The sequence below is a fragment of the Rhodococcus sp. MEB032 genome (genome assembly GCF_030208925.1).
Taxonomy (GTDB): domain Bacteria; phylum Actinomycetota; class Actinomycetes; order Mycobacteriales; family Mycobacteriaceae; genus Rhodococcus_F; species Rhodococcus_F qingshengii.
Window position 1 is genome coordinate 57672 of sequence record NZ_JARVSY010000013.1, and the last position, 56268, is coordinate 113939.

Here is a 56268-nt window from a genome sequence, read left to right on the forward strand (position 1 = left end):
GACCGCTCTGGATCGGAACACCGGACCACTGTGGTCGGGCGTCCCCGGGCGCGCCAAACGCACAGCGCTGGCTCCCACCGTCACACCCAAAACCAAGTTCATGATCCACCTTCGTCGACCGTCGACGGGTTCCGTCACCAGACCCCGTCATTCCCCGGCCGGAAGTCTACCCACTGGGCATGGTCTGCGAGGTTCGCGCATCTCACCTAAGGCCTTCTCGCAGCTATTTTTTCGCTACCTGGACGTTCGACCTACCGCCCCAATCCGCGATAGTTCCAACCGGCGGCGCGCCACAGGTCCGGATCGAGGCAATTTCTGGCGTCAACGATCACCCGCCGCCGAACGAGCGGTTCCAAATCGCCGGGCACGAGTGAGGCGAACTCGTCCCATTCAGTGGCGATCAAGACCACATCAGCATTCCTGCAAGCTTCTGACGTGGAGGTTGCGTAGTGAAGGGTGGGAAACAGTCGGCGAGAATTATCCATTGCCTTCGGATCGAAAACGGTGACCGCCGCCCCGTGCAACTGCATCATTCCTGCAACGTTGAGCGCAGGCGAATCGCGCACATCGTCGGATTCGGGTTTGAACGCGCCTCCCAGCACCGACACGTTAGCTCCCAGCAAACTGCCATCGCAGGCTGCCGTCACCAGTTCCACAGCTTTTGTCCGTCGTCGCATGTTTATGCTGTCGACCTCGCGGAGGAAGTACAGCGCCTGGTCGACACCCAACTCCCCGGCGCGTGCCATGAACGCCCGAATGTCCTTCGGCAGGCAACCACCGCCGAACCCCAAGCCCGCATTGAGGAATCGCCTACCGATCCGAGCGTCGTACCCGAGAGCGTCGGCCAACATCGTGACGTCGGCCCCGGTCGCCTCGCACACCTCCGCAATCGCATTGATGAAGGACACCTTGGTCGCGAGAAACGCATTCGCAGATCCTTTGACCAACTCGGACGTCGCCAGATCGGTCACGAGGAAGGGCACCCCTGCGTCCAGTATCTCGGCATACACCTCGCGAAGAAGGCCTTCGGCGTTTCCCGGCCGGTCACGATCGATCCCCAGAACCAACCGGTCAGGGCTCAAGGTGTCCGCGATCGCGTGTCCTTCACGCAGGAACTCCGGATTCCAGGCCACCTCTACCGAGCCACCCGCCGGCGCAGTCGCTCGGAGCCGCTCGCCGAGAGCCGCTGCCGTGCCTACCGGCACCGTCGACTTCCCGACTATCAGCGAAGGCTTTCGCAACAACGGCGCCAACATGTCGATCACCGAATGAACATGACTCAGATCTGCGGCGTACTCCCCCTTCTTCTGAGGCGTCCCCACACCGACGAAATGGATGTCCGCAAAATCCGCGGCATCGGAGTAGGAAGTCGTGAACTGCAGCCGACCCGACGCCAGATTCTTCTCCAGCATGTCGGTCAGACCCGGCTCGAAGAACGGGACCTCCCCACGAGACAACTTGTCGACCTTGGACTGGTCGATGTCGACTCCCAGCACGTCGTGGCCAAGTTCGGCCATACACACTGCGTGGGTCGCCCCCAGGTATCCCGTTCCGAACACGGTCATCTTCATGTGTTGTTGGTATGCGTCCGAACTTTCCGAAACGCGTACGCCAGGTGGGCGCGAAACCAACATCGGGCGTACGACGAGTGCGTCGCGTGTGCAACCTATGCTTCTGCCATGCACGTTCTCTTCGTTTGTACGGGAAACATCTGCCGATCACCCACGGGCGAACGCCTTGCACGTGCTTATGCCGCCGAAGCCGGGGTCACCGGATTCACCGCGTCGAGTGCCGGAACCCGGGCGATGGTCGGACACCCGATCGAGCCAACTGCTGCGAGGGTTCTCGCGGGGCTCGGCGGCGACCCCACGGAGTTTCAAGCCCGACGCATGACAACAGCGCTGGCCTCGGACGCCGACCTCATTCTCACGATGACCGAAAGTCAGCGAGACAAAGTCCTGGCGATGGCTCCGGCGCGGCTCAAGCGCACGTTCACACTTCGAGAAGCCGCACGGTTGGGCTCGCTCGCAGATGCAGGAACTGTCGAGGACCTCGCCGCCGCCAGACCCCGATTTCGTGCCACCGAACCCGAGGACGTCATGGATCCGATGGGTAAGGAAGAGAACGTGTTTCACGAGATCGGACTTGAGATCGCCGATCTCCTCGGCCCGCTGCTCAGCCGACTTCGCTTCGGTGAGCGTTGAGCGCGGGCACCGCGGTCAACTGCGGTAGCGACTTGTCCGACTCGTAGTAGTAGCTGTACTCGTACGCATTGCGTCCGCGAGACGGCGTCATCGTGATGACCGTGCCCAGGACGTGCGCACCCACACTCTGTAGGTTTCCGACCGCGCGCGCCAGTTGATCGCACTTCGTGGAGCCGTGTCGGGCGATCACAAGTGCACCGTCCGACATCGCGGCCAGGACCGCGGCATCCGTGACGGGTAGCAACGGCGAGGCGTCGATGATGACGTAGTCGTATCGCGCCCGCAGTTCCTCGAGAACATGTTTGGCCGTGTCCGTGCCGAGTAGTTCGCTCGGGTTCGGCGGGATCGGTCCGGAGGCGAGCACTGTCAGCCCGTCGAACTCAGTCGGCTGAAGCACATCGTCCAGCGTCGCTTGACCGGAGAGCACCGAACTGACGCCGACACTTCCAAGCAATCCCAAATACTTCGACACTCGCGGCTTCCGGAGGTCGCCTTCCATCAGGCACACTGATTTGCCGGCCTCCGCCAAGACGAGAGCGATGTTCACGGCCGTGGTCGTCTTACCTTCGGAGGGAAGCGAACTCGTGACGACGATGACACGCGGTGGATGGTCCACCTCGAGGAACTGAAGGTTGGTGCGCAACTCACGGAAGGCTTCGGCACTCACGGAACTTCCGTCACTGAAAGCGATCGCGTGATTGACTTCGACGTCCTTGTCGAACGGGATCGTGCCCACCATCGCCGAACCCGCGATCTCTTCTACAGTTCGACGATCTTTCACCGTGTTGTCGAGTCGATCACGAATCAACGCAAGCGCGATCCCCACAACCAGTCCCGCCACTGCGCCGAGCGCGAGGTTGCGCGAAGTCTTGGGTGACACCGGAACAGTCGGCTGTTGAGCCTGCTGTTCGACGACCACACGTGCAGGCGGTGTTCCGCCGTTCTCGGGTGTCTCCAGTTCCTTTGCCAATGCCACGAATTCGGATGAGAGAGTGTTCGCGATCTCGCGTGCGAGTTCCGGTGACCCGTCCTTGACTGCGAGGTCGATCAACACAGTGTCGGGCGCCGACGTCGCAGTGACCTTGGAGGCCAACTCGTCAGCCGACATCCCGCCGACCACCCTCGGTCCCAGTTCGTCGATCGTCCGCTGTGCGAGTGTTCGGCCGGTCAGGAGTTTTGTATAGGACAGAACTCGCTGCTGTGAAAGTTGACTGCCCTGCAGTGCCTCGTTGACCGAGGTACCCGCCGACGTCGAAACGAACAGCCTCGTCGAGGCCTGGTAAACGGGCGTCGAAAGAAGAGAAGCGCCAAGGGCTCCGAGGATTCCGAGCACGGTTACAGCAGCGACGATTCGCCATCTGGCTTGCAATATCTTCAGGTAGTCGACAATTTCCATCTTGATGTCTCCTTCGGCTCACGCATGTCCACTGCGGGTCTGAGCGGTCTTTGCCGGTCGGACCGCGAGGGCGAACCGGGCTTTATCAATTTCGATATAGATCAGCTGCGACGGACGAGACGTCCTGTGCTCACGGGCGTCCCAGTCCGCGGTAGTTCCAACCTGCGCCTCGCCAGTCGTCGGGGGAAAGGCAATTGCGCCCGTCGACGATCACTTTGTTGCGAACCACCGAATCGAGATCGGACGGCTGCAACTTCAAGAATTCGAGCCACTCGGTCAATACCAGGACGACATCGGCACCTTCGCAGGCCTCCAATGCATTTGCCGAGTAGGTCAGCGTCGGGAACAGCGCGCGCGAATTGTCCATGGCCTTTGGGTCGTACACGTTCACTGCAGCACCTTGGAGCTGAATCTGACCCGCGACGTTGAGCGCCGGCGAATCACGAACGTCGTCCGAGTCCGGTTTGAACGCGGCACCCAGAACTGCGACTCTCGCACCGAGAAGCGATCCGCATGCCTCCCGCGCCAGTTCGACCATGCGTGTACGTCTGCGCATATTGATGTTGTCGACTTCGCGCAGGAACGTCAGTGCTTGATCGGCACCGAGTTCACCGGCGCGAGCCATGAAGGCGCGGATGTCCTTCGGCAAACACCCTCCGCCGAAACCAATTCCCGCGTTGAGGAATCGACGTCCGATCCGAACGTCGTGCCCGATCGCGTCGGCAAGCACTGTGACGTCGGCGCCAGCGGCCTCGCACACTTCGGAGATGGCGTTGATGAACGAGATCTTGGTGGCCAGGAAAGCGTTCGCTGACGCTTTCACCAACTCCGCCGTCGCAAGGTCCGTGACGAGAAACGGAATCTCCGCATCGATGAGCTCTGCATAAACTTCGCGCGCAACAGATTCCGCTCGACCGCGGACATTTCGATCGACTCCGAGCACAAGTCGGTCCGGGTGCAACGTGTCCTGGACGGCAAATCCTTCACGCAGAAACTCGGGATTCCACGCGACTTCGACGCTGTCACCGATCGGTGCCAGTTCCCGCGCGCGCTTACCGAGCCGTTCCGCGGTTCCCACCGGTACCGTGGACTTGCCGAAGATGACCGCGGGCTTGGTGAGCAGCGGCGCCAAAGTCTCGATCACGGCATCCACGTAGACCATGTCCGCGGCGAACTCACCCTTCTTCTGCGGCGTCCCGACCCCGAGGAAGAACACGTCCGCAAATTCTGCGGCTTCCTCGTACGACGACGTGAACTTCAGTCGCCCTCGATCGATGTTGTTTCGTAGGACCTCGCCCAACCCTGGCTCGTAGAACGGAACTTCACCTGCTGCCAGTTTCTCCAGCTTTGCCGCATCGACATCCACTCCGAGGACCTCGTGACCGAGTTCGGCCATACAGGCCGCGTGTGTCGCGCCCAGGTATCCCGTGCCGAATACTGCTATGCGAGTGCTCATGTTGCTCGATCTGCTTTCTCGAGAGTGTGCGAAGTGTGTTGATGGGAAAAGTGATTCAGGTACGTACGGCACCGATGTTGTCGCGGTACCACGAGATCGTCGACGCGATTCCTTCGCGCAATCCGATTGTCGGCCGCCATCCGAGTTTCCGAATCATGCTCACGTCCAGCAGTTTCTGCATCGTTCCGTCCGGCTTCGAGGTGTCCCACCGCGTCTCTCCGGTGTATCCGACCTCCGTGGCGACTATCGAAGCGATCTCACGAATTGTGTGGTCCTCGCCGGTTCCGACGTTGACATGCGATGCACCGTCGTAGTTGTCGAGCAGATGCAGACACGCCGACGCCAAGTCGTCGACATGCAGGAATTCACGTCGCGGATTGCCACTCCCCCAGTTGACAACCGACTGGACTGCCGACGACTGCGCCTCGTCGTAACGCCGAACGAGGGCGGGAAGTACGTGCGATCCGTGCGGCGAAAAATTGTCTCCCGGGCCGTACAGGTTGGTGGGCATAGCTGAGATCCAGGGGCGACCATGCTGCCGCCTGGCAGCTTGAACATGGAGTATTCCCGCGATCTTTGCTATTGCATAGGCGTCGTTGGTCGGCTCGAGATGCCCGGTGAGCAGGCATTCCTCCTTGATCGGTTGCGGTGCCAATTTCGGGTAGATGCACGATGATCCGAGGAACAGGAGACGCTCGACGCCGTGTGCGAGGGCAGCGTCGAGCACGTTCACCTGGATGCGCAGATTCTCCGACAGGAAGTCGACGAGGAAAGTGCTGTTCGCCGCAATCCCCCCAACTTTTGCTGCTGCGAGGATCACGTTGGTCGGCTTTTCGCGGGCGAAGAAATCGAAAGCAGCTTCCCGGTCACGTAGATCGAGTTCGGCCGACGTCTTTCCGAGCAACCTGGTGAAGCCCGCAGATTCCAGGTGTCGCCACACCGAAGAGCCGACCAGACCTCGGTGGCCGGCCACGTAGAACGGTGCGCCTCGATCGAGTGGTCGCGCTGCGAATGAATCACTCATCGCGTCGCCGACCAGTCGGGAAGTGCCGGAGTGTCGATCCACGGTCGCCCTTCGTGTTCGAGCGCTTCGATGTCTGCCTCGACCATGATCCGGGCCAGTTCGGGTGTGTGCACGCCGGCCTTCCAACCGAGTTTGCGCTCGGCATGACTCGGATCCCCGATCAGTGCGTCCACCTCGGTCGGCCGAAGATACCGTTCGTCGAATCGAACGTGGTTTTCCCAGTTCAGACCTGCATGTTCGAACGCGACGGTCAGGAAGTCGCGCACCGAGTAGTTGCCACCGGTGGCGAGCACAAAATCCTCAGGCTCGTCGACCTGCAGCATGCGCCACATTCCCTCCACGTACTCCGGCGCATATCCCCAGTCGCGAATCGCATCGAGATTGCCCATGTACAGATGATCCTCGATACCTGCCTGGATGCGTGCGACCGCGCGCGTGATCTTCCGCGTCACGAATGTCTCACCACGCCTCGGGGATTCGTGATTGAACAGAATTCCGTTCACAGCGAAGATCCCGTATGCCTCACGATAGTTCTTGGTGATCCAGTACGAGTACACCTTCGCCGCACCGTAGGGCGAACGTGGGTAGAACGGTGTCTCCTCGTTCTGCGGTGGCGGTGTGGCACCGAACATCTCGGAACTCGACGCCTGGTAGAACCGGCAGTCGAGTCCGGCCATCCGAACCGCTTCGAGTAGTCGGATCGACCCGACGCCAGTGGTGTTCCCGGTGTGTTCGGGTTCGTCGAAGCTGACCCTGACGTGAGACTGCGCAGCGAGGTTGTACACCTCGTCCGGCTTGATCTGCGCGAGTAGTGTCACCAGGCGCGCTCCGTCACTGAGGTCACCGTAGTGAAGAAAAAGTCGAGCATCCGCATCGTGCGGGTCAACGTAGATGTGGTTTATCCTCGAAGTGTTGAACGTCGAAGATCGACGGATCAGTCCGTGAACCTCGTAGCCTTTGGAGAGCAGCAACTCGGCAAGGTAAGAGCCGTCCTGCCCCGTGATTCCGGTAATCAGTGCGCGTTTCATCCTGCGTTCCTTCCGTTGCGGGACAGCCCGCCTGATAGTTGCGAAACCACGGTCGTGGTCCGTAGTCCTCCGAATCGCTCGGCAGTCTTGATCTCGCTCATGCGCGTCCCCCCAAACGGCCGAAGACTTTTCGTATGTCACGTGATGCCAGCCGTATGAATGTCGAGTTACCGAACAGGTAGCGCCGCCACAGACGTTTGGGTTCGGATACAAGTCGATACAACCACTCGAAACCCGAGTTCTGGACGAAAGATGGTGCCTCCGAAACAGTTCCGGCCAAGAAGTCGAAGGCCGCGCCGACACCGACGGCCACGTAGTCGGTTCGATCCGCTATCGCCTTCGTGACAAAGTCCTGCTTCGGCGCACCCAGACCGACCCACACGATGTCCGGTGACGTCGGATCGATCTTCGTGATGATGTCGTCGACGAACTCCTTGCTGAACGCGGCAAACGGCGGGGCATATGTGCCGGCCACCTTGATTCCCGGGTATAACTCCTCGACTCGATCCGTCAAGAGATTCAACGTCTCTTCTGTCGTGCCGACAAAATGGTGACGAAGGCTGTAGCGGCGTCCCTTGTCCAGGGTGGCCTCGAAGAACGACGGACCCCGGACTGGTCGAACACCGACGTGATCGGCGGTGCCGCCGATCAGGCGCATCACCCAGCTGACCGGGGTTCCGTCTGCGAAGTTCACACCGGGACCCTTCAAAACCGCGGAGTAGTCGCGATCACTGTGCGCCGCCGACACGCAGTAGGAATTCGACAACCTCACGGAGACTCCGGTTCCGGCTCCCTCTCGTCTGTCGTTGACCACCCAATCGGTAGCTCTCTCGAGATTTGTCGCGGCAAACGGAATGCCACCCACCTCGATGACCTCGAACGGACTGCTCATCTGTCTCACCACTTTTCCGAGTTCGTTTGTCGACGTTCATTGCACTGGCCGTAGCTGCGCGACAAGACCGATGTCAACCGGGACCGAGTCCAATCACGTTGCGGTTCAAAGAGAGAAAGCTCGGTCTCGACAATCGATCGAGCGATACGAGAGGAGAGAGTCGACGCCGGAGCAACCTGGATCGTCACGGCGTTCCTACCTGCCAGTGTCGGCACACCGCCGAGATCCAAACAGACCACCGGCAGGCCCACCGCAGCCGCTTCGGCCGCCACCCAGCCGCCCGAATCGTGCATGCTCGGGAAGAGCAGAGCGGAGGAGGCCCCCATCTCGCTTACCACTTCCGATCTGTCGCGCCATCCGCGAAGCGTGACCTGACCGCGCCGATACGGAAGCGACTTCTCGATCCGCCCGCGGGCGGGTCCGTCCCCGACAAAGGTCATGGACCAATCGGTGCCCAGCTGCTCGAGCGCATCCAGAATCAGGTCGATTCCTTTGTATTGCAACAGTCTTCCTACGAACAAGAGTCTTCGTTTCGGTCTGGGTACCGCTTGCTTCTCGATTCCGTCGTAGTCCAGAACACAATTGGGTTGGACGACGACATTGCGTGCCCGCGGTGCGCCTCGTCCGCTGTCGGAGTTCATCGCGATGAAAGTGTCGACTCGTCCGGACATGAAGATGTGTGTCAGTGACCGAACGGCTTTCGTGGAGCAGGTCCGAACTGCCGTGGTTGCCAGGTACCGCATACCGATGCGCCTGGCGAGCGGCATCGGCGGGTAGGTGTTGCCCCCGGCAGGCCCCCATACCAGTCGTACTCCGCCGGCTCCACCGAACAGCACCGGTGGGGGCAACCAGTCGGAGGCGAACGTTGCATGATGCAGGACGTCGAAGTTTGCCGCTTCACGCCGAACGAACAGTGAGGTGTGCCAGAGCCATCGGAGGTATCGACCGTACGATCCGGCTTCTTCCGCGGGCAAAGTCGCTATTCGCACGACACGAACTTCGCAACCGAGCTGTTCACACTCTGATTCCAATTCGGGAGCCTCACCGGAGCGAGTCACCACCGTGATCGACTCACACAGTTCGGAAGCTGCCGAGAGAAGCGCCCAACCCGCACCGGATTCACTCCCCTGATTCGGATCGCAGGCGTATGCCGTCATCAACAACCGTGTCATCGCGCTACCACCAGCCTCTGTGCGCGCGGCGTCCGAGAATCGCTGCGGCTGAATCGCTCTGAGAACCAACCGATGTTGCGTGCACCGTTGTCGAGAACCACGCGCTTGATCCGTGGACTGATCAAGGCAACGGGGATCAACGTCGCCGACGCGAGGACGAGCAGAGCGCGTTTGGCACTCTGAGCCGCCAACAGTGGCAGCTCGAGCTGTCCCTGACAGACCGCGAGGATTCGTCCGTTGTTGACATACCGGGCGAAGAGCCAGGAATCCCGACGCCGATCCTCGCCTACCGGTTCGTACGCAAGCGCCTCGTCGCACCACACCAACCGGACACCGCCGGCGCTCATCCTGAGCGTGAACTCGGTGTCCTCGCCGCCAGGTAGATCCCAGTCGTCACTGAAGTTCAAGCCGTTCAAAGCCTTCAGGTCCAACAACAGATTTCCAGCGCCTGCAGACGCAACCGGGGTGCCGGTCGAATGGCGAACGCGAGTGTGCAATGGAAGTTCCGAGGCAGGCAGACCCACCGGAATCACAGGACCGGCCACAGCACCTGCGTCGAAATCTGCGGCGCAGGTGAGGAGATTCGACAGCCAGTCGACATCGACGTACTCGTCGTCGTCGACGAAGACGATGTAACGACGATCTCGTGCACGGGCGAGATCGACCAGCGCACGTCGCGCCGGAGATACCCCGCCGAATCCGAGATGCAGTCGTTCGATCCCGTCGGCAACATACGTCGGCGTGGTGGATTCCGGATCGTTGTCGCCTACTACGACCTGGGCGGAGGCACCGGAAGCCTGGATCGATGCCCGGACGCTGTCGATGCAGACAGCCAGTTCCGATTCACGACGGAAGGTCAGAATCGCCACTACGACGCCGCTGGGATTCTTCATGAGAGGTCAACTTTCGGTCGGGCGTCACGGTTCATCGAAACCAGCAGTGCGACGCTCGCGCTGACGCACGCCGACGCGGCCAATGCTCCTGCGACGGGTACGGCGCTGTCGGTCAGTCCCGCCCCGAGAACGATCAGAAACTGCAGAGGTAACAGCAAGGCGCGAAATCTGTTGAGGTTTCCCGTCTTGTCCACGACGCGGATCGACGTGCCGACTCCCAGCAGAATCCCGTTGAACGCCACCGCCAACCCGCACAGCAGAATGACCGGTATCAAGTTCGGAAAGTGCGACCCGACCAGATGATCCATCAATCGCACTCCCGAGAATCGAATCTCGAGCGTGAGACAGATCAGCGAAACGCAGATGATCGAAACCCAGAAGATCTGCAAGCCCACTCGGCGGCCGAGTGCCATGCACTCGCTCGGGCTCATCGCTTCGACACCACTGCCGAACTTACGCATCAGAATTGGCGAGATGCCCGCGAACATCAAGGACAGCGGACCGAGCAGTGTCTGGGCAGTTCTGATCTCACCGATCATCGAGATCGACGCCACCACAGTGAGTATCAAGAACATCGCCTGCTGCGCAGCTGATCCCATCAATATCTCGATCGCAAACGGCACGGATCTATATCGGTGAGTGCGCGAGTACCTGATCGACGGTACCGGCGGTACCAGACGCATGGATGCGTGACCGAGAGCGAGCGCGACGAAGACACCGACCGTATAGGTCACGAGTGCAAGTGTCAGATTCTCGACCAGGAAAGCTGCAATAAGGACGAACGAGAGTGTCACGATCTGTATCGACACAGAGATCCAACTCGCACCGTCGTGCATCAGCATCGTGCGTATCACGTCCAACACCACGAAACCAGCTGCAGCCAAGGCGTATACCGTGAGATTCATCGAGTCCGAGCCGGCGATCACGAACAGTGCCCACACCGATGTCACCGATACCGCCGCCAGCACGATCGTGGGCGCCAACGCCGGTCCACGCTCGTCGGACCCCGCCCCTCGCGACAGCCAGACGTCGACGCCGATCGCTCTCCCCAGTGCCAGTGCCAACAGACCCGCCGATTGAATCACGGCAACCTGGCCGACTTCGATCGGACCACCGAGTCGTGCCACCGAGGTGAGAACGACAAAAGTGAGGACGCTCGAAAGCCCTTGATCGGCCATGAATGTCACATGCCGAGTGCGATCTTTCACGATCTCACCTCGTCGATGAGCTCACGCATCGACGTCGCCGCTTTGCGCGATGTGAAGCGATTCGAGTAGTGACGATAAGCAGATCTGCGTATCGCCGATCGATCGTCCGCTCCGAAGATTCGATCGAGGGCCTCGCGTATCGACGACTCTTCCAAGGTATGGAGAGGCGTTCCGCCCGGTCCGACGATGTCCGCGAGTGCACCGTTGGTTGCGTAGATCACCGGGGTGCCAACCGACATCGATTCGATCGCAACGCGTCCGAACGGTTCTGCCCATTGAGACGGCACCACGGACGCCGCACTGTCGCGAAGTATCTCGATCACATCTTCGTGCGAAGTGAATCCGGCCAGCGTGACGTTGTCGAGAGCTGCGCTTATGCTGGAGATCTCGCCGTACTGCGGTCCGTCACCGAGAACTGTGAGCGAGGGACTTCCAGCGCCCTGCGGCCAGTTGCGCACCAAATCCAGGACGCCCTTCTCCGGTGTCAGTCGGCTGACGCACACAACCGAATCAGTGCTCCGAAACTCGGGTTCATTTTCTTCGAATCCGAAGTTCGGACGAACCACGACGCGGCCAGAACTGATCAGTCGTCCTTCGACCAGACGTGCTGTCATCGCGCTCGTTGCGACGAACCTGTGCTGCTTCCACCCAAAGACGCTCAGCTTGACCGCCGTAGCGCTCAGGTAGCAGACAAGGCTCTGCAGTCGGCTGTTTCCGTAGCATCCGTTGCGGACACAACTCGTGAAGTATTTGGTGGAACCGCATTCGGTGCACGTGCCATCTGCGCGCAACTTGGCTGACGGTGTGGCGAGGCGATAGTTCCGAACCGCCTGCAATGTAGGAATTGCGGCGGCTCTTGAGGCCACGAGCAACGAAGCCGAGAACGCCGGCCAGAGATTGTTCACGTAGATGACGTCGGGGCGCTCCGAACGGATGATGCGCAACGCATCGACGAGTACGCGAGGACTGAACACTGCGGTGACTGCCGCCCACGGTCCCCGGGAGATCTTGGAATTCTCGGTGGTGCACTGAACCGTCTCGTATCCGATCGATTTCAGGAGCTTGGATTCGTTGGCGAAGCTCTGCTCCTCACCACCCGGATTCCGATAGATCGCATGGAACATCAAGGCTTTCGGCGGCGTGAATCCACCGGTGGACGTCGGGTTCACTTCAGGCTTCGAACGCGCTACATCGAACGACTTGTACATCTCAGTGACCTCCTCTTCGCTCCGGAGCGAACCTGTACGCGTCGTTCTTGTCGGCACGAACCCCACGGATCGACAACTCGGCGTTGCCCGCACTGTGAGAGCGGTGGGTCGAGGGTCCGTACGGCGCCAGGAAGACCCATGCGATCAGCCACATGGCGCCGAAGAAGAGCGTCGACTCCGTCAAGTCCATCGAGAAGACGAGAACCATGATCGCGACGACGGCGATGTACTCCGTTCTGCTGCGGGCTCGCCCGAGCGCCGTGCTCAGAAGCAGGTAATAGCCGGCCAACAGCAGCAGGAATCCGATCCAACCGATCTGCAGCCGAATGTCGAGCATTCCGTTGTGTGCGCTGGTCGCCGGAAAGGACAGCTTTGACCGAATCATCTGCCCCACTGCACTGTCCGGCGCCCACACCGAGCCGAAGCCCCATCCGAGCAGAGGCCGCTGTTCGGCGTAGTAGTCGGATACCGTCCAGAGATGTAACCGGCCGGTCAGCGTGACATCTCGCGAGAGTAGCGCCGCGACATCGGGTCCGAGCACCTTCATCGCGCCGGACACCCCGAGGTACAGGCCGATGATCACAGTCGAGGCGAGGTGAGCGTTCGGTGTCCGTCGAAAGCACCTCAGAGCAAGCATTGTCGCCAGCGCAATCCCCGCAGCGACGAGACCGGTCTGGCTCCGGGCCTCGAACAACACGATGCCGGCGACAGCCAGCGCCGCCACCCACGGAATACGCTTGCCGTCGGGAAGCATGAGCATGACACCGACAAGTACAACTTCGATGGCAGCCATTCGTCCCAAAGTGTTCTTGTGCGTGAAGATTCCGCGATAAGCAACGGCGCGGGTGTCCACGTCGATGCCAGTCGAAGGATCGAGGAACACGACCATCAGCGACAGCACGAGAAGTACCAGCAAGGTGAGGGCAACAGTCCGCACTCGCACCGCGAAGGTCAACTCACGGGCGACGATGATTCCCGTGATCGCCAGGCACACGACGACGATGCCGGCGACGGCGGAGTTCCGGGGCAGTGTCGACCAGTACCAGCTGGTTGCCGGGACGCCGGCCGAGATCATAAGCGTGAAGACAGGCCACGTCGTATTGCGTGAGTATCGCCGGTCGAGGAAGTAGACCAACGCAAGTGTCGCCGAAAGAACGGCCGAACCGTGTACGAGCAACGATCCGAGCGCTGTCCTCTGCGTGTACGCCTGAAAGGCTCCGCTCGCGCCGATGACCGCGATCACCAATGCCGTTCGCAAGATCAGCGGATTGTTCGGTGCCTCATTTTCGCAAGGCGCCGGTACCGCCTTCTTGTCAGTAGGCGCCATCACTTCCCACCACCGCCTTGAGCGTCTTCGCGACGATCATGACGTCACCCATCATCGACCAGTTGTCGACGTAGGAAAGATCCAGGCGGACAGTGTCTTCCCACGAAAGATCAGAACGTCCGCTGACCTGCCACAGGCCGGTGACACCGGGCTTGACCAGTAGCCGACGACTGACCGCACCGTCGTACATCTCGACCTCGCGCCGAAGCGGTGGCCGCGGGCCTACAACGCTCATCTCACGCCGGAGGACATTGACGAACTGGGGCAACTCGTCGATCGAGTATCGGCGCATGAATCGACCGACCGTCGTCACACGCGGATCGTCTCGCATCTTGAAAAGCACTCCGGCGCCTTCGTTCTCCTTCATCAGCGCCGTGACCTGTGAATCCGCATTCTGGACCATCGAGCGGAACTTGAGCATGGGGAACGGCTGGCCGTCCAACCCCATCCGCTCGGACTTGTACAGAACGGGCCCCTTGCTCGTGAGCTTGACGGCGATCGCAGCCGCCAGTAGCACCGGACTGATCACGGCGAGTACCACGGTTGAGAAGACGATGTCGAAGGTCGTCTTCGTGAACTTCTGCGCGCCGTGATAGCGCGGACGCTCGACATGGATCAGCGGAAATCCAGCGACCGGGCGCATCGAGAGCCTCGGCCCGGACACATCCAGAATCCCTGGTGCAACAACAAGGTCCACATGATCGCGCTCGAGATCCCAGGCCAACGTGCGCAGCCTTTCCGGTCCGAACCGCTCCGACGCCGTCACTGCCACCGTGTCGGCACCGACCTGTTCGATCGCGTCGGTGACACTGTGCTCGTCTCCGAGCACCGGAATGTCCCGACCGTTCACTGTGACAACTTCGCCCACGTCTCCTCCGTAGCCGGGTACGCAGACTCCGACAACTCGGTATCCATGGGCATCGTCGCGCTCGAGGTTGCGTGCAAGATCGACAACCGCCCCTCGCACACCGACCACAAGTACGGCAGTTCGAAATTCACCTCGGGCTCGCTCACGAGCAATCACCCGTCGCCAGATCCAACGACTCGCGATCAAGGCGGTCAATCCCATCGGAAACGCCACGGCAAGGTACAGGCGCGCGATCTCCAGGTGAAGGAGAAGGCTGGCGATCGCAATCAGTCCGAACAGGCGGAGCGTTCCGACAGCGATCAATCGGTACTCTTCAGGGCCGCTTCCGATCACGCGAGGAGATCTGGTCCGAAATACCCTCAGTACGGCAAACCAGCCGATAATCAGGGCGAAAGACAGTGCGGTGTAGCTGAAATGGCCGAATGCTTCACCGTCGACGACATCCGCGTCGCTACCGAATCGCCACCATTGAGCCAGAAACACAACTGCCGCAACGATGATCGTGTCGGTGATCGCCAGACGACGAAGATACGCAGATTGCCATTTCCTGCGTGCGGAAACTCCACCGGCCCTCTCCGGCGTTACTCGTCGGTGTTGTTGTGGCCGCTCTTTCGTGGGCGCGGCCATCTCGAGAACCGTCATGTGTTCAGAAACCTTTCCCCATGCACAGAATTCGGCCTGAAGATGTTCACCGGCCGAGGTCCATCGGACCGCCTTGCCGATTCCCGAAACTTCGACAGCGAAGCAACTGCTCCGCATTGCTGCGTTCAGTGCGTATGGTCGCATTACGTGCGCCTTGCAGTTAACCCGGCGACTATTGTCAGGCCTCGGCCCAACTGTCGATTATTGCGGCATTGCCGCAGCTCACACCCCGTGATTGAAGCAGAGTCCACTAACAACCCAAACACAGGACGATCGGCGATTTCTCCTCGCCCGCTGACGTCACCGGCCTCGATATTGCCAGGACTCACATCTTGGCAACTCTTCGGCTAGCTGGTCAGTACCAGTGAGGAGTTTGCCACATTCCGGACAGCGTGGCAATAGCGCTTTCCGAAGTTCTTCCCGACGCCAGCATTGACGTCAGTTATTCACCCTCCGACAAGAAGGAGTGAACATTGCTCACCATTACCATTGCGTACCTATAGTTTTCATCGCCTAGCCCATTTGGGCTCCGCGTTTGGACGGAAACCAGCACGCGGTTGGTAAACACTCTGCAATCCATACTTTGATGCGCTCAGCATCCACTCAGCCCTGGACGATTGTTCGGCACTTCGCCTCTGGGCGTCTTACCTACTCCTGGCAGGCATTGCGCGAACCTACGATCGGGCGACACCGAGAATTCAGACATGCAAAAGGAGGAGTGTGAACCGCCAGCGATCGCCGGTGATGTCCTGAAATAGTTGCAGCACAGCCCAATTAGGGACATGCGAGTTGCGCAGCCGCTCGGCTGCAAAGCGGGGCGACTGCTACCGATGGCGATGGCTATGGCCATGGCAAACGTGTGTGGCCGTGTAGGGTCAACGGACGCTCGACACGCTCGTTCGCACCCAGTAGCGGAGCGTGTCTCTCGAACAACCGACATTGCGGGACAACTGATCAGCTGGGCGCACGCTCTCGAGTAAACCCCCGCACGCTTCGATTGCCTTACGCGAAACCGGGTTCCTTTCGTCGCAGGTAACCAGGACGCGACTGAGCCCCACCGGGTCGCCGACATACGCGAGCGCCTCACCCAGAGCAGTCGACGCTATCCCTTTCCGGCCCTCCGACCGACGGACCCGTGGCCGATATGACCACCGACATCGGCCAAGAACTCGTTCATGCTGAGTCGCAGCTGGCCGACAACCCCCGCACCCGCTGTCCAAATCCATCGAGGGATGCCAGATCGACATCTAGGCGTTGCGAAACTCTCGAGGCCGAATCGGGCTGGTCCGCCTGCGGTCCGCCACACTCGCTACGCGATTCCGACCAAGACGCCCAAGGCCCCGTCGGGCGCAACCAGATCGACAGTCATAGAGGCACTGGTCAAGCAGGGACAGCTCAGACCGCAGCGTCACATCCCGCATGCCCGTGCCTACCCAATTACTGCGACGGCCGATGAACCCGTATTCCGCACTGCGCGTCGCAGACTCAGAGGACCCGACTAGAGAATTGCGTCCGATTCACCACACAGAGAAGGGCCCTCGAGCATTGCTCGAGGGCCCTGTGAGGCGTCGGGATTTACCGTACGACCAGGTCAGATGACTGTCGACGTGACCTTTCGTTCGCCGACTGGATTGCTGTCCACGGACCCTTCCACGGCCACGTCAGCGACAACCGGATCGGAATCGTAGTAGTACTTGTACTCGTAGACACCACGACCGTTCAGCGGGGTCATCGTGATGACAGTACCGAGAATCGTCGCGCCCACACTGTGGAGATTGCCGACCGCCCTGCTCAGCTGTTCCCTCTTCGTCGTGCCGTGACGAGCAATCACTAGCGCACCGTCCGCCAGCGCTGAAAGAACTGCAGCATCCGTAACCGGAAGCAACGGCGAGGCGTCGATGATGACGTAGTCGAACCTTCTGCGGAGATCGGTAAAGACCGCATGGGCAGTGTCAGTGCCCAGAAGTTCGCTCGGGTTCGGGGGAATCGGACCTGAGGCAAGAACCGTCAGGTCAGCATTGCTCGTGACTTGAAGTACGTCGTCGAGATCTGCTTGCCCGGCCAGGACCGAGCTCAGACCAACGCTTCCGATAAGTCCCAGATACTTCGAAACGCGAGGCTTACGGAGGTCACCTTCGACGAGACACACCTTCTTGCCTGCCTCGGCCAACACGAGTGCGATGTTCACCGCAGTCGTGGTCTTTCCCTCGGAGGGAAGAGAACTCGTAACGACGATGACACTCGGTGGGCGATCCACGGCCAGGAACTGCAGATTGGTTCGCAGCTCGCGGTACGCCTCGGCACTTGCGGAGTTGCCCTCGTGGAAGTTGATCGCTTGATGAACTTCGCGTTCCTTGTCGAACGGAATTGTTCCCACCATCGCCGCGCCGGCGATGTCTTCGACCACCTTGCGCTCTTTGACGGTGTTGTCCAGGCGATCACGCACCACAGCCAACCCGATCCCCAGCAGAAGCCCGATCGCGGCACCGAGCGCCACGTTCCGCGAAGTCTTCGGCGACACCGGTTCCGCGGGAGTTTGTGCTCGCTGTTCGACAACGACGCGCGCAGGTGCTGTGCCACCATTTGCGGGCGTACCCAGATCTTTGACCATCACGACAAACTCGTCCGAGAGCGCATTTGCGATTTCACGTGCCAGTTCAGGCGACGCATCTTGCACGCTCAAATCGAGCAGTACTGTATCCGGCGCCGATGTGGCGGTCACCTTGGACGAAATCTCCGCAGCGGAAAGCCCGCCGAGTCGATCGGGCCCGACTGAATCGATCGTTCTCTGTGCCAGTGTCTCGCCGGTAAGGAGCTTGGCGTAGGAAGTGACCAACTGCTGTGAGAGCTGGTTACCTTGGTAAGCCTCGTTCACGGTTGTTCCGGTAGAAGTCGACACGAACAGGCGCGTGGAAGCCTGGTAGATCGGCGTGGCAATCAACGAGGCGCCCAATGCGCCCAAGATCACGACCACAGTGACGACAGCGACTATCTTCCACCGTGCCTGCAAAATCTTCAGGTAGTCCCGTACATCCATCGTCGAATCTCCTTCGGCTCGAACACGTATCACGTCTTCGAGTAGTAATCGACAGCCGCTGTCGAGCCGCTGCACTCAATGCAGGCTGAACGAGGCAGCCAATCTTCTATCGCGTGTCCCTGCGTCACAGCGCGAGGTATTTGCCGAAACAGCCAGGGGGGAGAGGCCTTCACGGCATCTCACACATCTCACTTCCTGGCCGATGCATGATCGGGAAGTGGCGAACACGCGACACTGACAAACCCGCGACACTGACATCGGGCCCACTCACACATCGCGCAGAGCAGACACAACGTGCAGCCAGGCTGAACTCTACTGCGTCATTGGTCTTTTCACCACCGCAACGGAGCCTCGAAACTTCCTAGACATCGTCAGTCGACTGTGCCGACCATGAAAGGGTCACATACCACAGCGGGCCGTAGGACCAACGTCCGTCGACGACCAACTACGCAACTTGCCGACGGAAGTTGATGCATACCAACCGAACAAGGCAACATGCCCCTCACCCTGTGATGCACGAGCGGCTATCCCAGCATCTCCCCCGGCCACAGCTCGCTCGCTGACGGACTTTGGTCCCGGGCACACGGCCACTTCCCCTCGATGCCTACAACACCCACCCTCCGTGAAGGTTTCACCGGTTTACGGCCTTCCGAGACCTCGGTAGGTCCACCCTGCGTCGCGCCAGGTGGTCGGTTCCAGACAGTTGCGTCCGTCGATGATGACCTTCTTGCGGACGACAGGTTCGAGGTCCGACGGCAACAACTTTCGAAACTCGGCCCACTCGGTCAGAACCAAGACGACATCAGCGCCTGCACACGCTTCAAGTGCGCTCGAAGTGTAAGTGAGGGTGGGGAACAACGCCTTCGAGTTTCCCATCGCCTTCGGGTCATAGACATTGACGGCAGCGCCTTGCAGCTGAATCTGCCCGGCAACGTTCAGCGCAGGTGAGTCGCGCACGTCGTCGGAGTCAGGCTTGAAGGCTGCACCGAGAACCGCCACATTGGCTCCGAGTAGAGAACCACACGCTTCTCGAGCCAGTTCGACCATCCGAGTACGACGACGCATGTTGATATTGTCGACTTCGCGTAGGAATGTGAGTGCTTGATCTGCTCCCAGCTCACCAGCACGTGCCATGAAAGCACGGATGTCCTTCGGTAAGCAGCCCCCACCGAAACCGATTCCGGCGTTGAGGAATCGCCTACCAATTCTCTCGTCATGGCCGATGGCATCGGCAAGAACGGTCACATCCGCACCTGAAGCCTCGCACACCTCCGAGATCGCATTGATGAACGAGATCTTCGTTGCCAGAAATGCATTGGCTGATGCTTTGACCAACTCCGAAGTCGCAAGGTCGGTCACAACAAAGGGAATACCTTCGTTCAAGAGTTGCTCGTACACTTCACGCGCAATCGATTCCGCACGTCCGGGTCGATTGCGGTCGACCCCGAGCACAAGCCGGTCCGGGTGAAGCGTGTCTTTCACCGCGTAGCCTTCCCGGAGAAATTCCGGGTTCCACGCCACCTCCACGTCTTGTCCGGCAGGCGCCAGTTCCCGTGCCCGCGCACCCAATCGCTCTGCTGTACCGACTGGCACAGTTGATTTCCCGAAGATTACGGTCGGCCTGGTCAAGAGGGGTGCGAGTGTCTCGATCACCGAATCGACAAATCGCATGTCGGCCGCGAACTCACCCTTCTTCTGCGGCGTACCGACGCCGAGGAAGTGGATGTCGGCGAACTCTGCGGCCTCCTCGTAGGAAGCCGTGAATCGAAGACGTCCCGCGGCTATGTTGCGGCGCAGTACTTCCTCGAGTCCCGGTTCGTAGAAAGGAACCTCCCCAGCTTCGAGCATAGCGAGCTTGTTCGGATCAACATCCACCCCGAGAACCTCGTGACCCAACTCGGCCATGCAAGCTGCGTGTGTCGCCCCGAGGTAGCCTGTGCCGAATACCGCAATACGAGAAGTCATAACGATGTCTGCCTGTCGAAGTCGAGTTTACGTCGAATAATGCTGTAGTACTTCATGTCCTGATCGAATCGACGTTCTGTCGATACCACTCCACGGTCGATGCGATCCCCGCACGAAGATCAATCTTGGGCTGCCACCCCAAATCTCGAAGCTTCCCGATGTCAAGCAACTTCCGCGGCGTCCCGTCAGGTTTCGAATGATCCCATTCGATCTCGCCGTCGAACCCGATCTCGTCCGCCACGATCGCAGAGATCTCCGCGATGCTCTGGTCCTCGCCTGTACCAACATTGACGTGTTCTGCTCCGTCATAGTGGTCGAGCAAATGAAGGCAGGCATCCGCCATGTCGTCGACGTGGAGAAACTCTCGCCTCGGCGTCCCGCTGCCCCAGTTCACGACTGAAGCAGCTCCATCACGGCGCGCGTCGTCGAAGCGTCTGATGAGGGCTGGCAGCACATGAGAGCCCTTGGCAGAGAAGTTGTCACCCGGGCCGTAGAGATTGGTCGGCATCGCGGCGATCCACGGACGCCCGAACTGCTTTCGAACAGCCTGTACCTGCAGGATTCCCGCGATCTTGGCGATGGCATATGCATCGTTCGTCGGTTCCAAATGACCGGTCAGCAAATATTCTTCGCGAATCGGTTGAGGAGCGAATTTCGGGTAGATGCAGGATGATCCGAGGAACAGCAGGCGATCTACGTCGAACTCGGCCGCCGCGTCCATCACGTTCACCTGGATGCGAAGGTTGTCGGAGATGAAGTCCACCGGCAGTGTGCTGTTCGCCAGTATCCCGCCCACCTTGGCTGCCGCGAGGACCACGTTCTTCGGCCTCTCGGCGGCGAAGAACTCGAACACGGCACCGCGGTCGCGAAGATCGAGTTCGGCGGACGTGCGACCGACAAGGCGATTGAAACCGTCGGCCTCCAAACGACGCCAGATCGCTGAACCCACGAGTCCACGATGGCCCGCGACGTACACCGCATCGTTCCGATCGAGGGACTTCTGCGCGTACTCCCCCGTCATCGGGCATGCTCCCAATCCACCAGGTTCGGGCGGTCGATCCAGGGCTTGCCCTCACACTTCAGAGCCTCGATGTCCGCATCGACCATGATTCGAGCCAGCTCGGGGGTATGTACAGTCGCCTTCCAGCCGAGCTTCTGCTCCGCCTTACCTGCATCTCCGATCAACGCGTCTACTTCCGTCGGCCGCAGATAGCGCTCGTCGAAGCGCACATGATCTTCCCAGTTCAGACCCGCGTGCTCGAAGGCCACCGTCAGGAAATCCTTGACCGAGTAGTTACCGCCTGTCGCGAGCACGTAATCGTCCGGCTCGTCGGCCTGAAGCATCCTCCACATTCCCTCCACGTACTCCGGCGCGTAGCCCCAGTCGCGGATTGCATCGAGATTACCCATGTACAAATCGTTTTCCAGGCCGGCCTTGATCCGCGCCACCGCTCGCGTGATCTTGCGAGTTACGAATGTTTCGCCTCGCCGCGGAGATTCGTGGTTGAACAGAATTCCGTTCACGGCAAAGATCCCGTACGCCTCGCGGTAGTTCTTGGTGATCCAGTACGAGTACACCTTCGCCGCACCGTACGGCGATCGCGGATAGAAGGGAGTCTGCTCGTCCTGCGGAGGCGGTGTCGCACCGAACATCTCGGAGCTGGACGCCTGGTAGAACCTGCATTCGAGACCAGCCATCCGGACTGCTTCGAGCAGCCTGATCGACCCGATTCCCGTCGTGTCACCGGTATGTTCGGGCTCGTCGAAACTTACCCGTACATGGGACTGCGCTGCGAGGTTGTAGACCTCGTCCGGGCGTATCTGTGCGAGAAGAGTGACCAAACGCGCCCCGTCGCTGAGATCTCCGTAATGAAGGAACAGTTTTGCATCCGGCGTGTGGGGATCCACATACATGTGATCGATTCGAGCTGTATTGAACGTGGACGATCTACGAATAAGTCCGTGGACCTCGTATCCCTTGCCCAGCAACAACTCCGCGAGATAGGAGCCGTCTTGACCGGTGATGCCTGTGATCAGTGCCTTCTTCATTTCTCTCCTTCATGTATGTGCGACTTCACGATTTTCGGGCAGCTATTCACACGGTCACGCCTGCCTCCACCGCCTTCTCCATGCTTGAAATTCGCCGAACCGAAATATAGATACACGGAATAACCTGGAGTACAACCATTCCTGCGGATAGTCCCAAGTAGAGTGCGGCGGCTCCGAGTTCAGGAATCAGGGATATTGCCAATACCATTCCGACGAGGCCGCTCAGCCAGACACAGAGGACTTGCAACCATAGTCCTCGCGGGTCCATGAGGAACATCGCCGCCGGCTGATGCACCGAAACAACAAGGATGTAAACACTTCCGGCCAAAACGGTTGCCAGCGGGACGACAAGACTTCCACCCGAGACAAACCGAATTCCGGGATAGCTGATGACGACCAGAGCAAGCGCAAATACGGCGCCCACAGTGCCGAGAAGTACTATATGCTGGGCGAATTCACGCACCCGAAGTGTCCCGATTCGGTATCGCTCGCGATATCTTGACCACAAGTTCTGGCCCATCACTCCCAAGATAGCCAGCAGGGGTCCAGCGAATTGCGCCACCACCGAATATTGTGCGACGTCTTCGACCGTTCCAAAAGTGGAGATCAGCAACCTATGGCTCTGGAACCCGACAACCATGCCGATCGATATGAGAAAAAACGGAACCGCCGTTTCAGCTATGCGAACTCGCACCGGGCTTGTAAGACGCCAGCCGATCAACGAACCCTCATCGCCGGAAATCGATCGAAGCGCGAGAGCAAGGGTAAGAAATCCGACGGCGAGGTAGCCTGCGCACGGTGCCAGAACAAACAGGTAGGCCGGCGCCTGAGTAGTCCAACAAACCCCTATCACGATCAGTTGAATGATCGGACCGATCAACGCTGCGGTAACGACAACGCGCATCTTTCCGCAACCCTGCAGGATGCGTGACCCCAAACCCAATGGAATACCAACTGCCGCAGATACAATCACTACTGTGGCCAGCGCCGACGCATGATCCATCTCACCGACTGCGCCTAGAACTGGCACCCACAGCCCCATCTGATAGAACAGGAACGCGAGGCTTGCGACAGCGAGGGATACCAGAACGGTGACCAGACTCGCCCGCCGAAAATGGGATTGGAACGACATCCGATCGAGTGCACCACTTCGGTAATCTGCTGTCGCGTTCACCATGGTCGCGCCGATACCGAAGTCCGCGAAGGGAAGTAGATTCAACATGGACGCCATCAGCGCATAGAAGGCGTAGTACTCGACGCCGTAGTCCCGAGACAGAATTGCTATTACGGCGAAGTTCGCGCAAGCGCCGGCCAGCAGACCTACCAGTCGAAAGAACCCGGTCCCGCCCAGGTCGATCGACTTCGCCGACCTCACGTATGAGCTGACCACTGTGTTCACCCTCGTGTCTCCGAGGTTCCAGCGCCAGACACGATTGTGGACTGCTTCAGACCGCTGTCGCCGATCCGAGCGAGTACCTTGTAGCACGCGGCAACTGCTACCTTCACGCAACCCCGCCAGTACAAACCTTGCGCGAACGACGCTCGTCCCATGCGTGCGTTCGCAGCTGCGGCAACCGCCGATGCGCTCATCAGCCGAACTGGGATCCCCAGATGTCGCGCGTAGTGCCCCCTGATCGATTCCTTGCACAACAGCGATTTCTCAGGAGAACCAATGGATTTGCCTGCGTACATCGAATACACGAGGGAAACGGTGTTGTGTTGAACGACTCGGCCGACGACGGATAGACGAATGAACATTTCGTAGTCGTCGGCGTAACGCTCGACGATCTCCGGTACGTCCAGCGCAATCGCTGCTTCGTAATCGGCACGCCGAACCAGCGCCGCTCCCGGTGGAAACGGACCATACCCTTGTGTCAACAGGGTTCGAGTATTGATCTCGGAGTACGACTGATTGTTCAACCGACTACGCCCACGTGGGAGACTCGCCATCACACGTCCAGCGACGACTGCGCAGTCCGCCTGCGCAGAGAGAATACCCAAGGACTCGTGAATGCCGGGTGCGACCAGAAGATCATCCGCGTCCAGGAACACGATGTACGGTGCCGTGACGAGCGTGGCCCCCCGTCGTCTCGCGAGGTATGCACCCGCATTTGGCTGCGTCAGGACACGTATATCGTGGGCGCGACATAACGCGGCGGTACTGTCTGTGGATCCGTCGTCCACCACGATGACTTCCGAAGCGCCCGCATTGTGCGCGCTCTCGATTGACGCCAAAAGTGTGGCTTCCGCGTTGAAAGCTGGTATGACAACTGCGAATTCCGCACTTGATTGCGTTGTGGGTTCCAAATAGTCATCGGACACGAGGAGTCACCCCTGCTAGAACTCGTCTTTGAACACGGTCGGTTTTTGCGAGAAGCGCAACCCCCAAGGACACCGCATAATCGAGCCACTGCGCCCTGAAGACTGTGATTCCGGTCAGGGCGCGTGATCGCCGCATGTCCCGGTAATGATCCATCATGCCCCGCACCGAACCAGCGCCGGCCGAATCAAAGTCACAGAAGAACTCGGTCCACACGCGCGGTTGCGATCGGACCGCCATCTTCAACAGATACAGTTGGTCGGCACTGAGTCCGAATTCGGTATCGTAACCGCCGATCTCAACATGCAGCGACTTCTCGATCACACATGCTTGATGGGGAATGATGTTTCCACCTAGCGCGAATCGGGACAGACTGAACGGGATACGGCCACCGATTCCGATGGAACTTCCGGAGTCGTGGATGTTGCTCAGCCCGTAACCCCACCGCCAAGAGACGCCCCCTCCTTGATGATCTCGAGAGACTCTCTCCAGAACGTCACATGAATGGAACACGTCGGACGAGTGCATGAACCACAGCAACTCGCCACTCGCCAGTTCCGCACCGATGTTCATTGCGTCATAGCGACCGCTGTCGAGGCCTGTGTTCCACACTAACGAATCACCCAACGAATCAAGGTATTCGACAGTTCCATCCGTCGAACCACCATCGATCACGATGTGTTCGACTCCCTGTGCACTCTGAGCCCGGACGCTCTCGATCGTGCGGACCAGCCCCGAAAGATCGTTCCTGGTGATGGTAATGACGGTGACCGATGAAGTCATCGAGAATCCCCTATCGCGAATGCATAGGCGTCGATGAGTGCTGTACGCGAACTCATGACGTCCACTGTTCGGTTGAAATATTGTGTCTTGGCTTGAACAGTCGTTCGGTAGTCCAGGCAGTCGAAGTAATGTGTGACGGCCATTGACAGAGACTCCGCAGTATTGCCAGCGACTGGATAGCCAAGCGAGACCATACTTTTGATGTCACGACTGATCACCGAGACACCGACCGCGGCGGCTTCCGCAGCGGAAATCGGAGCGCCCTCCCAGGCCGCGGTATGGAGATACAGCGAACTGGCGCGCACTTCATCCAGCACCTGTTCAGCTGGAATCCAGCCCGTCACCCGAACCCCGGATTCCACGAGACTTTCTTTCAACCCGGCTTCGCCGTCTCCTACCCACACGAACTCGAACCTGCTCGACAACCTTGCTGCAATATCGGCGAACAGTTGGGGATCCTTTTGGGGAAATATCCTTCCCACCATCACTACTCGGCTTCTTTCAGCCGATGCTTCCGCTGTCCGAGGGCGGCTTGCGCGCAAATATGCGCCGTGATCGGTCGGGGATACATTGCCGACCACGATGGAGGTGGAGGAGTTCGACAACTCCGTAGTCAACTCGGCTTCTCGTCCACTCACGGCAACAACGCACTGACGCCGAATCGAGAGTAGCCCACGCTCAACGGACTTGTAGAGTACCCGCGCCAGGGGACTGACGTCGGTGCGCTCGAATGCGTAACAGTGTGGGGTGTATACGATTCCAGCTCGGTGCCCCGGGATGATCCGGGCGAGACCGGCAAGACTGGAATGCAGGTGGAGAACATCGAAATCTCCCCGGCGCACCATACGAATCGCGGACAGCAAAAGTGCGGCCAAACTTCCAGGTACCAATGTCACGCTGAGTTCGGAGGGGAAATTGTATGTGCTCTGCCCGACCCGTTCGCGAGCAATCACGCAGTGATGCATTTCTGGCGTCAACGCCTGATAGTTCAAGATCGCGGTGCTTACACCTCCTCCGAGCGCTTCCGTGACATGCAGAACTTTCATCGCGCACCATCCCTCGTCAGGCCGGCATCAACATGTGAGCTTCGAATATCTTCCATCGCAAGGTCTTCCGTCTCCGAAGTATCAACTGATCTTTTCCGCATACCCGAGGAGCACAAGAGAAGAATGAGAGGGCACAGGAAGGGAAGCAGACCGGTTCGATACGGCTGGATGGGCGCCTCCAGAAATCCCACAGCGACCGTAGTTACGATCAGCGCCCATGCCAAGTATCGATTTTCCACGTCAGTGGTCAGCAACGCCCAGGCCGCAGCGACGACAAGCACGGCAATTCCGAGAAACCCGACGGCAACGCCGAGTTCTAACCAAATGTTGTGCGCGGCATAGTTGGAGGAGAAGCGATACGCGTTATGCTCCGTCCAATAGTTCGCGCCGTGACCAACATTCGGACTCTCCGAAATCAGCTCCTTCGCCCTCATCCACAAAGCACCGCGATAGGTGTAATCGCGGAGCCCGTAAACTCGGAACACTGGCACAAGAGAAATCACCAACGCAACCATCGCAGCTGCCAGAGCTACAACCCGCGACATGCGGTTTCCGATACCGAGGACTACGAGGTAGCCGAGAACCAGACCGATCATCGCTGTTCGACTGCCAGAAATTTCGATCACGATGAGGCTCGCCAGTCCAACCGCCGCAACTGTGATCCAGTGTTGCCGATACACGGCAACGACGCTCAGCAGTGCGACACACAGCCCCAGGAAGTTGCCATTGCCTGTGATCGATGACGTGAGCACTTGGCCCGCCACAGTGCACTTGTCCAACCGACAGGTCTCGACCACAGCCTCAGGCCAGACGACGAAAACCACAGCCATGCTCAGACAAAGCGCAAGCAGACCCTGGTAACAAAGACGGGGCCAGTTCAGTACGTCAACCGAGAGCGCGCGGCACCACAGGAGCGTAGGCACAATCATGAATATCGCTCCGACGACACCGATGTCCACGACCCCGAAGATGAGGATCGGCATGATCGCCACCGCCATGACCAGTATCGCGGGGATATAGGGGAATGAATCTCGGGACCCGAGAGAGGCGATGAAAATCGCGATTCCGATGACAATCGAAGGCACGTAGGAGATCACGAAGACCGCGGAGCCAGAAACTGGAAGGTATAGGGCAAGGACGCTACCTAACACCGCCTTGAAAAGGACCGGCCATACCACCGATACCCAAAACCAGATCCCGATCAGCCCGCTTCTGGTACCTGTTGAGGTTTGACGGCGGGTTGGCAACACCGTGACCCCACGTACACGTGCGATCAGCAAGAGAAAAACACTGGCAAACAACAGGAACGAGAGGTTCATGTCATTGGCCAGCCGTCGGCAGGTGGCATGGCACAGCCAGGGAGCCGAGTAGGCGTTCCCTCTGGGATGCGACGGCCTCGATGCGTGAATCGATCAGGCGCCAGTAAGTGGCTGGATCGTCTCGAATCGATTCCACCGCGTCGAGAACGCGAGTTGCCGAAGTCCGTCGGGCATCGAGAACGTACTGTTCCAACCCCAGATCATGAAATGCTCCCCATGATTTTCGTTCGTAGCCCAGGTGCACACTCGGCTTTCCGGCGAGCAATGCAGACAACGATCCGTGCAGGCGTGTACTGACAACGACGCGATTCTCCGCGCTCTCCAGATAGTGCTGCAATGGCTTTGGGGTTCCCGAGGAGTATTTGACGGTGAGTGGAGTGTCATTGTTTCCGCCACCGGTGGACTGAATCGCCCATACAACATGATCTGACCGAGCCAAGTCGGACAGAGTGTTCTCGTAGGATCCAGGGCGGGACAGCTCACGTGCCACGACTACCGGGCCATGCGTGATCTCGATAGTACGAGGTGTACGGACCTCCGCCATCTTGAGAACCGCCAGATCCGAGATTCGTTCGACATTGGTCAGGTCGGCGAACAATTCCCGTGATCGATCGTCACGAACGAGCACCTGATCCATCGCCTTCAGCGAACTCGCGATACGCCGACGGAGAATGTTCGGGAACGGACCGATACTCTGCGGCAGATAGATCTTACGCGCACGACTTCGTGCGGCAAGATCGAGTTGACCGAAATGCGCCCCCGCAGTTTTCAGGGCCTCGGAAACGGACGAACCCCGAAGGTATCCGCCCCCGACAGCGACTATCAAATCCGCTTGCTCGAACAGTATCCTGACAGGTGCCGGCCCGCCGGTGACGGTACTGGCCAGCATGGAAACACGTACGGATGCCTTCTTTTTCGGGTTCGGAATCCATGCCGACGTCCACTGATGAAACTTGACATGATCCGCCATCGGATGGTGACGGAACGATTCGGCATCAGTGGCAATCACGTCGACGACAGAATCCGGCCACACCGATCTCAGCAATTCGAGTGTTTCCTCCACCAGCAACCGGTCGCCGGAGTTTTGAGCACTGTATGCGTGAATGACCAGGATGCGCGGGTGGTCACGACTGTATTCGGGCAACGATCTCACTCCTGGTCGTCATGGTTCGGGACGCCTGCAAACCCATTGAATAGGCGAAATCTCGGTACTCGTCACTCGATACGACGCCGAGGGCGGACCGAAGGCTGGCCGCGCCGGTAAATGTGAGCACCGGCCCGGAGGTTCGCAGATCCTCGAATGCAGGTAGATCGGCAGCAACAACCGGCCGGCCGCGCGCCCACGCCTCCCATACGAACACAGGGTTGAGTTCGTTTCGGCTGGGCATAAATGCCGCGTCTGACCAATCCAGATAGGGCACAACGTCATCGACGCGTCCTACTAGTTCCACCGTATGCGAAGAAGACTTCGTACTGCCGAACCGCCGTTTCAGGTCTTCTTCTTCCGGTCCTGATCCCAAGATCTTTATTTCACACGGAATCTCGATATCTGACAGCAGTTCGGGAATACGATCGAAGCCCTTCTGCTTGGATAGACGGCCACAGGCCAGGAGCCGTAGCGGTGCCCCCGAAGATTCACGACGAATGGTTTCTCTCGAGTCAACTCGGATCAAGTTCGGCTCGTAAACAAGCCGAGCGTGCGGTCCGTAACGTCGCTGACGAATCTGACTCACGGCTGATTCCGAAGGCGCGGTGATCAGCTTTGCGTGCCGAAGTGCTTTGCGAACGAGCATGTTCTCGGCCAGGGAGAGAACGCCAGTTTCATCCGCACTCGGCAACTGATGGAAGGTCGCAATCAGCTCACCCGGAAGACGTTTGAGCAAACTCGAAACGCCGAGTGCGACATGGCTACCCCTCATCAGTGAATAGACCACATCCGAATGCTGTAGATGTGTTGCTATGGCTCGACTGGCTCCGACCAGTCCGCCAGGACTCCTTGGATAGTCGAGCATGACGAACTCGTCTGCGAGGTCCGCAACCTCGTTGAAGTCTCGGCATCCTGCAAACAAAGTGACCACGGTCGTATGTGTGTCGGTAAGCCCGCGCAATAACCCGCACAATGATTTCTGTGCACCCCCACCTTCCAACCAGGGCGCCACAACAAGCAACGACTTCAACTTTGGCGGTTCCGACACAAACTTCTCCTGGTCAATTTGCTCCATCACTTCCCAACATCGCCTTGAGCACCTTCGCGACGATCGTGTTCTCGCTCGTCATCGACCAGTTGTCGACGTACGAAAGATCAAGGGGAGCTATGCCTTTCCACCGAGAACATCACGAACTGAAGTCGGTCCCGAATCCGCATTCACGTCTCAGTACGCACCGTCGCTGGCCAACACCGCTTTCAACGTTTTGCCGACGATCAATACATCACCCATCAGCGACCAGTTGTCGACGTACGAAAGGTCCAGTCGTACAGTCTCTTCCCAAGAAAGGTCCGATCGTCCACTGACCTGCCACAATCCTGTAATCCCCGGCTTGACAAGAAGTCGGCGACTGACAGTTCCGTCGTAGGCCTCGACCTCGCGGCGAAGCGGAGGCCTGGGGCCGACCACGCTCATCTCGCGCCGAAGAACATTGACGAACTGTGGCAGCTCGTCAATCGAGTAACGGCGCAAGAAGCGCCCGACCGGTGTAACGCGCGGGTCGTCGCGCATCTTGAAGAGCACACCGGCGCCGTCGTTCTGGGCCATCAACGACTCCACCTGTGAGTCTGCGTTCTGGACCATCGAACGGAACTTCAGCATCGGGAATGGTTTGCCGTCCAGTCCCATTCGCTCCGCTCGATACAACACCGGGCCCGGGCTCGAGAGCTTGACCGCCAGTGCCGCGGCCAGGAGAACAGGTGCAATTGCTGCCAGTAACAATGACGCGAAAATTACGTCGAACGACGATTTCGCAAAGCGTTGCGCACCATGATATTTCGGTCGCTCGACGCGTATCAAAGGCTGACCGGCCACCGGCCGCATCGACAGGCGCGGCCCCGACACGTCGACGATACTTGGCGCAACGACCAGATCTACGTCCCGCGATTCCAGATCCCAGGCAAGTGCACGGATGCCATCCGAGCCGAGATGTTCGGTTGCCGTCACGGCAACGGTATCTGCGCCGACCAGTTCCAGCGCTTCGACTACCGATGTCTCACCACCGAGGAGCGGTATGTCACGCCCGTCGACTGCGATGGACTCGTCCGCGCGCCGAAGGAACCCCGGCACACACACTCCCACCACACGGAAACCGTCTGCGCTACCCCGCTCGAAGTTTCGTGCAAGTTCAGCGCCGGCATCCTTGCTGCCCACCACCAGTACCGATGTGAGGCACTCCCCGCGAGTACGCCTTCGCACGATCACCCCACGCCAGAGCCAACGGCTCACCAGTAGCGCGAGAAGGCCGACAGGGAACGCGAATGCGAGGTAGAGCCGGGCGATATCGAGACGAAGCAGAAGGCTTACTATCGCAATGACGCCGAACAATCTCATCGCGGACACCAGGATTCGCCGATACTCCTCAGGACCGCTTCCGATCACACTCGCAGATCTGGTCCTGAATATCTGCAACGTCGCCAGCCACGCGATCACCACGCCGATCGACAAACCGGTGTAGCTGAACTGCCCGAGCTCACGAGCGTCGACGGCGGTCGGCGCGGCGCCGAATCGAAGCCACTGCGCAGCCGAAACCGCCGCTACGACAATCAGCGAATCCGTCACTGCCAGAGCACGTATGTATCGATGCTGCCACGCAGCACGCGAGGAAAACTCCGCACGGGAGTCCGGCACGATGCGCGGACGCCGATACCCGAGCGACGGCGCCATGGACATGTCCAATGCCGACATCTGACCAACCTTCCCGTTTGCGAGCCCCCAGGCCCCGACCGTTCTTCGGAATTTCCCGTTTGCACCCGAATGCTTCAGGCACAGCTAAAGATGGAGAAGAGCAAATGTTCCGCTTAGGTATCGGCAACATTGCAACTCGATAATCCGGAGGCATTGCACGTGCCGCGTGAGTACTATGAGAACATCTCCAAGGCCGGAGTTCAATTCGAATAATGTTGCAGGTCAAGACTCTAACCGGCAATTTTTCTTCCCAGCACACACCCAAAGAATGTTGGACGATCGTTCACGTTCAATCGTCGCAATGTCACGGTGCCATTTACGCTGTAGTTACCCTTTAGTAGCTATAGTTCAGCTATTGAGTGAATCCGCGGAATCGTCGAGGGCTTAGGTCCCGACGACTGCAATAGCTCACAAAGCGGACATTGCCTCTCACTGCTGACCACAGTTCTTTCGCATGGGTAACTGGACCCGAATCCACGCAACCGAGAACCGTCCCTGCACGCCGGGGACCTATGTCCCCGTAGGTCGAATCCGCCGGACCTGATTGAACTTTCTGCAATCCGCAAGTGAATTGCCCTTCGATATGGAGTAATTCGGCAGACCCGAAATCTCGTCATGCCATCCGGCCAACCCAGACCCGCACTGGGTACCGAAAAAAAGATTTCAAACTTCCCACTATGTGAGATGTGAGCATGTGGGACGTTCCGGCCGGCCTGCTCGGAGACTGGCGCTTCGACGTGGCGAGGGCGATATGTCTCGATCAAGTAATGTCTGCATATGGCGCCGGACCGATGGCGATGGTCGGCAGTCCCCAGCGGTGCGCAGCCTCGAATCGCACGCAGATGTCGGGTAGCAAGCGAATGGAACTGGAAATGTTGAAGATTCGTGAGATCCGCTCCGAGTCCGGGATCATTCCTCGACTCGCAGTGCGGTGGTTGATGATCGCGCTCGCCACGATCTTTGCATTTTGGCCCACCTGGACCAAGCTTTGGCAGAGCACGGCCAGCGGAACTGCCATCGGCTACGTCTTCGCTCTACCGCTCTTGTGCCTGGTTGCAGCCGTCGGAACAGACTTGAGGCGCGGCCCGGAGCTTCCGATTCACGACCGTGAGACCGACAAGATAGTCGGCTGCATCGGTCTCTTCGTCGCGTTGGGACTTCAAGCGCTCCTGCTACCGCGTTTCGCCGAGACCTACGAACTGATGCATATCGACGTCATTGCAGCGTGGGTATTCGTCTGGAGCGCAGCGGTTCTGATGTTCGGCCTCCGTCCGGTCAATCGGTACTGGGCAATCTGGGTGGTCCCGATCATCTTGGCGCCGCTGCATTACCGCGCCATCGCAACCGAATTGGGCGGGACTCGTTTCGACTACAGCGTCCTCATGGTGCTTGTCGCGTCTGCCGCGACCACGATCGCCGTCAGTAGAACGTGGAGGCGAGGGGCGATCGCCTTCGTCGCCGCAACGCTGCTCGGTGTGGTGATTCTCTACTTCACGATTCAGAAGTATCCCACTGCTCCGCTTTTCGCCGTGCAGTTGTTTCCCGCACTCGGAACCGCAATCGTCGTCGGCGGCGCCTTCTATCTGTACGAACGCCGGGGTAAGTCGCTCAAACCGTTCGACCGACCACTCCGAAAGCCTTCGACAGCCACAAGCAATTGGACCATCCTCGCGGTGTTTGCCGCCGCAGTGCTGATGTTCTTCACACCGTTGCCATCGACAAGTTTGACCGTCAACGTCGGTCCGCCCCCGGCTACTGCGGATCCTCGACTTGTCGTTCCACTGGGCTGGCATCAGATTGGAGCATCCGAATACGACTGGCCCCGTCGCTACTTCGGCAGCACCTCCGAGCTGAGTCGTCAGACCATTCGGGCCGACACTCCGAATCCCGCTTGGGACTCACAGATGCGGCCTCGCACGGTACAGATTGACGTCGTCCAGGTCCGTCGACCCTCCACGCTCGCCGTGTATCCCAGCAAGACCACCTACGACCTGGAGAACGCGAGAGTCAGCCCGACGGTCACGCTGGAGCTGCCGCACGGGATCGTCGCCGAGATGTACACGATCGTCGACGACGCTCTCCTTCTCACATGGAGCAATCTCAATTTCGTCTGGACGCGGGGCGACGGAGCCGCGCAACGAGTCAGCCTGATCAGCGTCGACAATCACGAACCCGACGCCTACTTCCCCGAACCGAAGCCGTCGATGGCGTCCAACGGTAGCAATACCCTCGCCGTTCTACTGCGTGGTGAAACCTCGACCGAAGACACCGAATCCGAGTACAAGGACCTGGACATGCTCGAAGCACTCGCTCGACTACTCGTGGAGGCTCAGACGTGGTGAACGCAAACCGAAGCCAGTCCAACAGTGTCGTGGTCAGCGGTGACCCGGATACAGCGGAGTACCGCGAGGCCGCCCTGCACGATGCAGTGAACGGTCTACGCGAGCGCCATCCGATCTCATCCGCCTCCGTGGCCTTCTATCCGTGGCAGCGAAATACGTTGTTGGCAGGCTTTGCGCTGGTCGTCGTCAGCCTCGTGTTCTTCCTCGTCCCGACTCTCATCGCGCTGACATTGATCTGCACCATTGGATACATCTGGGCGATGGTCGACCGTCTGATCTTGTTCACGAGGGGTCTCGATGCGTCCTCGATCATGACGATCAGTGACGAAGAGGCACTTGCTCTTTCATACGACGACCTTCCCACCTATACCATTCTGGTCCCCGCATACAACGAGCCTGAAGTCGTCGGCGACCTCATCGCAGCCATGCGAGCGATCGAGTATCCGGCAGACAAGATGCAAGTCCTTCTCCTACTGGAGGAAGACGACGCCGTCACTATCGAAGCTGCACTTGCCGCCGGTGTGGACGAGGTCGTCAGCATTCTGAAGGTGCCCGCGGCCGATCCACGAACCAAACCGAAAGCATGCAACTACGGTCTGCATTTCTCGACGGGCGAGATCGTCACGATCTACGACGCCGAGGATTCCCCCGACCCACTCCAATTACGTCGAGTAGTCGCAACTTTCGCGAAACTTCCCGAGAACACTGCTTGTGTTCAGGCCAAACTTGCATTCCACAACGGAACTCAGAACCTGTTGACCGCGTGGTTCACCGCCGATTACGCGCTGTGGTTCAGCTTCATCCTTCCTGGATTGATGCGGAGCAATTCACCGATTCCTCTCGGCGGCACCTCGAATCACCTACGCCGTAGCGTCCTCGACGAGATCGGGGCGTGGGATCCTTTCAATGTCACGGAGGATGCGGACCTCGGCGTGCGGATTGCAGAGAGCGGATATCGCACCGCGGTCTTGAATTCCACCACGCTCGAAGAAGCCAACAGTGACACGATCAACTGGATCAGACAGCGCTCGCGTTGGTACAAGGGCTATTTGCAGACGTGGCTCGTCCACATGCGCCAACCCGTCAAATTATGGCGAGGATTGGGTCCGATCGGCTTTCTCCGATTCACGATTCTCATGGCCGGCACACCTTTGGTCGCCACTTTGAACATGGTGTTCTGGCTCATCAGTCTGGACTGGATTCTCGGACAACCTGAAGTGATCCACCAGGTCTTCCCCAACTATGTCTATTTCCCCGCGTTGATCTCTCTGGCATTCGGTAATGCCGCTGTTCTCTACATGAACCTCGTGGCGTGCCGAGAAACGCGAAACGCGATGCTCCTCCTCGCCTGTCTGACTGCTCCGTTGTATTGGGTGCTGATGAGCATCGCGGCGATCAAGGGGACCTACCAATTGATTCGCAACCCGTCCTACTGGGAAAAAACCTTCCACGGTCTGAACACGTGACAACGCAACCCTCACGTTCTACACAGGTGTGAGTTATGTCTACTGATCCGCCTCACCCACAATTTCACCCGATTTCGGGTTTCACCGGAAAACGCACAGCTAGATGGTTGCGGTAAACACACAATCCAGTCACAAAACTTAACTACCGGTACGCGAGAACTGCGGTGATTGGTTGCCGAATGATCACAGATCAGCCGTCGAGCGCCTTACGTGTCGAGACGGCGCTGGCTTACCGCGCAGCACTCAGGCACTATGACCGGTATGAGCGGTTTTTCGGAATGGGTGAAGCATCAACTGGAACTTCGCCAAGAAACTGACGTAGCCGATGCTGCGCGTGCGCTGGGAATACGCCCCTCCGAACTCGGTCGGTGGCTGTCCGCGAAACGCCCCCCCACGCAGGACACGATCAGAACTGCTTGCCGCGTCTTCGACGTCCACGTCCAGGAAATTCTTGTCGCGGCGGGCTACATGACACCTGACGAGTCGGGTCTGGACGACAAGCCGATTTCGCTGTCGTCGCTCAGCACGCAAGATCTCCTCGATGAGCTGGCGAGACGCTCCGCGTCGCATAGCCTTGCAAGTCAGTAGGTCAGCTGCGGATCCGGCTGATCCAATCGTTCCTTGAGCCAGACTCGCAACTCCGGTCCGTACTCGGTGCGACTGAGCGCATGGTCGAGAGATGCTCGCAGAAAGCCTCCCGGGTTACCAAGATCGTGGCGGGTTCCGTGATGGACGACGACGTGAACCGGATGCCCCTCCGCGATCAACAGCGCTATCGCATCCGTCAGTTGTAGTTCGCCACCCTGCCCGGGTGAGATTCGTCTGAGCGCGTCGAACACGGCGCGATCGAGAAGGTATCGTCCGGCCGCGGCGAGAGTGGACGGAGCATCCTCAGGAGCCGGCTTCTCGACCATGCCGATGACGGCAAGCACATCGGGATCGCTGCCCTCCACAGGTGTTTGGACGTCGAATACTCCGTAGGCCCCAACACGATCGGGCGCGACGTCGAACGCGCACAGCACAGAACCACCACGCTCGGCACGTACCTTCGCCATCGCGTCGAGAATGCCGCAGGGGTGGACCAGATCGTCGGGAAGCAGCACCGCGAACGAGTCCTCGTCCGCATCCAGCACCGATTCGACCAGACCGACAGCGTGTCCCAATCCCAGCGGAGACTCTTGCACAACCGGCTCCACCGAGATCAGGCCCGGAGCCCGACGCACACGTTCGAGTAGATGGTGCTTCCCGCTGGCGGCGAGCTTGCCCTCGAGCACCAGGTCCTCGACGAAATGCCCGACGACCGATGCCTTGCCCGGCGCAGTGACGATCACCAGACGTTCCGCGCCTGCTTGCGCCGCTTCGCTGGCGACCAGCTCGATCCCGGGTGTATCGACCACGGGGAGCAACTCTTTCGGAACCGTCTTGGTGGCCGGGAGGAAACGAGTCCCCATTCCGGCAGCCGGAACCACAGCAGTCTTGAAAGGCCGTTCAGCGCACCCAGTCATCGTTCACCTCTCCGCTCACGCGATGTTTCACACACTTACCGTTACGCGCATGCAGCGGTCGTCCCCTCATTTCGACGACCGAAGCTCACACCGCATGTACAGCCTGCGCACAAGGTCTACCGGGCGGCCGATGCCGCCGCAAGTTGACTCGAACTCGGAATTCGTTGCGCGCGAGAGCTACACACCACCCCTCGATGTCACTTCCACGAGGGGCGCGCCGCACTCCGCGCACTACCCGTTACCGCGGCGAACGGTTGTGATCGTATTTCGACGTTGACCACGGCGGGACGTAGCAACTGACCAAAGAGACAGGTACGACACAACTTCCGAACTCAGCGCCTCAACCGGACCGTCCCCAGCCGACCCGGACGTAGGTCCTGGAGGCGTCGCATCGATGGTCCCGTGCGACTTCACCAGCCTTCAAGTTCGGTTATCCACAGGTGAATGCCACTGAATACCATTGAATACGAACGAAATACGATCATCACGCCGCAACACCAGGTTCAGGTTGTTATCAAATCGTGACCATACTCCCGCTGGGCGGAACTCCCAGTGGACTACTCGCAGTGTCCTAACTTGCCAGTGAAGCAATCACGTCGAAGAGTGGATCGTCAGGCCCGATATCCATCGTGCATTCGTTCGGCCGTGGATCCGGCACGAATGCCCACAGGAGAGCTCCGGCCGTACCGGCCACCTTCTGCCCCGTCAGCTTCGTCTCGATATTCGTGGCTCTGGTCGCCAGTGATTCACAACTGCCTGCCAATTCGCCTGTCTCGGCGACCAACAACGGCTTCCCGACGTTCGCGGCCTGTTCGATGCGACGCGCCAGTCCGTTCCACTGGTCGCCCGGAAGCGGAACCCCGTCTGCTCCGTAGTCGTGATACTGCAGAACGTCGACGAAGTCGGACTCGCTCACGTACTGGTAGTCGTCACCCGCAGTGCCGCACTGACCGCCCCCGACGTATCCGGCCGTGATCAGGATGTTCGGATCGATCGCCCGAAGTTCGGCGCCTGCCGTGTCGAAGAACTCCCGCAACACCTGCGCGGAATCAGACGGGCACGTTCTTGTCCACCAATTGCAGGCGGCATCGGTACACAGGCTCGGTTCCGGCTCCCCCACCAATTCCCACGCCGCGACGGAAGGCTCGTTCTTCCAACGGTCGACGGCGGTGTGCATCCAGTCCTGGAAGCTCATGGTGGCTCGACCTGGGATCAGGTTCGCGACCTTCCACTCGTCGGTGTACCAGTCCCTGGATTTGAACAGCCCGTCATCACACCCGCTGTCCTGGGGTGAGAGCACCGGAATCGTGAACTGATTGTGTCGCGCCGCAGCGTCGAACACCGCGTCCATCGGGCCGAAATCCATCTCCCCGGACACCTTGTTCACCGCGAGCGCCTGGAACGCGTTGAAACGCGTGACGGAGTTCGGTGGCAGAGAACCGAAGTAGGCATCGAGATCGACCATGGCGCCACAGCCGAAGTTCACCGACCAATCAGTGGCCAGTTGATAAGCATTCAGCCCGGTAGGCCACCATGGCTGTCCGTCGAGCGTCAGTCCGCTCGACGACACTCCCACCCGAACCGTCTTGGGCGAATCGGCAACCACCGGCGTCGTGAACATTCCTGTCACCACCGCGACGGTTGCAAAGCTGACTACAGCGGCAGCGATACGGCGACGCACTGTGCCAGGCACACGCGGACGCACTTCTTCAGAAGACATCTACAACCATCCACGTCATACGGACAATCCTCCCACACGAATTGCCTCATCGACCCGTTTGCCGTTCACCGGTGACGCGATACAAACGCCAGGCCGAAGGGTCCATGCCGCCGTCGTTGGGAACCTCGAGTACCAGCGCTCCCACACCGCCGGCCCCGGTGTCGTACATCGTCGGATAGCGCCGATTGACCGCGTCCGACACACCGCGACCGGTGTTCGGCACCGACAGGATGTATTCGACGTGATGTTCGGCGGGGTTGTTCAGTACGCGCACGAAGTCCGCATCGGAAGGCACGACGAATTGCCGAGGGTTGTTCGACGACGCCACGACGGCATAGCTCTGCACGGTGTCGAGCAGAACCGACCCCTCCGGCAGAGCCAAGTCGTCCAGGTATCTGGCGATGCGACGCTCGGCCGCAAACGTGCGCAGATTCGTCTGCTCCTCCAGGTTCTGCCGGCCCGGAATGATCGCACTGGCAATGGAATGCTCGAGCACTGCGATCCGCGCATTACCCATCGCGACAAACGTGACCAGCGTCGACCCGACCAGCAAGCACAGAGAGATCACAAGGGGCAGAGAGGGTCCCGACTGCTCGGGGTACGTCGATACCGAGCGTGACGCAGCAGCCCCCGGTCGACGCGTGACGACCGGCGCTCCGCGAGGTGCGATCAGGACGACCAACACGAAACACAGCGGAATGATCGAAATGTAGAAGCGCAGAAGGGGAAACGTCGATCCCATCACGTAGAGCAAGGTTTGGGCACCGAGGATGGCGCCGAACAACACAAGAGGCACGACCACTTCGGTGTCGCGCCGCCGAAGTGCGTAGATGATTGCAAGGACCGCGAGCACCGGGAGCGCCGGGCCGAGTACGGCCATTTCGGTAATCGAGAACGCAAGACGGGCGATCGGTGAGTCGGTTCCGGCACCAGCCTGCTCCAGGATGGAACTGTTCCCGTAGACCGACGAGAACTGTTGGAACGCTTGACCTGTGATGAGCCAACTGGCAAACGACCACAAGGCGAAGGCAAGGAATCCCGGCATCAGCACTACGGCACCGTCGAGGGCTGCTGCCCAGAGCCGCAAGCCAGGCCCCGCGCCCTCGCCGCGCTCCTCAGCAGTCGGACGGAAACGAAGCCAACTCACCACGGTCACCAGCACCACCGCGACGAACAGCGGGGCCAATGCGTCGTATCTGGTGAGGTACGCCAGAGCGAAAGCGAGGCCGGCACCGATGAGGTCGTGTACGTCGTCGCTTCGCATCCACCGAATCAATCGACGTGTCGCCCACAGAACGAAGAAGAGGAACGGAGCTTCGCTCATTCCGCTCGCCGCGTACATGACGATCATCGGGTTGACAGCGAACAGCACGGTCAGGACGACGGTGACCCATCGCGCACACCCACGGTCGCGGCTGATCCCACGTACCTGAATCACAGCACCAGCCATGAAGGCCGCGGACATCACGACCGCAGTGATGTTCCACCGCAGCAGATCCGGCCACCAATGACCCATCAGGCCCATCGGAATCTGGACTGCCGCCGTCAACGGGGTGAACACGAACCCGATCGCCGCGAAGTGCGGATCACGGCTGAGCAGCATCGCCGACACCGCGGCGACGCGGCTGAGCGAATCGGTGAAGATGAACCCGATACCCGCGTTCATCCACACGCCCAACGCGGTGTAGATCGCGAAGAGCGCGACGAACATCCGCCATGGCTTGCGGCCCGGTAGATCGTGGACCGCGACGGACAGGGCCGGGCGATCGGTGACGGTCACTGTCCGCGACGCCGAGCCACGAGCACACCACCGACGGCAACAGCGATCAGAACCACGGTCCCGAATCCGATCCAGCCGATCGTGACCGCGCTCAGTCCGGTCTCCTCTTCGGCCGAGGTCGCGGTGCCCAACGGGGCGACGTTGACTCCGACATCGAAGGGCTCACTTCCCCGAGGCGCGACCAGGAGATCGCCGGTCAGTTCTGCGAACCGGTCCTTCCCACCTTCCAACCAGTTGAGCAGACCGTCGGCATCGGCCGCATCACCCTCAGAGGTCAGCGCCACCACTTCGTTGTGCGAACCCGAAACCACCTGCAAGGCACCGTATTGTCCACCGAATTCCAGACCCTGCAAGCGCAGGAGCCCTTGATCTGCTGTGTCCATGGGTAGAGCCACCGGAGTGGGAAGCTTCCCGTCCGCCGCGATCAACAACGCCGGCAGCGAACTGGTCGCCGCGTCGCCGAACGGGAGCACACGCGGTTGCAGCGGCAGATAGCTCAACCGCTGCATCGCCACAACGAGGCGCTGCGCGCGAACGAGATCTGCGAAATCACCGTGACTCAAACCGACATCGAGTGTGGGCAGCATCGACTGCGGTAATGCCTGGAATCCTCCAGGCGTCGGCGGGAATCCGGTAGTGGACGTGATGGTGCTTGCCGGATCGACAGTGAGCGAAGACGGGCTACTGGTGCCGCATTGGAAGTCGCCGGTCACATCCATCGAGACTTCGAAGGTCAGGTCGCGACGCAGGAGTTCGTTCGGAACATCGACGCCGATGTCGAAGCGCCCTGTCTCGTTCACCGTCTGCGAAGCAAGCCGTGAGTCCCCCAGCGAAATCGACAGTTCTCCGTTGCGTGAATTCGGCAGCGGTACATAGGAACCGATCATTCGGATCGACACGTCCTTCATCGGACGCCCCAGTTGCGACTGGCTGAACGGGACGTCGACCTCGATGTGATTGAGACCGGAAGCCGTCAACGTTCCGAGCTTCAGCTCACCGACGGTGATGGCGTCCTGGGAAATCTGGGCAACTGTGTTGTCCGGTGACGCGAGCGCCCTGCTCGCCGCCCAGTAGCCGTCGAAGTTCGCCGCCAACAGACTGACCTGAGGAACGAGGGTCTTGTCGTCCCCTGAAATTCGCAGCACTGGTGCACCATTCGGAGCAGCCGCGAGATCGATGCCGGCGTCCCCACTGTTGCCGAGTACTACAGCTCTCTCGAACAGTCCCGGCTCAGCGGACGGCAGACTCTGGCCGTTCGGCAGTTGTTCCACCACCACGGCGTCAGGCTGACTTCCGTACTTGTTGACAATCGCTGCACTCAGCTGCAGAGCCGCACTCTGCTGTGACCGTGACGAACCATCCGTGACGTAGATGGTTGCCTTCCTCAAAATCGGCGGAAAGAAGGTTGCAACAGTCGTGGGCTGCTGCTCGGCACCGTCGTAGGCGACAAAGGCATCCCGGAGCGCAAGGGGCTGGTATCTCGTTCGGTCGTAGCAGCGGTCGTCGACGGGAACGAGGTGAGCGATCATCGACACGGTCACGCTCCGGTCGACCACTTCGAGACCTTGCAACGGAACCGAAATCGGTAGGCCGGTTCCGGCCTGCCCGGCGTCGAAGTCGACGCGGCTCACCAATCTGCCGTCGGCAGTCACTTCGAGCCAACCCCTACTGAAGTCGGTCGGGGCGGTCAGGATTCCGGTCACGGCTGTTGCGGTGAGTCCGTCCGGCACCGGCACGGTCACCAAGACGGGTGCATCATCGGAGGAGAACACGATGTCTGTTCCTCGTCCGAGTTCGGTGAAGGAGATCGGAGTTGTGGCTGCGGCGGCCACCGAAGTATCTGCGTCGTCCTCGAAATCCTGGGCGGAGGCGACACTGCCGAGCGGAAGCAACAAAGTGACCGCGACAGCCACCGGCATTGCCAGCGCGCGCGTCAGCCAGGTTCGAGAGTGGCCCATCAGCGTGTCTCCTCGACATTTCTTGTTTCCGCGCAATCACCAAACACAAATCACGAGTAGCAATCTCGCCAGTTCGCGACGGTCGCAGGTCCGATCGCACCGTTACGGACGAACAAACCATAACGACCAATTTATGCGTTTGGCTAATTATCCCGGCGGGCGAGACTTTTGTTACGGCATGTCACATGATTAGCAATCACCACCACTGGGAAGTCGAAAGACGCCACTGAAAAGCCCGTCAATACGCCTGAACGTCCGTCCAGTCCGGGCGCTTCACGGGCGGAGAATTCTCAGATAAAGGAAGCTGTGACGATCAATTCGATCATCCCCGCCGGCAAGAGTGCGATCGGGAAGCTGGTCGGTGCGCCGTTCCACTTCGCATCATCGCTGCGCATGGCCAGGGTTTTTCACCCTCACGGGATCGAACTGAAGGGAACATTGAAGCCGGCCACCCCATGGTGGCCGGTATCGGAGTCGTCGACGATTACCGTCACCGCTCGAATGTCGAAAGCCCTCGGAACACCCGGAGACCTACCCGACGTACTCGGCCTGGCGCTTCGGTTGCACGATGTCGGCGCAGATGAAAACCCGTGGGACATTCTTCTCGCAACATCAGGACTTTCTACCTTCTCGAAAATGTTTCCAGCTCCGGCTTTCTCGTGGAACGGCGCGAGATACAGCACACTGGTTCCTTACTCACGCGCGGGCGGTGCCGCGGCGTGGCTGATCGTGACACCGCGCGGTGTCCATCCGGCCGGCACTTCTTTGTCTGCATTGAAAGCTGCGGTCGATCATTCCCCGCTGCACTTCTCCGTGTACCTCGCGAGGATTCAACTTCAGTTGATACCGATCGGACATCTCTGCCTCGACGAAGTCGAGGACCACCCGGATTGCCTCCAGCCGTCCTTCGATCCGATTCTGAACACACCGGCCCACATGCGCATGCTTCCGGAGTGGCTCGCAGAAACGCGCAAGTTCGCGTATCGCGGTAGCCGCAACGGCCGGGGAGGCACACAAAAGCGCGGTTGACCGGACGTGCCGATCAACCGCGCTGAAGCTCACTCAGCTTGTGAACTTGTCCTTGATATCCGAGACCTTGTCACTGACAGTGTCTCCGGCCTTCTTGACCTTCGCCTCGCCCTGATCGGCAACACCCTCGGCAGCCAGATCATCGTTGCCCGTGGCGTTTCCGAACTTTTCCTTCGCCTCGCCGATGAGATCCTCAGCGCGGTGCTTTGCCTTGTCGATGAAGTCAGACATGTATTTCTCCTTCTTGGATTCGGTCGTGCGTTCAGCCGTGGAATTCGGTCGTGGATTCAGTCGAACTCGAACTGCGTGGACAAATGCGTGTCAACGTTTTCCGGTGACTGCCTTGACCAGGAACAGCAAGATGACAGCGCCGAGGAGGCAAGTGAGGAAGCTGAAGATCCAGCCCGCGCCCTCGACATCGACCCCGAAGACTCGAAGCAGGAAACCACCGATCAGACCGCCGATCACACCGACAACGATGTTGAGGAAGATCCCCTGCTGCGCATCGGTTTTCATGATCTTACTGCCGATCCAACCCGCCAGTCCACCGATGATGATCCAGGCGATGATACCGAGAGGAAGCATTTGAACTCCTTAGAGTAAAGAGGGGCGGCGCAATGAGAGACTGCCGGTAAAGGGAGAGTTCCGAGCGATCGGCCCGCGCAACTAGACCGTGATCGCGGGTTGTGTTTGCACACAACCGGACTCTCCGCCGCACGACGCGGGGGATCGTGCACTCAGTAGCAGCCACATTGTCTGCTTACCTTTCTATCAGGTGTTCACGACAGAACCAAAATGACTGGCGATTCACCACATACGAGAAACGACACTCACCGACGCGCACATGATCAGCGTCACTACGATCGCGATCGCCATCGAGGTCACGGTCGCAAGGAGCAACGTGACACACAGTGCCACAGCAACATCCATGACTCTGCGCACGATCGGGAGGTCTACCAATACCCGGTCACCGGGAGGCTCAAACCTCGATTGATCAGAGAGTTCTCGGCTCATCGCGTTTCGCGCTTTCCACGGCGATGTGAGTTCTGGTCGCGACGGATGGATCACCGACCATCGACTCGACTTGATCCACCGTATCGGTGACGCGAGAAATCAACTCGGACAACGTTTCCGATCCGGATACGACGCTACGTCTCAATGTCACTCGCAAATCGATCGTGCGAACTCCACGATCGAGCAACGCTTTTCCTCGGACACGCGACACTTCGTCGAAGTCCTCCAGTGATGCGGTCGCTCCTTCCGCCACTGCACCCAGATCCGCGGTGATGGAATTGTGCGAGTTCGACCCAGGGACCGTGACCTCCTTCACCCGACGCAGCGGCACATGCGCGATCAACCACCGCAACGCGAGGAGGACTAGCAGTACTCCCCCAGCTCCGACAGCCCATGGCCACCACGAGTGATCGACAAGATCTTCAGCCCACGGGATCTCGATACGCGCCGGGAAATCCTTGATCACGTCGCGATTCCACAGGATCGCTGCAACTCCCAGCGCTATCGCAAGCATCCCTACGACGCATGTCGCCATACGATCCATCGCCGTCGCCGTCCGAGTCATGACAGCGATCCCGTCTGGATACGAACCTTGATTCGCGGCGATGGTGACAGCGACCCGGCCAAGTCCCCCAGCACCGCACGGATTTCCGATTCAGCGGTGGCGGCTCCATCGGGCGTGACCGAGGCCTTCACTTCCAGCTTGCGCCGGGTCGCGTGTGACGAAGCGGATCGAACCTGGGCCAGTGACTCGACGCGAACAGACGCTATCGCCGCTACATCGGCGGGATCGATCCACGTATTCGCGACTCCGACCAAGGCATTGGCAGTCTTTCGTCGCGGTTTGAGTCCGAGGATGACGAACCACAGGCCGAGAACGACGGCTGCGATCCCCGCCGGCAACATCCAACCCTGGTACGCGAGCCCGTCCACATATGCGGCAGCACTTGGTATCCACTGCGACCCGGTGATCACGCCGGTATCCACCAGCGCGTCGCGGACGCCGACCACGCCGAGCGCAAGTAGCGCCGCGGCGATGAGGAATCCCGTGACGGCCGATCCGGGCACCGCAAGGGGAACAGGAGCAGCAGCCCTCGAGGCAGTGGGTGGTGCGACCTTGTCGGCGGTCATCGCACTTTCCTTCCCGCGTCACGCTTGGTCGATGCCGGGAGAACGCTCACGATCGCCACGTCCACGCCGTCTACGTCCAGGCCCGATACAGACTGCAACTGGGTTGTCACGTTCTCTCGCACCGCGGTACCGATGACCGACAAGGATCCGGGCCACTCGATCGCGATGTCCACCTTGGCCCGTACCCGCTTGCCGGATACCAGCACTCGCGCCCTCGGCAATTCACGCCCGGTCAGTTTGTCCATGCCGCCGGCGTGATGACGCACCCCCGGGGTCCCGCGCGTCGCCTCGAGAACCAACTTCTGCGCGACTCTGTCTCGAATCGTCAGCGTTCCACGATCGCCCGGCTCACCAAGCACAGACGACTCCGGTCGAGCTGTCTCAGCCACGTCCGCGACCCTTCAGCATCACACCGAGATCGAACTCGCCGTCACGCTGACCACCGACGAGGTATCCGATCACACCGAGAACCAGAGCGATGAGGAATCCGGTGAAACCGCCTGCAGCAGCTGCGACTCCGAGAAGTAGTCCTGCCAGTAGGCCGACAGTCGAGGTGGTCATGTGAATCCTCCGTTGTGGATGATGTTCGATGGTGCGAGTCAGATCTCGGTGTAGGTCTTGGCACCCGGAAACCGAGCGCGCAAACGCGTGTACTGGGTCCGAGCGGGTTTCGCTATCTGCCGCATCGTGCCGCGCAGTGTCCTGCGCACACCCACACCGATCGGGGACGCGAAGTCCCGGTCGACGCGTTCGAGCGCTCGATTGAGCGCGTCAGCAGATCCGCCCACGTCGGGGTGGTAGCTCCTGATCGCCTCTCGGCGTGCGGATCGGCGATCAGGAACTGAACCCCGAGAGTGCTCAGGCATCGTGCGCACGACCGACTACGTCTTCCACTGTCACGTTCACGGGGCCTGTAACGAGTCCTGAAACCGCTTGGCGGATACGTAAAGCCGTATCTCGAACGGCGGCGTCGGCGAAGATGCACACATGGATGTCTGTCGACGACTCCGTCACCCGCACGCCGACGACGCGGCGACCGGGGAGGTACGTGCCAACCTCGCCGAACATTCCGGCATGAAGCGAGGCGACCCCAGGTATCCCCGTCACAGCCGCCGCGATGGTGTCGGCGATTTCGGAACTCACTGCACCCGTGCAGTCTTGGGCTCGCCGGTTTCGTCGTCACTGCCCTCGTCGAGGTGAACGTCGTGAACCGTGATGTTCACCTCGGTCACTTCGAGACCCGTCATCCGTTCGAGCGCCGCAATGACGTTGCGGCGAATGCCGGTGGCCAGATCGGCGAGCGATACGCCGTACTCGGCCACGATGTCGATGTCGACCGCTGCCTGCTTTTCGCCGACCTCGACCGATACTCCCTGGGAGTGGTTGACACTCGCGCCGGGGATCCGCTCGCGCAGTGCCCCGACAACCCGCGACGCTCCGCCGCCGACGTCGTACACACCGCTCACCTCTCGCGTGGCGATGCCGGCAATCTTCGAGACAACGGTGTCGGCGATCGACGTCTTTCCTTGCGAACTCACGAGAGCCGAGTCGTTCGATGATGCAACATCCTTCGTAGATGCTGTCGCAACCTGCGTGCTGACCATTGTCATCTCCTCCTGTTGATCGATCTACCTGTGTAGTCGTCACTCGAAGGCAAAACCGAATGCCCCAGTCAGGTGACGTGCATCACTGACACTTGTTAGTTACTGTCCGTAACATTCAACGCCCCGGCCGGGCGAACAATCTTCGAACGCAGCCGAGTTTTCCGCATTTCCGCGAGAGGAGCGACTGTGGCGTTACCGCATACACAGGGGCTCACCGAAGCACCTGACGGTTTGGACACCGCGACAGTGAACGCTGCGATACTCGGCGACCGAGAAGCATTCGAGTCACTGGTGCACTACTACGGACCTGCACTTCACCGCTATGCGCGTCGCATGCTCGCAGACGAAGGTGACATTCTCGAGGTAGTCCAGGACACCTTCGTGGCCGCCTGGCGTCGACTCGATTCGTTTCGTGGCGAATCGTCGATGCGAACATGGCTTTTCGCGATCTGTTCCCGAAAGATCGTGGACAGCTATCGAATCAAGAGAGCTCAACCGATCGACGACAGATTGCTCGATCCTCTCGTGCCGTCTCCCGAGGCCGGCCCGTTCGACACGACCTCGAACTCCGCGTTCCTCGAGGCACTGGAAGAAGCGTTGGGTGAACTGCCTTATCGCCAGCGTGCGGCATGGACGCTGCGAGAGGTGGAGATGCTCACGTTCGTTCAAATCGGCAAGATTCTAAGACTCACCCCGGATGCGGTGCGCGGGCATCACCATCGTGCACGGGCTAACCTGAGTGAACGAATGACGAGGTGGCGATGACTGAATCACGAACCGACGCATTGATGGCGCACGCATCCGACGTCCTGCGGAACGCTCCCGAGCCGGGCTGGGATCGAATCAGCGACAAGGTGATCCGGGCGCTACGGTCGACCTCGGCGTCCGGTTGGCCGCTCGACGCACACGCGTCGGAAGGTCCACGTCTAGGCACTGTGTCGGTGAGCGATCACGTACTCCGCACCCACTTGGCCGCCGAGATACGTTCTCGGCACCACTGCTCGCCGAGCAGCATCGAGTTCTTCGTCGACGGCCACGAAATACGTTCATTACGTATCGAACTGGCAGCGCCATACGGAGTGGATCTGGCCGAACTGTCGGACCGGGTTCGGTTCACCGTCGTGGACGTCGTTCACCTGATCCTCGGCGACACGGACCCACCGGTCTCTGCAGAGAGCATCCACGTCGCCGTAGTCGACATCGTCGATGATCTACCTGCCGAAGGGAACACCAAAAGCCACTCCGAACACTAGGTGTTTGTTCGGCAAGTGTTTGGGAACCCGGCACTCATGACCACTCCCCCACCACCGGATCCGGGCCCCGCCCCCGACCCGGGGCCGCCGACACCACCGGCGCCGACACCACCCGATCCGATGAATCCGCCGCCCGTGCCACCGACTCCGACGCCACCGAACCCGTACCCTCCGGATCCGATCCCGCAGATCTGACGTCGGCTGCCCCGAACTTCGGAGTTCAACCGCCGAGTTCGGCGATCATCTCGCTCAACGATTCTGCGGCGATACGTAGTTCACCTTCGTCGGGGTTGTCGGGTGAGGACGGTAGACGTTCGGCCAACTGCTCGCGAGTGACAAGCGAGATACCCTCGAGACCGAACCCTTCTTCATCGGGGACGTAGATCTCGATCTCGCCCCCGACCGCTACCAGTTCCGAATGGGGGCCACTGCCCAGCAGTGCACGCAGGTGTTCGGTCGTCACGGTCATATGGTTCACGTGAAATCTCCTGCTTCGGTGACAGCTGACTTTGCCGGTATGGACTCGACGTGACGTACTGGCTCGACGTGACGCACTACCCCCTACTGAGTACCCCTCGCGGGTGAGCAGGAAACGACAAGTACATGAACAACGACTTCCCGAAGGAAACGCACACCATGAGTGAACAGAATTCCACCGACCGCACGGATCAGACGGACGAGCCGCAGACCACCGGCACCGACCACGGTCCGGGAACCGGCTCCGACACCGCACCCAAGGACGTTCAGACCGATCCGTCGGGCGAACGTACGTGGGCCGACGAGGGCGGAGCCTCGAGCACCGGCCCGGCGACTGACACCGACTGATCCCGGAAGGTCTGAACCATCGGGACCAAGGTCCCGTGGGCCGACGCTCACGGGACCTTGAAATCCGTACGGATCTAACGCTTTTCACCTGGGTTTTCGCGATGCGGTAAGGTAGGCACTCAGCACGGTTGAGTACCCAGCCGTTGAAGACGAGCACGGTTCGTGCGTTGCTTCCCGTGCCGTTTCCCGGTTTCGAACGAAACCGTTTCGAACCAGACCGTTCGAACGAACCGTTTCGAGCAATCCGTCAGGAGTTTCGATGAACGAGTTTTCGAGAACTACAGATGAGCGTACGGACAGTCCCCCCACCTTCACGACGACCTGTGCCGAAAACATTCAGTCGCTCGTGGTCAGCGGCGAGATCGACGTCCGGTCCCGAGCTGATTTCGCTGCCTGCGTCGACGACCTGATCGGTGAGCGACACCCGTTCGTACTCGACTGCTCGGACGTCCAGTTCATCTCCGTCGGAGGTCTTTCCATCATCGAGACTCTGTCGGCCAAGGCACGGAGGCTCGGCGTGCCGTGGACGCTCGTCGCAGCGCACCCTGTCAGGCGTCCGCTGTCTCTTCTGAAGATGGACACCGACATCGTGTACACCGACTCGACAGCCGATGCAGTCGCGTACCTGTCCTCGACCTCCGTCCTGGACGAGACCCTGGCGGAGCCGATGTCGGCGTGAGTACCGATCTCGAAAAGCTCTCCGAATTCGTCGTCGTCGCAAACCGACTGCCGGTCGATCTCGAAACCGACGAAGACGGAAGCAAGAACTGGAAGCGAAGTCCGGGTGGGCTCGTCACTGCGCTCGAACCCATCCTGCGACAGCGGGATGGCGCCTGGGTCGGCTGGCCGGGGGTCGCGGACGAGAAGGTCGATCCGATAGTGGTTGACGGCCTTCGTCTGTTTCCCGTCGAGCTGACCTCTCAGGACCTCGCCGAGTACTACGAGGGGTTCTCCAACGACACGTTGTGGCCGCTCTACCACGACGTTCTGGTGGCTCCGACGTTCGAGCGGTCGTGGTGGCACACCTACGTCGCAGTCAACCAGCGGTTCGCCGAGGAAACCGCGCGTTGCGCCGCGGACGGAGCGACTGTCTGGGTGCAGGACTATCAGTTGCAACTTGTGCCGGCGATGCTGCGCGAGCTGCGGCCAGATCTGACGATCGGGTTCTTTCTTCATATCCCGTTCCCTCCGGTCGAGCTCTTCATGCAGCTTCCGTGGCGCAAGGAGATCGTCAGGGGAATGCTGGGCGCCGATCTGATCGGCTTCCACTTACCTGGTGGCGCAAACAATTTCCTGTTCTTGGCCCGCAAACTTCTCGGCCTCAAGACGACGACCGCGGGCGTCGGTGTTCGAAGTGCGCTCGGGCATGTGGATTTCGATTCTCGCGTCGTCAAGGTGGGCGCCTTTCCCATCTCCGTCGATTCTGCCGAACTCGAGCGCCAGTCGAAAAGCGATTCGGTCCTGCGTCGCGCGCGCGAGTTGAAGGAAGAGCTGGGAAATCCCGAGAAAATCTTGCTGGGAGTCGACCGGCTGGACTACACCAAGGGTATCGACCTGCGGCTTCAAGCCTTGAAGGAACTCCTCGACGAGGATCGTCTGGATCCGGAGAAGTACACGATGGTGCAGCTCGCGACGCCCAGTCGTGAACGCGTGCAGCACTATATCGACCTGCGTTGCGTCATCGAAGAGCAGGTGGGCCGCATCAACGGTGACCACAGTCAGATCGGCCGCCCCGTCGTTCACTACCTGTATCAGCCGGTCGACCGTGAAGAACTGATCGCACTGTTCGTCGCTGCCGACGTCATGCTCGTGACGCCGATGCGCGACGGGATGAATCTGGTGGCCAAGGAGTACGTGGCCTGTCGTGGCGACCTCGGAGGTGCTCTCGTTCTCAGCGAGTTCACCGGTGCCGCAATGGAATTACGACAGTCATACCTGGTCAACCCGCACGATTTGGACGGCGTGAAGAATACGATCCTGACCGCGGTTCATCAGGATCCGAAGGAAGGCCGTCGCCGTATGGCTGCGCTGCATCGACAGGTCATGACACACGATGTGCATCAGTGGGCCGAGTCGTTCCTGACTGCGCTTGCCCCACCCGGACCGCTTCCGGACGATCAGTTCGTCACGGAGCGTGAGTCGAACTTTGCGCGCAACAACTGACCCTCACGGGCTTGCGTCAGTGCGCTCGGAGACTCGAGCTAGGATTGGTTTCAGTTCATCGTCAAGCAGCGGCTGCGAACTGATTTCCTCGACATAGCCGTGCAATGCTGCATCGGCCCAGAAAGACAGGCCGACCATGCCCCTCACGATGAAGTACTCCGAAACCTACAACGACGCTCTCATTGCGCTCGCTGCCGCTACTCATCGGCCGGCCAACGTGGTGAACCTGTTCGGCGAGTACGCCATTCGTGTTGACCTCGAATACAACCGGTTCCTTCTGGCGACCAATACCGCGGCTGGACTCTCCGATCGACCCGACAACGGAGAATCGTGGCTGGTGCGGTTCTTCCAATCCGAGAACACCGACACTCCGGATCGCCTCCTCGCGGAAGCGTCGCATCAATGGTTGGTCGATGCTTTGGACGCCGCGCTCGAACAGATCGCAGCGGCAGGGAACAAAATCTCCGCCGACGCGGACTTCGGCGACCCTACCCGCACCGAAACTCCATCCTGAACGGCATCGTCTCGAGCAGCACCACTAGTCCCCCTCGGCGGTCAACTGGCTGATTCGAGCCGCTAAGACTGCATTCTCGGCCTCGAGGGACAGAATCAGACGAATACCGACGAGATTGACTCCGTCGTCGATCAGCGCGGTGATTCGTCCGAGCGTATCCAGGTCGGCCTCGCTGTACCGGCGCGTACCGCCATCGGTGCGGGTTGGTGTGAGCAAGCCCCTTCGCTCGTAAAGGCGCAGCGTCTGAGGTCCTACCCCGGACAGTTCAGACATCACTGAGATCCCGTACACGCCGCGCAGCGCCCGGGTCTGGGATTCCGACGTCACTGGAACCTCCTAGTTCGGTGTGGGCTGTCTCAATCGGCGTCACCCGACCTTAGCACCATCACGCAGTGAATCTGACGCCCAGGACATAGATTCAAGCGTGTCCAGGACCACTGACAACAAGAATCGTCCAGCAGAAAAGGCGTGAAATGGCAGATCAAAGCCGATTTCGGCAAGATTGCACAATGCGCTTTCCTTCGCCCGCGAATCGAAGTAGCCTTGCCAATTATCTACATCGGCTGATATAGATTTTGTAGCACCTGAAAGCGTCATAACTGGAGCTCGAAGGCGCAGAACACCCAGACGTCGGAGCCGGTGGTTCAGCCGACTCCCTCACGGCACACTCTTCACCGGGAGCAAGATGACGACGATCGACATCCCGCCCACACAGGGCGAGAGCACCACCGGCATCGGAATCACTGTCGCAAGTGCGACTTTGACAACCGAAGAGGTCAAGCGCCGAATCGCGATGATGTACGGCGACCCGGTGACAGAGGAGCCAGTAGCACTCGCGCACTGAACCTGACCGACACGCGATCCGATTGACGATGGCGCGAGACCGCCCCACTGGAGGGCGATCCCCATCAAGACGAGAGGAAAACATATGTCCGAGTTCACCGTACCGGGACTGAGCAGCGCAGACGGTTCGTCCGTCGCCGATATTCTGCAGGAACGCCTCAGCGCCTACAACGATCTTCACCTCACGCTCAAGCACGTTCACTGGAACGTCGTGGGCCCCAACTTCATCGGCGTGCACGAGATGATCGACCCTCAGGTGGAGTTGGTTCGCGGCTACGCCGACGATGTGGCCGAACGTATCGCGGCACTGGGTAACTCACCCAAGGGCACCGCGGGAGCAATCGAGCGCGATCGAACGTGGGACGACTACTCCGTCGGCCGCGACGACGCTCGTGCGCACCTCGCTGCGCTCGACCTCGTCTACACCGGGATCATCACCGACAGTCGCACCGCAATCGACAGCGTCGGCAAGATCGATCCGATCACCGAGGACATGTTGATCGGCCAGACGGCGCAGTTGGAAAAGTTCCAGTGGTTCGTTCGTGCTCACCTCGAGAACTCGGGTGGCAGCCTCGTACACGAAGGCGCGTCCACCGAGCAGGATGCCGCAAATGAGGCGCGTCAGAACTGACGCACCGTCCGCGGTTTCGGCCGATCGGGGGTCGGCCGAAATCGCACTCCCCACAACAGGAAAGGGCAAGAGCATGTCTGCGGACTCGCGCGGCACGTCGACACAAACACGTCGCGAGTATCAGATGTTCGTGTTGCAGCAGCGTTTGTTGTTCGGATCGATCGTGGCAGGCACCGCCCTTGGAGTTCTCGCGATCACCTACTTCTGAAATATCATCTGAAATATCAGGGGCCGCAACCGTCGAAGACAGGACAGAAACGACACAATCATGAGTTCGAGCACTCTCCGCTCGATCGTTCGTAGCGATCGATTTGCGGCAAGCAGTTCTTCTCTTCTGCTCGTGGACAGCGATTTTCGTATCCAGGGCGCAAACGACGAATACCTTGCCGTATCCGGTCGCAGCCTCGATCAATTGCACCGAGTGGAAGTGTTCGAAGCCTTCCCCGACAATCCCGACGACTCGTTTGCCGATGGAATCTTCTCGTTGACAGCGTCATTCGAGCGCACGATGCGGTCCCGAACTCGGGACGCACTGCCGACTCAGCGTTACGACGTGCGCGACGAGCGCGGGAGCGGGATGTTTGTCACCCGCTATTGGAATACGGTGAATTCCGCCGTCACCGATGATGACGGCAGGGTCATCGGTGTGCTTCATCGTGTATACGAGGTTCAACGACCGCTGGCTCAGCAGTCCAGTTCGGCGTCAGACGTCCTCACCCGCCTTCGCGCGGAAAATGACGAACTGAGAAGAGCTTTGGATTCTCGGCCCTTGATCGAGCAGGCCAAGGGATTACTGATGGCCGAGCGTGAGTGCTCGGCCGACCAAGCCTTCGACTTTCTGGTCCAGATGTCGCAGGAATGGAACGTCAAGGTGCGCGACATCGCCGGTGGTCTTGTCGCCGCAGCAGAACGACGTGCCGTGGATCGAAAGAATTCCTGACGACCGGGATTCAAAAGTTGTACGGCTGGGTAATGACCGACCAGAGGTACCCCCGAAATCTTCCCCCTCGAGGGAGGAGCCTCGAAGGTCCCGCCGGTTCAGGCCGGCGGGACCGAGCTTTGCCTTAACACCCGACCTGGATCCGCGATCCGAGTCGAGTTCGTCACGCAGCGAAGGGAACGTCCATGTTCATGCGCTCCTACACATCTCCCAGGCCCCTTGCCGACGAGTGGGATTGGCAACTGTCCGGCACCTGCCGCGACACCGACCCCGCTCTGTTCTACGACGACACGAACGAGCGCGGCTCCAGGCGAGCGAAGCGCGAGAGTTCGGCGAAGCTGGTGTGCGCCAGATGCCCTGTCGTGCAGAGATGCCTGGTGCACGCCATCCAGACCGGGGAACCCCACGGAATCTGGGGCGGCATGACGGCGACCGAGCGAGAATCGTTGCGCAAAGCTCGAACTGAACCACTGATCAGTGCCGCGACGAGCTCACGAGAGTAGACAGGAACCTCAGGGCCTGGCCTCGTGGTGCCGCAAACCGTGCGTGCGGCGTCGCTCCTTCATCTCGGCTTCGAAGAGGTGCGGCACTCCGCCTGCCAGCTTGTCGCGCACCACTTTCTCGCATTCACGAAAAAACGACCAGTAGTTCTCGTCGAACTCTTCGACCAACTGGAAAGTCCAGCGCCCCTCGACCACGTTCCGGCCCATCAACTCGCCCTCGACCTGGTCGGCCAGGTCGTCGTTGCCGCTGGATCGCAGTAGCTCGACGACCTCGTCGAGCATCAGATCGGCATGCCCTATCAGCTGATGGAAGTCGTACAGAGCACCGCGTGCCCGTTCCACCGTTTCAAGGGCGTTCGACAGCACTCCTGCCGCCTTCACCTCGTCATCAGTTACACCTTCCGGTCGTTTGTGTACGGGGATCTGTCTGTCCGAATGGGTGTCCATGAAGCGGCTGTACCCGAACGACGCGAAAATGAAAGATGAGGATTCGGTACGTCCGCACCACAGGTGATGTGTCTCACAATTCATCCTCTAGTTCGGGTAAAGAGGGTTAGTTCGCCGGGCGAAGGGTAATCCAAGGCCATGAATACTTCCGGGGTAGAGATGGCTGGCACGCACGGCCGGTACCGGTCCTTGCCTCGGTCCGCCGGAATTACGCCACATCTACCTACAGGAAGCCCCTTGATCCCTCTGTCGAGTCCGACCGAAACCGAACTAACTCACGACTCCATCGCCTCGCTCCGCGTCCGCGCGTCGTACTCTCAACTTCCCACTCTGCGCGGAATCACCCGAACGGTTGCCAACAACACCGGACTCGATGTCGACGGAACAGCCGACCTTGCTCTGGCGATGGACGAAGTCGCGAGCATCCTCATCGGCCACGCGATACCGTCCAGCGACTTGATCTGCCGATTCGACACCGTCGGCCGCACACTTCGGACTGTCGTGTCCGTGATCGCGCACTCCGAGATACCCGACAAGTCGCACAGCTTCGGATGGTTCGTTCTCGAAGCGCTGGTCGATTCCGTCCGCTTGGAACAGTCGGAAATCGACGCGGACGGTCACATCACCCTGACGATGACGCTTGAAAAGGGCTTGCCCCAGGAGCGTGCGTGACCGCTGTCCCACCGGACAAGAAGGACCAGTACGAAACAGCTGTCGAACTGTTCGTCTCGATGGCCTCGCTTCCGCCGAATGATCCCAGCCGAGAAAAAATAACCACCTCGATCATCGAACTGTGCCTACCCCTGGCCACACACGTCGCTCGCCGATACCAGGGGCGTGGCCAGCCTTTCGAGGACTTGGAGCAAGTTG

Annotated in this window: 60 protein-coding genes and 1 pseudogene (2 of these 61 running past the window's edge); 18 read left to right on the forward strand and 43 right to left on the reverse strand. The window is 59.8% G+C overall.

Annotated elements, in window-relative coordinates; all coding sequences use genetic code 11:
- Positions 1 to 102, reverse strand: partial view of a DUF7159 family protein gene (locus QRN54_RS15775; protein ID WP_233405664.1) — the beginning only. Its footprint begins 1575 nt before the window's first position; only the first 102 of its 1677 coding nucleotides appear in the window; its start codon is at positions 100 to 102; its stop codon lies beyond the left edge, outside the window.
- 149 nt (positions 103 to 251) lie between these two features.
- Positions 252 to 1571: a UDP-glucose dehydrogenase family protein gene (locus tag QRN54_RS15780; protein WP_285182411.1), complete on the reverse strand. Its 1320-nt coding sequence runs from the start codon at positions 1569 to 1571 to the stop codon at positions 252 to 254.
- A 108-nt stretch (positions 1572 to 1679) separates the two neighbouring features.
- On the opposite strand from QRN54_RS15780, the gene QRN54_RS15785 reads away from it, so the two are divergent.
- A complete protein-coding gene (locus QRN54_RS15785) occupies positions 1680 to 2204 on the forward strand; it encodes an arsenate reductase/protein-tyrosine-phosphatase family protein (protein ID WP_058038968.1) in 525 nt (174 codons plus the stop codon).
- On the opposite strand, the gene QRN54_RS15790 is transcribed toward QRN54_RS15785, so the two are convergent.
- The 25 genes and pseudogenes from QRN54_RS15790 to QRN54_RS15905 form a co-directional block, all read right to left on the reverse strand.
- On the reverse strand, positions 2176 to 3600 hold the full coding sequence (locus QRN54_RS15790) for a tyrosine-protein kinase domain-containing protein (RefSeq protein WP_285182412.1): 1425 nt from the start codon (positions 3598 to 3600) through the stop codon (positions 2176 to 2178). The two genes, QRN54_RS15785 and QRN54_RS15790, sit on opposite strands and share 29 nt — an antisense overlap.
- A 130-nt stretch (positions 3601 to 3730) precedes the next feature.
- On the reverse strand, positions 3731 to 5056 hold the full coding sequence (locus tag QRN54_RS15795) for a UDP-glucose dehydrogenase family protein (protein ID WP_058038966.1): 1326 nt from the start codon (positions 5054 to 5056) through the stop codon (positions 3731 to 3733).
- 55 nt (positions 5057 to 5111) lie between these two features.
- A complete protein-coding gene (locus tag QRN54_RS15800; protein WP_285182413.1) occupies positions 5112 to 6080 on the reverse strand; it encodes a GDP-L-fucose synthase family protein in 969 nt (322 codons plus the stop codon).
- Positions 6077 to 7108, reverse strand: coding sequence for a GDP-mannose 4,6-dehydratase (gene gmd / locus QRN54_RS15805; RefSeq protein WP_007726640.1), 1032 nt, complete (start codon positions 7106 to 7108; stop codon positions 6077 to 6079). The genes QRN54_RS15800 and gmd (QRN54_RS15805) overlap by 4 nt, the downstream gene beginning before the upstream one ends.
- Positions 7109 to 7205: 97 nt before the next feature.
- Positions 7206 to 8000, reverse strand: a complete 795-nt coding sequence (locus QRN54_RS15810) for a WecB/TagA/CpsF family glycosyltransferase (protein ID WP_042452261.1) — start codon at positions 7998 to 8000, stop codon at positions 7206 to 7208.
- A gap of 5 nt (positions 8001 to 8005) precedes the next feature.
- On the reverse strand, positions 8006 to 9172 hold the full coding sequence (locus tag QRN54_RS15815; RefSeq protein WP_065456014.1) for a glycosyltransferase family 4 protein: 1167 nt from the start codon (positions 9170 to 9172) through the stop codon (positions 8006 to 8008).
- A complete protein-coding gene (locus QRN54_RS15820) occupies positions 9169 to 10065 on the reverse strand; it encodes a glycosyltransferase family 2 protein (RefSeq protein WP_058038964.1) in 897 nt (298 codons plus the stop codon). The genes QRN54_RS15815 and QRN54_RS15820 overlap by 4 nt, the downstream gene beginning before the upstream one ends.
- A complete protein-coding gene (locus QRN54_RS15825) occupies positions 10062 to 11273 on the reverse strand; it encodes an MATE family efflux transporter (RefSeq protein WP_058038963.1) in 1212 nt (403 codons plus the stop codon). Before QRN54_RS15825 ends, QRN54_RS15820 begins: the two co-directional genes overlap by 4 nt.
- A complete protein-coding gene (locus tag QRN54_RS15830) occupies positions 11270 to 12481 on the reverse strand; it encodes a glycosyltransferase family 4 protein (protein WP_209907884.1) in 1212 nt (403 codons plus the stop codon). The genes QRN54_RS15825 and QRN54_RS15830 overlap by 4 nt, the downstream gene beginning before the upstream one ends.
- A gap of 1 nt (position 12482) precedes the next feature.
- Positions 12483 to 13808: an O-antigen ligase family protein gene (locus QRN54_RS15835; RefSeq protein WP_054831290.1), complete on the reverse strand. Its 1326-nt coding sequence runs from the start codon at positions 13806 to 13808 to the stop codon at positions 12483 to 12485.
- Positions 13795 to 15318, reverse strand: a complete 1524-nt coding sequence (locus QRN54_RS15840; RefSeq protein ID WP_054781086.1) for a sugar transferase — start codon at positions 15316 to 15318, stop codon at positions 13795 to 13797. Before QRN54_RS15840 ends, QRN54_RS15835 begins: the two co-directional genes overlap by 14 nt.
- A gap of 875 nt (positions 15319 to 16193) precedes the next feature.
- Positions 16194 to 16565, reverse strand: a complete 372-nt coding sequence (locus QRN54_RS33620) for a GNAT family N-acetyltransferase (protein ID WP_116057106.1) — start codon at positions 16563 to 16565, stop codon at positions 16194 to 16196.
- Positions 16566 to 16909: 344 nt separating this feature from the next.
- Positions 16910 to 18355, reverse strand: a complete 1446-nt coding sequence (locus QRN54_RS15845) for a tyrosine-protein kinase domain-containing protein (RefSeq protein ID WP_007726623.1) — start codon at positions 18353 to 18355, stop codon at positions 16910 to 16912.
- Between the two features lie 639 nt (positions 18356 to 18994).
- Complete coding sequence (locus tag QRN54_RS15850; RefSeq protein WP_007726621.1) at positions 18995 to 20320, reverse strand: UDP-glucose dehydrogenase family protein; 1326 nt, start codon at positions 20318 to 20320, stop codon at positions 18995 to 18997.
- A 52-nt stretch (positions 20321 to 20372) separates the two neighbouring features.
- The gene (locus QRN54_RS15855; protein ID WP_042452275.1) at positions 20373 to 21341 is read right to left on the reverse strand and encodes a GDP-L-fucose synthase family protein; all 969 of its coding nucleotides are present in this window, start codon (positions 21339 to 21341) and stop codon (positions 20373 to 20375) included.
- Complete coding sequence (gene gmd, locus QRN54_RS15860) at positions 21338 to 22369, reverse strand: GDP-mannose 4,6-dehydratase (RefSeq protein WP_003943737.1); 1032 nt, start codon at positions 22367 to 22369, stop codon at positions 21338 to 21340. The genes QRN54_RS15855 and gmd (QRN54_RS15860) overlap by 4 nt, the downstream gene beginning before the upstream one ends.
- A gap of 46 nt (positions 22370 to 22415) precedes the next feature.
- Positions 22416 to 23600, reverse strand: a complete 1185-nt coding sequence (locus QRN54_RS15865; protein WP_228401970.1) for a polysaccharide biosynthesis protein — start codon at positions 23598 to 23600, stop codon at positions 22416 to 22418.
- A 164-nt stretch (positions 23601 to 23764) separates the two neighbouring features.
- Positions 23765 to 24691, reverse strand: coding sequence for a glycosyltransferase family 2 protein (locus tag QRN54_RS15870; protein WP_065456019.1), 927 nt, complete (start codon positions 24689 to 24691; stop codon positions 23765 to 23767).
- A complete protein-coding gene (locus QRN54_RS15875; RefSeq protein WP_228232624.1) occupies positions 24681 to 25013 on the reverse strand; it encodes a glycosyltransferase family protein in 333 nt (110 codons plus the stop codon). Before QRN54_RS15875 ends, QRN54_RS15870 begins: the two co-directional genes overlap by 11 nt.
- A 168-nt stretch (positions 25014 to 25181) precedes the next feature.
- Positions 25182 to 25472, reverse strand: a pseudogene (locus tag QRN54_RS15880) (glycosyltransferase); the annotation flags it as partial.
- On the reverse strand, positions 25469 to 26464 hold the full coding sequence (locus tag QRN54_RS15885; RefSeq protein ID WP_285182414.1) for a glycosyltransferase: 996 nt from the start codon (positions 26462 to 26464) through the stop codon (positions 25469 to 25471). The pseudogene QRN54_RS15880 and the gene QRN54_RS15885, both read right to left, overlap by 4 nt.
- Positions 26465 to 26514: 50 nt before the next feature.
- Positions 26515 to 27837: an O-antigen ligase family protein gene (locus tag QRN54_RS15890; protein WP_065456021.1), complete on the reverse strand. Its 1323-nt coding sequence runs from the start codon at positions 27835 to 27837 to the stop codon at positions 26515 to 26517.
- A 1-nt stretch (position 27838) separates the two neighbouring features.
- A complete protein-coding gene (locus QRN54_RS15895) occupies positions 27839 to 28981 on the reverse strand; it encodes a polysaccharide pyruvyl transferase family protein (protein WP_007726608.1) in 1143 nt (380 codons plus the stop codon).
- Positions 28962 to 30059 carry a glycosyltransferase family 4 protein gene (locus tag QRN54_RS15900; RefSeq protein WP_285182434.1) on the reverse strand — a complete coding sequence of 366 codons (1098 nt, stop codon included), beginning with the start codon at positions 30057 to 30059 and terminating at the stop codon, positions 28962 to 28964. The genes QRN54_RS15895 and QRN54_RS15900 overlap by 20 nt, the downstream gene beginning before the upstream one ends.
- A 150-nt stretch (positions 30060 to 30209) precedes the next feature.
- A complete protein-coding gene (locus QRN54_RS15905; protein ID WP_007726602.1) occupies positions 30210 to 31730 on the reverse strand; it encodes a sugar transferase in 1521 nt (506 codons plus the stop codon).
- Between the two features lie 692 nt (positions 31731 to 32422).
- Here QRN54_RS15905 and QRN54_RS15910 point away from each other — a divergent pair.
- The 3 genes from QRN54_RS15910 (at position 32423) to QRN54_RS15920 (ending at position 36126) form a co-directional block, all read left to right on the forward strand.
- Entirely contained in the window at positions 32423 to 34072 is a 1650-nt protein-coding gene (locus QRN54_RS15910) for a hypothetical protein (protein WP_254593787.1), read from the forward strand.
- The gene (locus tag QRN54_RS15915; RefSeq protein ID WP_081305432.1) at positions 34066 to 35538 is read left to right on the forward strand and encodes a glycosyltransferase; all 1473 of its coding nucleotides are present in this window, start codon (positions 34066 to 34068) and stop codon (positions 35536 to 35538) included. The genes QRN54_RS15910 and QRN54_RS15915 overlap by 7 nt, the downstream gene beginning before the upstream one ends.
- Positions 35539 to 35799: 261 nt before the next feature.
- A complete protein-coding gene (locus QRN54_RS15920; protein WP_228232489.1) occupies positions 35800 to 36126 on the forward strand; it encodes a helix-turn-helix domain-containing protein in 327 nt (108 codons plus the stop codon).
- Here the strand turns inward: QRN54_RS15920 and QRN54_RS15925 are convergent.
- From QRN54_RS15925 to QRN54_RS15940, 4 genes are all read right to left on the reverse strand, one after another.
- A complete protein-coding gene (locus tag QRN54_RS15925; protein ID WP_007726597.1) occupies positions 36120 to 37043 on the reverse strand; it encodes a UTP--glucose-1-phosphate uridylyltransferase in 924 nt (307 codons plus the stop codon). The two genes, QRN54_RS15920 and QRN54_RS15925, sit on opposite strands and share 7 nt — an antisense overlap.
- Positions 37044 to 37614: 571 nt before the next feature.
- Positions 37615 to 38763: a cellulase family glycosylhydrolase gene (locus QRN54_RS15930; protein WP_052027882.1), complete on the reverse strand. Its 1149-nt coding sequence runs from the start codon at positions 38761 to 38763 to the stop codon at positions 37615 to 37617.
- Positions 38764 to 38809: 46 nt separating this feature from the next.
- A complete protein-coding gene (locus QRN54_RS15935) occupies positions 38810 to 40543 on the reverse strand; it encodes an ArnT family glycosyltransferase (protein WP_003943618.1) in 1734 nt (577 codons plus the stop codon).
- The gene (locus tag QRN54_RS15940; RefSeq protein WP_054187561.1) at positions 40540 to 42501 is read right to left on the reverse strand and encodes a hypothetical protein; all 1962 of its coding nucleotides are present in this window, start codon (positions 42499 to 42501) and stop codon (positions 40540 to 40542) included. Before QRN54_RS15940 ends, QRN54_RS15935 begins: the two co-directional genes overlap by 4 nt.
- A 306-nt stretch (positions 42502 to 42807) precedes the next feature.
- Between QRN54_RS15940 and QRN54_RS15945 the strand changes: the two genes are divergently transcribed.
- Entirely contained in the window at positions 42808 to 43530 is a 723-nt protein-coding gene (locus tag QRN54_RS15945; protein WP_003943634.1) for a hypothetical protein, read from the forward strand.
- Positions 43531 to 43563: 33 nt separating this feature from the next.
- On the opposite strand, the gene QRN54_RS15950 is transcribed toward QRN54_RS15945, so the two are convergent.
- The 9 genes from QRN54_RS15950 to QRN54_RS15990 form a co-directional block, all read right to left on the reverse strand.
- Positions 43564 to 43761 carry a CsbD family protein gene (locus QRN54_RS15950; protein ID WP_007726588.1) on the reverse strand — a complete coding sequence of 66 codons (198 nt, stop codon included), beginning with the start codon at positions 43759 to 43761 and terminating at the stop codon, positions 43564 to 43566.
- A gap of 90 nt (positions 43762 to 43851) precedes the next feature.
- Positions 43852 to 44115, reverse strand: a complete 264-nt coding sequence (locus tag QRN54_RS15955) for a GlsB/YeaQ/YmgE family stress response membrane protein (RefSeq protein WP_003943661.1) — start codon at positions 44113 to 44115, stop codon at positions 43852 to 43854.
- Between the two features lie 409 nt (positions 44116 to 44524).
- Positions 44525 to 45109: a hypothetical protein gene (locus QRN54_RS15960; protein WP_064689399.1), complete on the reverse strand. Its 585-nt coding sequence runs from the start codon at positions 45107 to 45109 to the stop codon at positions 44525 to 44527.
- Positions 45106 to 45675: a DUF6286 domain-containing protein gene (locus tag QRN54_RS15965; RefSeq protein WP_064689400.1), complete on the reverse strand. Its 570-nt coding sequence runs from the start codon at positions 45673 to 45675 to the stop codon at positions 45106 to 45108. Before QRN54_RS15965 ends, QRN54_RS15960 begins: the two co-directional genes overlap by 4 nt.
- Positions 45672 to 46064 carry an Asp23/Gls24 family envelope stress response protein gene (locus QRN54_RS15970; RefSeq protein WP_064689401.1) on the reverse strand — a complete coding sequence of 131 codons (393 nt, stop codon included), beginning with the start codon at positions 46062 to 46064 and terminating at the stop codon, positions 45672 to 45674. The genes QRN54_RS15965 and QRN54_RS15970 overlap by 4 nt, the downstream gene beginning before the upstream one ends.
- A complete protein-coding gene (locus QRN54_RS15975) occupies positions 46057 to 46236 on the reverse strand; it encodes a hypothetical protein (RefSeq protein ID WP_003943629.1) in 180 nt (59 codons plus the stop codon). Before QRN54_RS15975 ends, QRN54_RS15970 begins: the two co-directional genes overlap by 8 nt.
- A gap of 38 nt (positions 46237 to 46274) precedes the next feature.
- Complete coding sequence (locus QRN54_RS15980; protein ID WP_007726577.1) at positions 46275 to 46463, reverse strand: hypothetical protein; 189 nt, start codon at positions 46461 to 46463, stop codon at positions 46275 to 46277.
- Between the two features lie 70 nt (positions 46464 to 46533).
- Positions 46534 to 46818: an Asp23/Gls24 family envelope stress response protein gene (locus QRN54_RS15985; protein WP_042452304.1), complete on the reverse strand. Its 285-nt coding sequence runs from the start codon at positions 46816 to 46818 to the stop codon at positions 46534 to 46536.
- Positions 46815 to 47279 (reverse strand): Asp23/Gls24 family envelope stress response protein, encoded by a 465-nt coding sequence (locus QRN54_RS15990; protein WP_003943699.1) that lies wholly within the window; start codon positions 47277 to 47279, stop codon positions 46815 to 46817. The genes QRN54_RS15985 and QRN54_RS15990 overlap by 4 nt, the downstream gene beginning before the upstream one ends.
- A 186-nt stretch (positions 47280 to 47465) precedes the next feature.
- On the opposite strand from QRN54_RS15990, the gene QRN54_RS15995 reads away from it, so the two are divergent.
- Both QRN54_RS15995 and QRN54_RS16000 read left to right on the forward strand, forming a co-directional pair.
- Positions 47466 to 48044: an RNA polymerase sigma factor gene (locus QRN54_RS15995; RefSeq protein ID WP_007726571.1), complete on the forward strand. Its 579-nt coding sequence runs from the start codon at positions 47466 to 47468 to the stop codon at positions 48042 to 48044.
- Positions 48041 to 48532, forward strand: coding sequence for a hypothetical protein (locus QRN54_RS16000; protein WP_218960345.1), 492 nt, complete (start codon positions 48041 to 48043; stop codon positions 48530 to 48532). Before QRN54_RS15995 ends, QRN54_RS16000 begins: the two co-directional genes overlap by 4 nt.
- A 220-nt stretch (positions 48533 to 48752) precedes the next feature.
- Here the strand turns inward: QRN54_RS16000 and QRN54_RS16005 are convergent, their stop codons facing one another.
- Positions 48753 to 49001, reverse strand: coding sequence for a hypothetical protein (locus QRN54_RS16005; protein WP_007726566.1), 249 nt, complete (start codon positions 48999 to 49001; stop codon positions 48753 to 48755).
- A gap of 167 nt (positions 49002 to 49168) precedes the next feature.
- On the opposite strand from QRN54_RS16005, the gene QRN54_RS16010 reads away from it, so the two are divergent.
- The 4 genes from QRN54_RS16010 (at position 49169) to QRN54_RS16025 (ending at position 52034) form a co-directional block, all read left to right on the forward strand.
- On the forward strand, positions 49169 to 49357 hold the full coding sequence (locus QRN54_RS16010) for a PI-type proteinase (protein WP_136472457.1): 189 nt from the start codon (positions 49169 to 49171) through the stop codon (positions 49355 to 49357).
- A gap of 259 nt (positions 49358 to 49616) precedes the next feature.
- A complete protein-coding gene (locus QRN54_RS16015) occupies positions 49617 to 50036 on the forward strand; it encodes an STAS domain-containing protein (RefSeq protein WP_007726563.1) in 420 nt (139 codons plus the stop codon).
- Positions 50033 to 51520 (forward strand): alpha,alpha-trehalose-phosphate synthase (UDP-forming), encoded by a 1488-nt coding sequence (locus QRN54_RS16020; RefSeq protein ID WP_285182417.1) that lies wholly within the window; start codon positions 50033 to 50035, stop codon positions 51518 to 51520. The genes QRN54_RS16015 and QRN54_RS16020 overlap by 4 nt, the downstream gene beginning before the upstream one ends.
- A 136-nt stretch (positions 51521 to 51656) precedes the next feature.
- On the forward strand, positions 51657 to 52034 hold the full coding sequence (locus tag QRN54_RS16025; protein ID WP_007726560.1) for a hypothetical protein: 378 nt from the start codon (positions 51657 to 51659) through the stop codon (positions 52032 to 52034).
- Between the two features lie 24 nt (positions 52035 to 52058).
- On the opposite strand, the gene QRN54_RS16030 is transcribed toward QRN54_RS16025, so the two are convergent.
- Positions 52059 to 52361, reverse strand: a complete 303-nt coding sequence (locus QRN54_RS16030; protein ID WP_003943719.1) for a MerR family transcriptional regulator — start codon at positions 52359 to 52361, stop codon at positions 52059 to 52061.
- A gap of 358 nt (positions 52362 to 52719) precedes the next feature.
- Between QRN54_RS16030 and QRN54_RS16035 the strand changes: the two genes are divergently transcribed.
- From QRN54_RS16035 to QRN54_RS16055, 5 genes are all read left to right on the forward strand, one after another.
- Complete coding sequence (locus QRN54_RS16035) at positions 52720 to 52878, forward strand: hypothetical protein (protein ID WP_003943664.1); 159 nt, start codon at positions 52720 to 52722, stop codon at positions 52876 to 52878.
- 84 nt (positions 52879 to 52962) lie between these two features.
- The gene (locus QRN54_RS16040; protein WP_003943731.1) at positions 52963 to 53508 is read left to right on the forward strand and encodes a Dps family protein; all 546 of its coding nucleotides are present in this window, start codon (positions 52963 to 52965) and stop codon (positions 53506 to 53508) included.
- Between the two features lie 73 nt (positions 53509 to 53581).
- On the forward strand, positions 53582 to 53716 hold the full coding sequence (locus tag QRN54_RS16045; RefSeq protein WP_256082897.1) for a hypothetical protein: 135 nt from the start codon (positions 53582 to 53584) through the stop codon (positions 53714 to 53716).
- Between the two features lie 60 nt (positions 53717 to 53776).
- On the forward strand, positions 53777 to 54448 hold the full coding sequence (locus tag QRN54_RS16050; RefSeq protein WP_042925720.1) for an ANTAR domain-containing response regulator: 672 nt from the start codon (positions 53777 to 53779) through the stop codon (positions 54446 to 54448).
- A gap of 185 nt (positions 54449 to 54633) precedes the next feature.
- Positions 54634 to 54951, forward strand: a complete 318-nt coding sequence (locus QRN54_RS16055) for a WhiB family transcriptional regulator (protein WP_003943622.1) — start codon at positions 54634 to 54636, stop codon at positions 54949 to 54951.
- Positions 54952 to 54960: 9 nt separating this feature from the next.
- On the opposite strand, the gene QRN54_RS16060 is transcribed toward QRN54_RS16055, so the two are convergent.
- On the reverse strand, positions 54961 to 55398 hold the full coding sequence (locus QRN54_RS16060; protein WP_214514618.1) for a hypothetical protein: 438 nt from the start codon (positions 55396 to 55398) through the stop codon (positions 54961 to 54963).
- 237 nt (positions 55399 to 55635) lie between these two features.
- Here QRN54_RS16060 and QRN54_RS16065 point away from each other — a divergent pair, with 237 nt between their 5' ends.
- A complete protein-coding gene (locus tag QRN54_RS16065; protein ID WP_285182419.1) occupies positions 55636 to 56070 on the forward strand; it encodes an ATP-binding protein in 435 nt (144 codons plus the stop codon).
- Positions 56067 to 56268, forward strand: the 5' end (the start) of a protein-coding gene (locus tag QRN54_RS16070) for a SigB/SigF/SigG family RNA polymerase sigma factor (RefSeq protein WP_003943639.1). The gene runs 581 nt beyond the window's last position; only the first 202 of its 783 coding nucleotides appear in the window; it begins with the start codon at positions 56067 to 56069; the stop codon falls past the right edge of the window. Before QRN54_RS16065 ends, QRN54_RS16070 begins: the two co-directional genes overlap by 4 nt.

What these genes read in the sequence shown, in the direction of transcription:
- QRN54_RS15780 (WP_285182411.1), bottom strand. Translation starts at nt 1,571, where the DNA reads ATGAAGATGACCGTGTTCGGAACGGGATACCTGGGGGCGACCCACGCA.
- QRN54_RS15785 (WP_058038968.1), top strand. Translation starts at nt 1,680, where the DNA reads ATGCACGTTCTCTTCGTTTGTACGGGAAACATCTGCCGATCACCCACG.
- QRN54_RS15790 (WP_285182412.1), bottom strand. Translation starts at nt 3,600, where the DNA reads ATGGAAATTGTCGACTACCTGAAGATATTGCAAGCCAGATGGCGAATC.
- QRN54_RS15795 (WP_058038966.1), bottom strand. Translation starts at nt 5,056, where the DNA reads ATGAGCACTCGCATAGCAGTATTCGGCACGGGATACCTGGGCGCGACA.
- QRN54_RS15800 (WP_285182413.1), bottom strand. Translation starts at nt 6,080, where the DNA reads ATGAGTGATTCATTCGCAGCGCGACCACTCGATCGAGGCGCACCGTTC.
- gmd (WP_007726640.1), bottom strand. Translation starts at nt 7,108, where the DNA reads ATGAAACGCGCACTGATTACCGGAATCACGGGGCAGGACGGCTCTTAC.
- QRN54_RS15810 (WP_042452261.1), bottom strand. Translation starts at nt 8,000, where the DNA reads ATGAGCAGTCCGTTCGAGGTCATCGAGGTGGGTGGCATTCCGTTTGCC.
- QRN54_RS15815 (WP_065456014.1), bottom strand. Translation starts at nt 9,172, where the DNA reads ATGACACGGTTGTTGATGACGGCATACGCCTGCGATCCGAATCAGGGG.
- QRN54_RS15820 (WP_058038964.1), bottom strand. Translation starts at nt 10,065, where the DNA reads ATGAAGAATCCCAGCGGCGTCGTAGTGGCGATTCTGACCTTCCGTCGT.
- QRN54_RS15830 (WP_209907884.1), bottom strand. Translation starts at nt 12,481, where the DNA reads ATGTACAAGTCGTTCGATGTAGCGCGTTCGAAGCCTGAAGTGAACCCG.
- QRN54_RS15835 (WP_054831290.1), bottom strand. Translation starts at nt 13,808, where the DNA reads ATGGCGCCTACTGACAAGAAGGCGGTACCGGCGCCTTGCGAAAATGAG.
- QRN54_RS15840 (WP_054781086.1), bottom strand. Translation starts at nt 15,318, where the DNA reads ATGACGGTTCTCGAGATGGCCGCGCCCACGAAAGAGCGGCCACAACAA.
- QRN54_RS33620 (WP_116057106.1), bottom strand. Translation starts at nt 16,565, where the DNA reads ATGTCGATCTGGCATCCCTCGATGGATTTGGACAGCGGGTGCGGGGGT.
- QRN54_RS15845 (WP_007726623.1), bottom strand. Translation starts at nt 18,355, where the DNA reads ATGGATGTACGGGACTACCTGAAGATTTTGCAGGCACGGTGGAAGATA.
- QRN54_RS15850 (WP_007726621.1), bottom strand. Translation starts at nt 20,320, where the DNA reads ATGACTTCTCGTATTGCGGTATTCGGCACAGGCTACCTCGGGGCGACA.
- QRN54_RS15855 (WP_042452275.1), bottom strand. Translation starts at nt 21,341, where the DNA reads ATGACGGGGGAGTACGCGCAGAAGTCCCTCGATCGGAACGATGCGGTG.
- gmd (WP_003943737.1), bottom strand. Translation starts at nt 22,369, where the DNA reads ATGAAGAAGGCACTGATCACAGGCATCACCGGTCAAGACGGCTCCTAT.
- QRN54_RS15865 (WP_228401970.1), bottom strand. Translation starts at nt 23,600, where the DNA reads ATGGCGTCCATGTTGAATCTACTTCCCTTCGCGGACTTCGGTATCGGC.
- QRN54_RS15890 (WP_065456021.1), bottom strand. Translation starts at nt 27,837, where the DNA reads ATGAACCTCTCGTTCCTGTTGTTTGCCAGTGTTTTTCTCTTGCTGATC.
- QRN54_RS15900 (WP_285182434.1), bottom strand. Translation starts at nt 30,059, where the DNA reads ATGGAGCAAATTGACCAGGAGAAGTTTGTGTCGGAACCGCCAAAGTTG.
- QRN54_RS15905 (WP_007726602.1), bottom strand. Translation starts at nt 31,730, where the DNA reads ATGTCGGCATTGGACATGTCCATGGCGCCGTCGCTCGGGTATCGGCGT.
- QRN54_RS15910 (WP_254593787.1), top strand. Translation starts at nt 32,423, where the DNA reads ATGTGGGACGTTCCGGCCGGCCTGCTCGGAGACTGGCGCTTCGACGTG.
- QRN54_RS15920 (WP_228232489.1), top strand. Translation starts at nt 35,800, where the DNA reads ATGAGCGGTTTTTCGGAATGGGTGAAGCATCAACTGGAACTTCGCCAA.
- QRN54_RS15925 (WP_007726597.1), bottom strand. Translation starts at nt 37,043, where the DNA reads ATGACTGGGTGCGCTGAACGGCCTTTCAAGACTGCTGTGGTTCCGGCT.
- QRN54_RS15930 (WP_052027882.1), bottom strand. Translation starts at nt 38,763, where the DNA reads ATGTCTTCTGAAGAAGTGCGTCCGCGTGTGCCTGGCACAGTGCGTCGC.
- QRN54_RS15940 (WP_054187561.1), bottom strand. Translation starts at nt 42,501, where the DNA reads ATGGGCCACTCTCGAACCTGGCTGACGCGCGCGCTGGCAATGCCGGTG.
- QRN54_RS15950 (WP_007726588.1), bottom strand. Translation starts at nt 43,761, where the DNA reads ATGTCTGACTTCATCGACAAGGCAAAGCACCGCGCTGAGGATCTCATC.
- QRN54_RS15955 (WP_003943661.1), bottom strand. Translation starts at nt 44,115, where the DNA reads ATGCTTCCTCTCGGTATCATCGCCTGGATCATCATCGGTGGACTGGCG.
- QRN54_RS15960 (WP_064689399.1), bottom strand. Translation starts at nt 45,109, where the DNA reads ATGACTCGGACGGCGACGGCGATGGATCGTATGGCGACATGCGTCGTA.
- QRN54_RS15965 (WP_064689400.1), bottom strand. Translation starts at nt 45,675, where the DNA reads ATGACCGCCGACAAGGTCGCACCACCCACTGCCTCGAGGGCTGCTGCT.
- QRN54_RS15975 (WP_003943629.1), bottom strand. Translation starts at nt 46,236, where the DNA reads ATGACCACCTCGACTGTCGGCCTACTGGCAGGACTACTTCTCGGAGTC.
- QRN54_RS15990 (WP_003943699.1), bottom strand. Translation starts at nt 47,279, where the DNA reads ATGGTCAGCACGCAGGTTGCGACAGCATCTACGAAGGATGTTGCATCA.
- QRN54_RS16000 (WP_218960345.1), top strand. Translation starts at nt 48,041, where the DNA reads ATGACTGAATCACGAACCGACGCATTGATGGCGCACGCATCCGACGTC.
- QRN54_RS16005 (WP_007726566.1), bottom strand. Translation starts at nt 49,001, where the DNA reads ATGACCGTGACGACCGAACACCTGCGTGCACTGCTGGGCAGTGGCCCC.
- QRN54_RS16010 (WP_136472457.1), top strand. Translation starts at nt 49,169, where the DNA reads ATGAGTGAACAGAATTCCACCGACCGCACGGATCAGACGGACGAGCCG.
- QRN54_RS16015 (WP_007726563.1), top strand. Translation starts at nt 49,617, where the DNA reads ATGAACGAGTTTTCGAGAACTACAGATGAGCGTACGGACAGTCCCCCC.
- QRN54_RS16025 (WP_007726560.1), top strand. Translation starts at nt 51,657, where the DNA reads ATGCCCCTCACGATGAAGTACTCCGAAACCTACAACGACGCTCTCATT.
- QRN54_RS16035 (WP_003943664.1), top strand. Translation starts at nt 52,720, where the DNA reads ATGACGACGATCGACATCCCGCCCACACAGGGCGAGAGCACCACCGGC.
- QRN54_RS16040 (WP_003943731.1), top strand. Translation starts at nt 52,963, where the DNA reads ATGTCCGAGTTCACCGTACCGGGACTGAGCAGCGCAGACGGTTCGTCC.
- QRN54_RS16045 (WP_256082897.1), top strand. Translation starts at nt 53,582, where the DNA reads ATGTCTGCGGACTCGCGCGGCACGTCGACACAAACACGTCGCGAGTAT.
- QRN54_RS16050 (WP_042925720.1), top strand. Translation starts at nt 53,777, where the DNA reads ATGAGTTCGAGCACTCTCCGCTCGATCGTTCGTAGCGATCGATTTGCG.
- QRN54_RS16055 (WP_003943622.1), top strand. Translation starts at nt 54,634, where the DNA reads ATGTTCATGCGCTCCTACACATCTCCCAGGCCCCTTGCCGACGAGTGG.
- QRN54_RS16060 (WP_214514618.1), bottom strand. Translation starts at nt 55,398, where the DNA reads ATGGACACCCATTCGGACAGACAGATCCCCGTACACAAACGACCGGAA.